Genomic DNA, 56,151 nt, shown 5'->3' on the forward strand with positions numbered 1-56,151 from the left:
GGCCGTTTGTCAAACATCGGATTTTACCTTCAAGAGGGGTTGTCAGGGCAGTCGCCCGGAAGTGACCGGACGTCTCGCGGCTGAAAAGGCGCCGCTGATCGTGGCTCGGCCCCGCGCGTTCGCGGGCAGGGGCCGGCCGTGGCGCTTGGTTATTTCGTCGTGCAGGCTTCCTTGCAGACGAACAGGAACTGCTTTTGCAGGATGCCGCCGTTTGACGGCACGATGCCGCCGGTATTGTTGCGGATCAGCAGGTGGCGGGTTTCAGAGCCGAAGATGTAGAGGGGCAGATCCTCCGCCACGATCTTCTGAACCTCGCCATAGGCTGCCTTCACCGCTGCCGGGTCCATCGTCGCGTTGGCGCTGGCCAAAGCCTTGTCCATGGCGGGGCTGTTGTATTTGCCCCAGTTATCGTTGCCCTTGGAACTCAGGAGGTTGCTGATGATCGGCTCGGCACCGTTGGAGACGAGCACGCCGCCATCCACGCAGAGGTCGAAATTGCCCTGCGCCTTGCAGGTCGGCGTCAACATTGCCTGATCGACCAGTTCCAGCTTCACCGAGACATTCTCATACGCGCCGAGCGCCTGCTGGAGATAGGAGCCGAGGCGCTTCAGGTCGGAGTTGGAATAGGTGACGATCTTGATGTCGAACGGCTTGCCATCCTTGGCAAGCGCGTTGAACAGCTCCTGGGCATGCTGAGGATTGTAGTCCGGCAGCTTGTAGGTCGCGTCGTAGAACGGCGAATCCTTGGTGAAATAGTTCGTCGGCGCAACATAACCTTCGACCTGCGTATAGGCCTTCATAAGGCGCGGACGCTGCAGCGCTTCGTAGAACGCTTCGCGGGCGCGGCGATCCGTGAACGTGCCCTTCGTCTGGTTGAAATAGGCGCGGTAAAGGCCGGGGAGCGGGATTTCATGGGTGGTGACACCAGCCGCCTCGGCATTGGAGCCGAACTGGTAGGGGTAACCCGCCATCATCGTCGCGCCGCCCTGGACGACGGTGGAGATGCGGCTGTTGGTTTCGGGGATGACGACGAACTTCAGCGTATCGAGATAGGGACGCGGCTGGTCCCAGTAACCGGGATTGCGCTTCATCGTCATCGAGACGCCCTGGTTCCAGCTGTCGAGCAGGAAGGCGCCGGCGCCGACCGGCTTGATGTCGGTCTTCTTTTCCGCAGCCTTCAGGGCTGCCGGCGACGCGATAAAGGGAGCAAGCTGCGCCAGCGTCGATCCGAAATTGCGGTCGGGATTGGCAAGCGTGATCTCGATGGTCGTCGGATCGACAATCTTGATGCTCTTGTTCCAGGAGGCGACGAAGGCCTGTGCGGGCGCAAGTGTTGCCGGATCTGCGGCGCGGTCCCAGTTGAATTTTACAGCTTCGGCGTCATAGGCCGTGCCGTCGGTGAATTTCACGCCCGGACGCAGTTTCAGCGTCCAGACCTTGGCGTCTGGGCTCGTCAGGCTCTCGGCCATGCCGCCCTGCACCTTGCCGTTGACGTCGGTGTAGACGATGAAGCCGTAGATGGCATCGAGCATGTCCATCGGGCCGCCCGGAAAGGTGCCGCTGGTCACGGCCGGATCCCAGCTCTTGATGTCAGAACCGTTGACGATGGTGATCTCGCCACCCTTGACGGGTTCGGCCTGGGTTGCGGCATAGGCCGCTGCGGCAGTCGATGCGCAAAGCATGGCGAGGGCGACCGCCGCAGCGCGGGCGGTTCGTCCTGCCCGCATGGCGGAGGTTGCAGTAGTATTGACGTCGAATGCATCAGTCATGGATTTTTCTCCAGTTTGCCGTCACTGTTTGCAGCGATCGGCGTTCCCCTTTTTGGTCCGTCAGCGGTTTTTGTTCCGCTGCCGGCAGGCATGCATGTGGTTGTTAGGACGCGTCCTCCTTTTTCCACCGGCGCACGCGCGGGTGGTCGATGTCGAACAGGTCGAGGGCGCGTCCGACGGTCTGGCTGACCAGATCGTCAATGGTTTTCGGCTGGGTATAAAATCCCGGAACCGGCGGCATGATGATGGCACCGCTGCGGGTTGCCTGATCCATCAACGCGATATGACCGGCATGAAGCGGCGTCTCGCGCACCATCAGCACCAGCCGGCGGCGCTCCTTCAGGCAGACATCGGCGGCCCGTGTAATCAGGTCGTTGCTGTAACAGTGGGCGATGCCGCTCAGCGTCTTCACCGAACACGGCGCAACCAGCATGCCGTCGCACCGGAACGAGCCGGAGGCGATCGAGGCGCCGATATCCTTGTGGCTGTGACAGACGTCGGCCAGGGCGCGGATCTCGTCCACCTCATAGCCGACCCCTTCCTCGACAGCCGTTCGAAGGCCGGCCGGCGAGATGACCAGATGGGTCTCGAAGCCGCCGAGTTCGCGCAGCATTTCCAGTGCCCGTACGCCGTAGCAGGTGCCCGACGCCCCGGTGATGGCAACGATCAGCCGACGCATGACGATGTCCCCGGCGTCATCCGGTCGAGAAGGCTGCGCATCCGCGCATAGGCCTCGGCCGGCGGTTGCGCCTTGCCATAACCTTCCTTGCGGTCGCCCGGCTTGCAGGTCGCGTCGTAGCCAAGCTTGGTGACGAGAAAACCGTCTTCCTGCGGTTCCGATCGGTCGGCAGTCATGTCCTTCACGATGAGAATGTCGCGCTCGGCGCGCATGCGGGTGGATTTTGCCAGTTCGACGGCGGCGAGATCCCACGGATCGACATCCGTATCGACGATGGTGACGGTCTTGACGATGCTGACGGCGCCCCAGCAGACGGCCATGGCGCGGCGGGCCTGTCCAGGGCGGGGCTTGTCGATCTGGATGACGACGTTGGTGCGGCCGCACCCCGATTCCGTGACCGCCACTTCGCCGACGTTCAAAATGACGCGCGACAGTTGCGCCTTGAGGCTGGCGGCAATGGGCACGGCGGCGAGATAGATATGTTCGGCATGGTAACCGGGCTCGATGACCTGGAACATCGCATCGGAACGGGTGGTCATGCAGTCGAAGGTCGCCAGCACGCCGCTGCCGTAATTTTCGTACATGCCGTGGTATTCCGACACCAGCCCCTCGACAATCGGCTTGTCGGCATGGATATGCCCTTCGATGACGATCTCGGCTTCTGCGGGAACGAGAATGTCGCTGGTGCGGCAGCGTGTCATGCGCACCGGCTCGCCGAACAGCGAGCCCGCACAATGCATCTCGTCGTCGCCGAGGCCGAGATAGAGGCAGGCGGCAAGCTGGATGATCGGATGGGCGCCGAGCACGACGGCAAACGGCAGCGTCTCGCCCTTGTCGGCGGCCTTGCGGGCCATGATCGCCAGATGATGGTTCGGCGCGATGCCGATCAGCGCCTCGCTCGGTCCAAGGATCTTAAGCCGCGCATAGGAGGCATTGCCGAGCCCGGTTTCCGGATCAACGGCCACCATCAGGCCCGCACTGATATAAGGACCGGTCTCCTGCGAAAAGAAGGTCGGGACGGGCAGATGCGCCAGAACGCCACCTTCAAAGATCTTTTCCTGCACAGGCGCATTGTCGACCAGAACAGGTGCAATGGGTGCCTTGATCGACTCGAGCAGCGATGTCTGGATTTTCGCCCTGGGCACGCCAAGCGCAAGCGCGATGCGATCGAGGCTCGACAGGAGATTGCCGAAGACCGGCATGTCAAAACCCCGGATGCGGTTTGCCCGCACCGCAAACGTATCATGGGTGAGCGAGAGAAGGGCCGAGAGATCGAACAGCGGATTGACCTCGTCATCCACGACCAGAAGCTCTCCCTTGGCGGCAAGCGCTGCAAGCATGCTGCGACAGGACTGGTCCTGCCGCTGTGTCACGGGGGCATTTTGGGCTGCTGCATGGCCGGCGATGGGCAGGACGTCAGAGGTCACTCACGGTTCCTTTGAGCATTTTCAAGTGCCCGATCATGCGAGTGACGCCGGTGCTTGTATACCCGCGTTCGATCCAACTGGCCTATCGGAAAAATTGAACACCTCTTGGAGGGCCCCGGTGCGGAACTCGCCATTTATCCCATGGCACCTCGATGAGGTCGTCATCGGCATTGGCGGCGAGACCCACTGGCTGTGGCGGGCTGTCGATCAGGATAGCTTCGTTTCCGACGTGCTGGTTCAGAGCCGCCGCAATACCAAAGCCGCCAAACGTCTGATGCGAAAACGTCTGAAACGACAGGGCGTAACGGGTTTTAGAATTTGACAGTCTCCACCGCCTCAGGTTGAACGGGTGACCGTGATAACAGAGTCGCCCGAATGCGTTTTCAGCCTCAGTACCGCGTCTATGTCGCCTTTTTCCTGTTTGCTATGTCGACAGGTTCGCTGTTTTCCCGCCTGCCTGACCTGCAGGCGCATCTTGCGATCAATAAGGCCGAACTTGGCACGACGCTGATTGGCATGGCGATAGGCTCGCTGATTTCACTGACGGTCTCTTCGCCCTTGATTGCCCGGCTTGGTTCACGGGCCACGCTTGCCGTGACCCTGCTCGGGATCATGGCGCTGCTGAGCGTTATCCCGCTTCTGCCGTCGGCGCCGCTCGTTTTCGTAACGCTATTTGCCACCGGACTCCTCGCGGGCGCTCTGGAGATCTGCCTCAATGTGGAGATTGGAAGGATCGAGGCGCAAGCAGGCTTCGGCATCATGAACCGAGCGCATGGCTGCTGGAGCCTTGGTTTCTTCGTGACGGCGGTTACCGCATCGTTGGTAAGGCAGGCGGGCATCAGCATGCAAGTGCATATGCATCTGCTGCTCGGCGTGATGTTCGTGCTTGGCGCGCTGAACCTGGCAGGCATGAAGAACGCGGCCCCTCTCGACGATGCCGGCCCGACTGAGAAGCAGCCACACTTTGCGCTGCCGACTTTGGCATTGCTGCCACTTTGCATCATCGGGACCTCGGCCTTCCTGATCGAAGGAGCGGGAATCGATTGGTCAACCATCTACATGGAAGAGGTATTTGACGTTTCGCCTTTCATTTCCGGTTCGGGCCTGACGCTGTTTGCCTTCTTCATGGCCCTTGCCCGCCTCACCGTCGATCCGGTCGTCGATCGATATGGGGCACGGCTCGTCGGGCGGGTGCTTCTTTTGATTGCCGCAGCAGGCATTGCCTTGGCCTGGCTTGCGCCACATCCTTATCTCGCGCTCTTCGGCTTTGCGCTGATGGGGGCAGGCTGCAGCGCCGTTTATCCGATGGCCGTCTCGGCAGCCGCCCAGCGGACGGACCGTCCGGCCATAATCAACGTTGCCGCAATCGCTCAAATGGCTTTCGTCATCTTTTTCCTTGGTCCGCCGCTGCTCGGCTTCGTGGCCGAAGCCTTTGGCATCCGCAACGCCTATCTCGTGTGCCTCCCATTGGTGGTCGGCTCAATTCTTGCCAGTCGTGCGCTGCCGGCTGGGCCGGCACAACGGGAGAAACTGCGGGCTTAAACAGGTTTGGTGCTGTTATTGCCACTCTGTCCTTGCCGAGCGATGGTCAATCCAGGCGCGAACGCCAGCCTGCGTCCTAGCTCAGTCGCAGATGACCGCCGGCGCTGCGGGGCGCTCTCCGGCGCTAAACGGATGTAACGGTATCCTTCAGTTCATCCAGTGGTCCCTCCAGAGCCGTGCGCGGCAGCACAAGCTGAGGTTCTATCAGGACAATGCGGGGCGCATCTTCTTCCAGGTCTAACAGTTCAAAACCTTTTTTCAGCATTCCCTCAATGTCTGGTCTGATCATGTAGACGGGGAAGGGAAGGAACGAGCCGAAGGGATCATAATCGAAGCAACCGACGACGATGTCGCCAAAGGCTTCCCCGTCGTGTTTTCCCATGAAGCGAAGCAGACCTTCGAAGTTGATCGATGAATTGATGAAGAAGCACCGGGGCAGCCTGCCGTGGCGCTCATAGAAGCGTTCGAAGGCAAGGGCCGTCATGCTGGGCGAATAGCCAGTGCTTTCCATGTCGTCGCCCCTGCAGGTTCCGAAGATCTCCGCCTTGGCAGCGTGAAAGCCGATGGTGCGTTCGCGACTGGCGTGATCGTCGCGACCGCCGAACATATAAACATCGTCTGGCGTCAGCGGACCGCCTTGCTGGGCATGCCGAATAATCGCAAGGGTAAGCGCCCTGGCACCTTGCCTGTTGTCGGAAATGACCGAAGACGCCAGTGTTCCCGGCAGGTCGATATTGACATGCGGCAGCCGCGCCCGAGCACACACCTTGTGGACGCCATCGGGGTCGGTCGCGCCCGCGATGAACAGCAGATCAATGGAATAGGCGACGAGCGACTCCACCGTCCGGCGCTCTTCTTCCGGATCACGGCGTCCCGCGACCACCACTGGCAGGAAGCCGCGTTTGCGCGCCTGCGCTTCAAATGTCTGGGCCATGGAGGAGAAAAAGCGCGTATCGTAGATGGGCAGCAGCAATCCCGCCAATCCCGACCGTGAACTCCGAAGCGCCCTGGCTTGCTGGTTGGCCGTATATTTATGCTCCTGCGCCAGCAAAATTATTTTGTTCGCGGTCTCCTCCGAGATCCGCCGTTTGCGCCAGGTGCCGTTCAGGACAGCGCTCACCGTCGATGCCGATGCGCCCGATTTGACCGAGAGATCGTAAATCGTTGCTTTCCTCTGTTCCTTTTCCGTCATCCTGGAATCACCCCTTCACGTCTTTCACGTTGTAGATGGCAGCCCCTCTTGACGAAAGGCCGCTTGGTGATAATGTGCTTGCACCATCGATTGTGCAACTTAGAAATATCGATTGTGCAGATGGTTCGCTTGAGGAGCGACGCGGGAGGAGCCTGTAACGGGTATCGGAAATACGACAGCAGGGCGCGAGCCCTTGCAGGCGCGCCTTTCTGCGTCAGAGGGATATTCAGAGGAGGAGGACCCCATGAACAGACTTATTTCAGTTGCGCTTGGCATTTCGCTGGCGCTCCTTACATCCACCGTCTCATTTGCTGCCGAAACCAAAATCGGCGTTGTGGTAAAAATTGGCGGTATTCCATGGTTCAACGCCATGGAGGCAGGCATCAAGGAACGGAGCGCAAAGCTCGGCGTCAATGGTTTTATGGTGGGCCCCACCAGTGCCGACCCGGCGCTCCAGGTTCGCGCCATCGAAGACCTGATCGCTCAGAAGGTCGACTTTATCGGCGTGGTTCCGAACGACGCCAAGGTGCTTGAGCCGGTTCTGAAGAAGGCCCAGGCGGCTGGCATCAAGGTCATCACGCACGAATCGCCAAAGCAGGCGGGTGCGGACTGGGACTTCGAACTTGCCTCCGCCAAGGGATTTGGTGAAGCGCACGGCAAGCTTCTTGCAGAAAAGATGGGCGGCAAGGGCTCCTATGCCGTTTTCGTCGGCTCGCTGACGGTGCCTTTGCACAATGCCTGGGCCGATGCGGCGATCGCCTATATCAAGGCCAATTATCCGAACATGAAGCTCGTCGGTGACCGCTACGGCGTTGCCGAAGATCTCGACAAGAGCCGCTCCACCGCACTCGACCTGATGTCGGCCAATCCCGATCTTGCCGGTTTCATGGCGTTCGGGTCTCAGGGTCCGATCGGCGCTGGCCGCGCCGTGGAAGAACGCCGCAAGGATGGCAAGATCTTCGTTGTCGGGCCGTTCTCACCTGGACAGGGCGCCAAGCTGATCAAGAGCGGCGCATTGACGGGTGGCTTCATGTGGAACCCCAAGCAGGCCGGCGAAGTCTTCGTGACCCTTGCCGACCGAATTGCCAAGGGGCAGACACCGAAAGCCGGTGAAACCATCGAAGGTCTCGGCACCATCACGCCAGAGGGTAACACCATCGTCGTCGATCAGCTTTTGAAGATCGACAAGGAAAGCATCGATAAGCTGGTTTCCATGGGGCTCTGATCCTCCCGGAGCCTGAGGGCTGCGCGGGCGGCAACGTTCGCGTGGCCCCCTTCTTTCAAAAAATGCAAGTCAGTCGAATGGTCACGGCAAGCGTGGCCAGACGGAGTACACGTTCATGACGGCCTCACACCCGCTTCTTTCCCTCAAAAACATCAAGGTTACGTTCGGCGGCGTCCGTGCCCTGAAAGGCGTATCCTTCGAGGTCAATCCAGGGGAAGTCCATTGCCTGGCGGGGGAAAATGGTTGCGGCAAAAGCACGCTTATCAAGGTCATTACCGGGGTTTATACGCCCGAAGATGGCGCAGAATTCCTATTCGATGGCAAGCCGATTGCCGCGATGACGCCGACACTTGCCCAGTCTCTCGGTATTCAGGTGATCTGGCAGGATCTGGCGCTTTTCGGTGAAATGTCGGTCGCTGAAAACATTGGTTTCCAGCTGGCGGTCAAGGGCAAATACGGCTTGATCGACAAGAGCGCCATCGATGCTGCAGCCAAAAAGGCACTGGCGCGCCTTGGCATCGCACTCGATATTCATATGCCGCTCAAGGAGCTGGCTATAGCCCAGCGCCAGATCGTGGCAATCGCGCGCGCCCTTGTCGGCGAAGCGCGCCTTGTCTTCATGGACGAGCCGACCGCATCGCTGACGCAATCGGAAACCGATTATCTGATCGAGATTGTGCGCAATCTCCAAGCGTCGGGCGTCGCCGTGGTTTTCGTTTCCCATCGTTTGGCGGAAGTGCTGGAAATCTCCGACCGCATCACGGTGCTGCGCGATGGTGCGCTCGTTGGCGTTTATCCTGTTGAGGGGATGACCCAGTCCCGTGTGACCGAATTGATGACGGGCCGCAATTTCGACAGCGCCGTGATCGCCGCCGATCATGATGATGCGCCGGTGGTTCTGTCGGTCAAAAACCTCACCCGCCATGGCGAATTCAGCAACGTCTCCTTTGATCTGCGACGCGGTGAGACGCTGGGTATTACCGGCCTTCTGGGGGCCGGGCGCACCGAATTGGCGCTGACCCTGTTTGGCATGCGGCAACCGCATTCCGGCGAGATCCTCCTTGCGGGAGAGAAGGTCCGTTTCGGTTCAAACCGGGACGCGATCCGCGCAGGTGTCGCCTATCTCTCCGAGGACCGGTTGTCACTCGGGCTGAACCAGCCGCAATCCATCGCCGACAATCTCGTCATGGCCTCTCTCGATAGGATATTGTCGGGCGGTCTTATTTCCTCCTCCAGAAAAGCGAATGTCGTTGCGCACTGGATCTCGGAACTCGGCGTCAAGATCGGTACGCCCGATGATCCGATCCGCACACTGTCCGGCGGCAACCAGCAGCGCGTGGCGATTGCCAAATGGCTGGCGATCGGACCCAGGATCCTGATCCTCGATGCTCCCACTGTGGGGGTCGATGTCGGGGCGAGGGCCGGCATCTTCGACATTGTCCGAAAGCTTGCTGCTGAAGGATTGTCGATCATCCTCATCTCCGACGAACCGCCGGAAGTCTATTTTAACGCCGACCGCGTCATCCACATGGTGGAGGGGCGTTTTCAGGCAGTCTACGACCCGCGGCAAACGTCACTTACAGAATTGGAGTCCGCCGTCTATGCGTAGGCTCGTCTTGGATCATACGACCGAAACTACTCTTATTGCGGTCACGGTTCTTCTCTGCATCGGCCTGTCTTTCGGGACTGACCGTTTCCTCACCGTCGCAAACGCCTTCGACGTGCTGAACATCTCCGCCGTCAACATCATCTTCGCGGTCGGGCTTCTCGTCGTGTTGATCTCGGGTGGTATCGACATTTCCTTCGCGGTCGCCGCTTCTGTCGTGCAGTATGTGACGGTGCTGGCGCTTGGGGCTCTGGGCGGCGGCAATTGGGCCGAGGGTTTTCTGATTGCCGGCGTCGTTGGCACCGGCCTTGGGGCGATCAATGCCTTTCTGGTCTACCGGCTGCAGATCATTTCGATCGTCGCGACCATATCGACCTTCAACATCTTCTTCGGCCTGTTGATGTTCTTCACCAAGGGCGTGTCGATCTACAATCTGCCGGATTGGCTTTCCAATCGTGTCGTCTTTTACGAACACGAGATGGCGGACGGGTCCTGGGTGGAACTTACCCTGCCGGTCGTGGTGATGATCCTCTGCTGCATCGCCACGTCCTTCATGATCTCGCGCACGACAACCGGTCGCAAGCTTTACGCCTTTGGCGACAACCCGGAAGGTGCGCGCCGTTTCGGCATCAATATCGGTGCCATGCATTACATCTCCTTCGGCTGGCTTGGCCTCATGGCGGGTATCGCCGGGCTCATGCAGGCGCATTACGCGCAGGAGGTGGTGCCGAACGCGCTTTATGGCCGAGAGCTTGATGTGCTGGCCGCGACGGTGCTGGGCGGTGCGCGCCTCGGTGGCGGCAAGGGATCGGTGCTTGGCTGCGTGCTGGGCGTCCTCCTGGTTTCCATCACCCAGAACGGGCTCAATCTGATGGGCGTTTCCCCCTTTGCCTTCAAGATGATTGTCGGTGCGATCATCCTCACCGCCATCACGCTTTCGTCCGCAAGGCTCGACAAGCTTTTGCCTGAGGCCCTGAAGAGTTCCTCCCGAAAAGGCAGCCAGCGCTCATGAAGACCTTTGTGCAGAAGTTCAACGCGACCTTCGGTGCGGACATGGGCGGTCCCGTTATCGCCTTCGTATCCGTCATGCTGATTTTTGGACTTGCAGCGGATAATTTCCTGTCGCTTGCCACGTTCGGCTCGGTTGCCTTTCAGCTTCCGGAACTCGGCCTGCTGACGCTGGCCATGCTGCTGCCGCTCCTGACCGGCGGCATCAACCTGTCGATCACCTTTACCGCCAATCTTGCCGGCCTTGCGGCCGCCTGGGTGCTGCAGGCGCATGGCGGGGCGGATGCTCCGGTCAGCGCCTTTTTGCTGGCCTGCCTTGCCGCCCTTGCGACCGGTGCCGCAGCCGGCGCCCTGACGGGCGTTGCCATCGCCTATACCCGCGCGCACCCCATCCTGGTCACGCTTTCGATGATGATCTTTCTGCGCGGGCTCGGGGAGTTTCTGACGCGCGGCGGTGATGTCTCGGGCTTTCCGGCCTATGTGGCGCCGCTTGGCCATGGGTCGCTTTTCGGCCTTCCCATCCCGCTCCTGATCTTCGTCCTCTGCGTGGCCGCCTGGCATGTGTTGTTGACGCGCAGCAAGCTCGGCTTCGGTTTGCTGATGATCGGTTCCAACATGGAGGCGGCCGATTATTCGGGCCTCAACACGCGCAAGATCGTTGTCCTCGTCTACACGCTCTCAGGGGTCATGTGTGCGGTCGCCGGCATCATCATGCTCGCCCGGTTCAATTCGGTGCGCGTTGGTCATGGCGAATCCTATCTTCTGATCACTGTGCTCGCGGCATTCCTCGGGGGCGTTAATCCGTTCGGCGGGTTTGGTCGGGTGCTGCCGGTCTTTGTTGCCTTGGTCGTCCTGCAACTCCTGTCGTCGGGCCTCAACCTCATGGGCGCGAACCAGCATCTGGCGACCGCACTCTGGGGTGTGTTGATGATCGTGGTCATGACGGCACGCACCCTTGCATCCAACTATCGTATTTTCATGAGAAAGAAGGCCTGACGTGCAGGGACTTGGCATTCACGCAATGATGTGGACCACCGTGTGGGATCACGTAGGAGCAGAACGGGCAATCGCGGGTGCGGCCCGCTACAAACAGGATTTTATCGAGATACCGCTCATCGATATTCCGTCTGTCGATGCTAAGCATAGCCGCTCTCTGCTGGAAAAACATGCGCTTCGCGCCGCCTGTTCCCTTGTTCTTCCGGAGCATGCATGGGCCTCGGTGCGCCCCGATGCAGCGATCGAGCACCTCAAATCTGCACTGAACACGGCCGCCGAAATGGGCGCCGAGGCGCTGACCGGCGTCACCTATGGCGGCACCAACGAGCGAACCGGCTTTCCCCCCACCGAAGCGGAATACGACAATCTGACGCGCGCACTTTCAGCTGCAGCAAAACACGCCAAAAGCCTCGGGCTTCAGTTCGGGATTGAAGCCGTCAATCGTTATGAGAACCATCTCGTCAATTCCGCCGCCCAGGCCGTTGCACTGGTCGAACGCATCGGTCTCGACAATGTCTTCGTTCATCTCGACACCTTCCATATGAATATGGAGGAAAAGGGCGTGGCGAACGGCATCATCGATGCCCGCGACCATCTGAAATACATGCATATGTCCGAGAGCGACCGCGGTACGCCGGGCTATGGAAACGTGCCGTGGGATGCGATCTTCGCAGCACTCGCCGCCATCGGTTTCAAGGGCGCGCTGACGCTGGAGAGCTTCGCGGCGATGCCAGCTGAGATGGCCGGCGCCATCTCCACATGGCGCCCCGTTGCCCGCGATGCCGAAGAGGTCTTCGAAAACGGCCTGTCCTTCCTGCGCAACAAAGCGGTTCAGTATGGGCTGGCGTGAGCCGGTTCGGGCAGACAGGGAGACGGCATCAAATGGCTGATACGAGATCATCGGGGGTCGAGGCGACGGCAAAGATCATCGCCTCGGCGTCTGTCGAACGCTTCAATGCGCGAGGTCGCCGGCGCGTTCTCATCGCCATTGCCGGCGCGCCGGGTTCCGGCAAGTCGACGCTGGCGGAACAGGTCGTCGATCTGCTGGAGTCACACTATGAGCTTCAAGCCGCGCTTTTTCCGATGGATGGTTATCATTATGATGATGCCGTGCTGAACGAGATGGGAAGGCGGGCCTTCAAGGGCGCCATCGATACCTTTGATGCGCACGGTCTGCGGCACATGCTGCAACGCCTGAAGGCGAATGAAGACGATGTCATCGCCGTTCCCGTGTTCGACCGGTCGATCGAGATTGCCCGCGCCGGCGGCCGGCTGATTGCGCAATCGACTGAGATCATCGTCTGCGAAGGCAATTATCTGCTGGCCCAACAGGCGCACTGGGATCGGCTTAAATCCATCTTCGACCTCACGATTTTCGTCGACGTTCACGTGGACGAATTGCGCCGTCGCCTTCAGGACCGGTGGCAGGGTTTCGGCTTGTCGCCCGAGGAGATCACCCGGAAGGTCGAGGAAAACGACCTGCCGAACGGCCTCTTCATCATGTCGAACAGCGCCGAGCCCGATCTGCGCGTGAAGAACAACACGTGAGCCAGCCGAAAATATCCGGCAGCCTCTAATGCGTCACTATCAAAGGGAGACATCCATGAAACACGGAATTTATTACTCGTATTGGGAGCATGAATGGAGCGCGAAATTCGGTCCCTATATCGAGAAGGTCGCCAAGCTCGGCTTCGACGTGATCGAGGTGGCTGCGCACCATATCAACGAGTATAGCGACGCCGAACTTGCTGCCATCAAACAGAGCGCCATCGACAACAACATTATCCTGACCGCCGGCATTGGCCCGTCGAAGGCCAAGAACCTGGCGTCGGCGGATGCATCTGTGCGTGCGGCGGGCAAGACCTTTTTCGAAAAGACGCTGACCAATGTCGCCAAGCTCGACATCAAGACCATCGGCGGCGCGTTGCATTCCTACTGGCCGGTCGATTATTCGCAGCCGGTCGACAAGGAGGGCGATCGGGCGCGCGGCGTTGAAGGCATTCACGGTGTTGCAGACTTCGCCAACAATCTCGGCATCAACCTGTGCATCGAGGTGCTGAACCGCTTCGAGAACCACGTTCTCAACACAGCTGCCGAAGGTGTCGCCTTCGTGAAGGAGGTCGGCAAGCCGAACGTCAAGGTGATGCTCGATACCTTCCATATGAATATCGAGGAAGACAGTTTTGGCGATGCCATCCGCACCGCAGGTCCGCTTCTCGGCCACTTCCATACCGGCGAAAGCAATCGCCGCGTTCCAGGCAAAGGCCGGATGCCCTGGCATGAGATTGGTGCTGCGTTGCGCGAGATCAACTACACCGGTGCCGTGGTCATGGAACCCTTCGTCAAGACCGGCGGAACCATCGGCTCGGACATTCGCGTCTGGCGCGACCTGACGGATGGTGCCGATGAAGCCAAGCTGGATGACGATGCGCGCAATTCGCTGGCGTTTTCGAGGTTTGTCCTCGGCGGCTGACGTTCCGTCCTCAGATATCTCCATGCGAGGTTGGTTCTTCGGTTGAAGAGCGAACCTCGCGTATTGAGATAAGCCGGTCTTGCGGGCGCTCCATCACAGGCCCTCATCACGCAGCGCACTGATGCGCTTGAGATCCTGGAAGACATTGCTGTTTCCTGCCCATATCTCTCCTGGCTCTGACAGGCTGCCGGCAAATTCCGCCAGGCCGCCTGCTTCGCGGATCAGCACCATGCCGGCCATGCAGTCCCAGCAGAACAAGGTGGGATCGTAGTAGCCGGCAAGCCGGTTGGCCGCCACATAGGCGAGCATCAGCGCGCCGGAGCCAACGCGAAAGATCACGCCACCTTCCTGATAAAGCCGCGTGACGAAGCCCCCGACATGGCGCGGGTTGGCTCTTTCGGTGCCGCCAAAACCGACGGTCGTCGAGCGGATCGTCCAACCGGGATTGATGGCAAGAGGCCGGCCGTTGAGTGTTGCACCTCCTCCAGACCGGCCAACATAGATCTCGTCGAACATGGGGGCGGCAACGACACCGATCACCGGTTCGCCGTTGTGCAGCACTGCGACCGAAACCGTCCAGTTCGGCTGTCCCACCAGAAATGCCATGGTGCCATCAATGGGATCGATGACCCAATCGAAGCCTGAACTGCCTGTCGTCGATCCTTCTTCTTCCCCCACGATGCCATCTGCCGGGAAGTGCTGCTGGATCATCTCGCGCAGAAAGGCCTCCGTCGCCTCATCAGCGGCACTGACGATATCCTGCGAAGAAGCCTTCTCCGTCCAGCCCAACTTGTCCGGATGCGCCAGGAACGAACGGGCTTTCGCGCCCGCCTCTCGCGCCATCCGTTCAGCAAGCGCAGAGCGTGCAACCATGTCAATAGAGTCGCGGTGCTGATCGTTCAAAGTGACCTCCCTCACTAATGGTGAACGCACCTTAAATCGACGGATAATGCTATTGCAAATCTAAAAATACAGATGTATCGATACTGCGTCCCGCTGAGAGGAACGGCGAACCTAAATTACTGACATTGCTATCGAAACGCATATTTCATGCGGCTGGCGAAGCTTTGCGCTTTCCTGGGTTTGAGGGGATGGAAAGCAGTTCTGGGTGTCCTGGATGGAGGCGATATCCCGCCTTGAACCGTCTCGGATGCCCTTGTCTGAAATTCGAACGAGGCTGCCGGGGAGGCTGCCTTCACCGTAAGGAGGAGTGGAATGAAACGTTTGTTGAAAATCTGCGCAAGCGTGCTGGCATTGACGGCCGCGACTGCGAGCATGCCGCTGTCTGCCCATGCCGACTGGCTTGAAGATGCGGCCAAGCCCCTTAAGGGCACGCAAATCAGCGGCATCTTCCTGGATCGCCCCGGTTACCGCGCCATCATCAAGCTTTTGCCGGAGTTCGAAAAGAAGACCGGCATCAAGGTCAACTACGAGATCGTGCCCTACGAGAACACCCGTGAGAAGGAAGTGCTCAACTTCACCTCGCAGGGCGACCTGACGATGGCGCTGGTGGATCTGGTCTGGATCGGCGAGTTCGCTGAAAACGGATGGATCGATCCGATCGAGAAATTCACCAAGGACAAGTCGATCACCGACCCCAACCTGAAGCTCGATGGCTTTTTCCCGCTTCTGCTGGACGCCTTCGGTTCCTGGGGCGGCAAGACCTACGGCCTTCCCTTCGATAACTATTCCGGCCTGCTGTTCTACAATTCCTGCAAGCTGAAGGAAGCCGGTTTCGACAAGCCGCCGGCCACCTGGGACGAGTTGATGAAGGTCTACGCGCCCAAGCTGACGGACGCTTCCAAGAACCAGTACGCTTATGCCCTGCAGTCGCTGCGCGGCGAAACCCAGTCTGCCGATAGTTTTATGCGCTTCCTGTGGCCGTTCGGCGGCTCGCTGCTCGACAAGCAGTTCAAGTCCAACCTGATGAGCAAGGAAAGCCAGACCGGCCTCAACTTCCGTCAGGATCTGATGAAGTACATGCCGCCGGGTATCGTCAGCTTCGACCATGCGGAAGCCGTGAATGCGCTTGCGCAAGGGCAGGTTGCGATGATCACCGAATGGTCGGCGTTCTACGGAACGCTGGTTGATCCGGCAACCTCCAAGCTCGGCGATTGCCTGGCTGTGGGTCCAGAACCGGCCGGTCCCGCCGGTCGTCTGCCGGCACTCGGCGGTTTCTCGCTGGCCGTCGCCGCACAAGCAACCGAGGAACAGAAGAAGGCCACCTGGCTCTTTATCCAGTGGGCAACATCGGAAGACATTGCCAAATCCTATGTGGAAGCCGGCGGCGTCTCGGGCCGCATGTCGGTCTACAACGATCCGGCGATCAAGGCGAAGTACAAGTTCGTGGAGCCCATGGTTGCCTCCTGGCAGAAGGGCGTGCCGGAATTCCGTCCGCGCTTCCCCGCATGGCCGGCGATTTCGGAAGTCGTTGCCGAATGGGGCTCCAAGATGATGCTGGGGCAGGTCTCCGTCGAGGCCGGCTCCAAGGAGATCGGCACCCGCATGGAAGATATCCTGCAGAAGGAAGGTTATTACGACGGCAAGAAGAAGCTGTTGCAGTAAGCCTCTGACAACCTCCAACACCTCCCAGGGTGTTTCTAAAGGTCGGTGGTGGTGCATCGTCGCCACCACCGACCGCCTCTCTTTATCCTGCGGAACCACACCATGCTTCATCTTCATGAACGGGCGCTGGCAGAACTTGGCCACTGCCTCTCCGGTATCGATGGCGATCAATTCGAGGCAGCGGTCAGCGAAATCTGCAACGCGAAGCGCATCGCGCTTTACGGCGTCGGTCGCGAAGGACTTCAGATCAAGGGTCTGGCCATGCGCCTGTTCCACCTTGGCCTGAAATCTGCCGTTGTGGGCGATATGACCACGCCCCCGGTTGAAAAGGGTGATCTGCTGATTGTCTCGGCAGGGCCCGGCGACTTCTCCACCGTGTCGGCGCTGATCGGGGTGGCAAAGGCTGCAGAGGCCCGTGTTCTTGTGGTGACGGCACAGCCTTCGGGTATGGCCGCGGCCAAAGCGGATGTGGTGCTGCATGTTCCAGCGCAAACCATGGCAAACGACCAGGGTGAAACAACCTCCGTGCTTCCCATGGGATCGCTGTACGAGGGCGCGCTCTATGTCGCTTTTGAACTGCTGGTGCTTGCCGTGCGCGACAAGCTCGGCGTGAGGCCCGCTGCCATGCGCGCCAACCATACCAATCTGGAATGATGCCAAGCCGGCATTGCCGCCGCATCAAGAGGAAGACCTGATGCCTGGACCTGTTTCTAAACCCCACATCAGACCCAATCGCGGTTATGGTCGCTGGACGCCGTTCTGGTTCCTGGCGCCGGCCGTGCTGACCCTGTTTATCATCGGCATTTATCCCACCATCTTTGCGGTGGTCACATCGTTCCGGCGCTACAATATTGCGCGCCCCCGCGATGGATTTCCCTTTATCGGTCTGGAAAACTACACGTCCGTGCTGACCGATAGCACGTTCTGGGCCTCGCTGTTCCTGACAGCGAAATTCTATGTCACCGTGCTGCCGATCGAGGTCGCACTTGGGCTGATGATCGCGCTTCTTCTGCACAAGACCGGAATGGGTTTTCTGAAGTCGCTTGCCCGCGTCACTCTGGTCGTGCCGCTCGCCACCACATATGCCGTGGTCGGTTTGATCGGCCGCCTGATTTTCAACCGTGATTTTGGCGTCGCCAACTGGTTCCTGGATCGTCTCGGGATTGGCGCGCTCGATTGGCTGGGCTCCCAGACCGGCGCATTTGCCGCAATCGTCATCATGGATATCTGGCAGTGGACGCCATTTTGCGCGCTGATCTTTCTCGCAGGTCTTTCCATGGTGCCGGGCGAAATCGAGGAGGCCGCGCGGTTGGAAACCTCATCCAAGTGGGCGATGCTGAAACATGTCCAGCTTCCCTATCTGATGCCCGGCCTGACGGCGCTCCTCATCCTGCGCTCGGCCGACGTGCTGAAGCTGTTCGACATGGTGTTCGTGATGACGCGGGGAGGGCCGGGTTCGGCCACCGATCTCGTATCGATCTACATCCAGCGTGTCGGCTTCCGTATTTTCGATCTCGGCACGGCCTCGGCGCAGGCCATCCTGCTTCTCATCATCACCATCCTGATCAGCCGCCTTTACATCCGCGTACTCTACAAGGAGGTCAACTGATGCGTCTCTCGTCGGGCAAGATCCTGCATGCCATCGGGCTGACAGCTGTTATCCTGTTCACGCTGTTTCCGTTCTATTGGATGGTATCCGCCAGCTTCAAGACGCAGTCCGATATTCTCGCCTCGCCGCCAGTCTGGCTGTTTGCGCCGACGCTTGATCACTACCGGGAAATCTTTGCGGATTCGAAGGTTTTGGGCGCCGTCGGCAATTCGCTGATCATCGCAACCGCCACCACCGCACTTGCTGTAATGCTCGGCGCCCCGGCCGCCTTTGCGCTTGCCCGTTATGAGTTTCGTGGCAAATCCGACCTGTGGTTCTGGTTCATCTCTAACCGCATGACGAGCCCGATCGTGCTGGCCCTGCCGGTCTATATTCTGGCGCTGCAGCTGAAGATGCTGGATACGCATCTTGTCCTCATCCTCATCTACCTCACCTTCAACCTGCCGATCGTGGTGTGGATCTGCACCGACCAGTTCAAGTCCATTCCGCCGGATCTGGAACAGGCAGCACGTCTGGATGGTGCCGACCAGTTCACGATCTTCCGCAAGATCTATCTGCCGCTCGGCGCGCCGGGCATTGCGGTCTCGGCCATCTTCTCGTTCATCTTTTCCTGGAACGAACTGCTCTATGCGCTGGTGCTGACCCGGCGCGATGTGCAGACCGCCCCTGTCGTCGCGACCAGCTTCATGTCCGGCTACGAACTGCCCTGGGGCAAGATCATGGCCACCGGCACGGTCATCGTTCTCCCCGTCACCATCTTTGCGCTCATTGTGTCGCGCCACATGGTGCGCGGCCTGACCATGGGAGCGACCAAATGAGCAGCGCAAACCCGCTCGGCATCAATCTGTCCTTCTGTGTCAAACGCTGGGTGACACCCAACCTTTGGGCGCCCGTCGTGCGCGACCAACTGGGTCTCGATCTCATCCAGTTCTCGTTCGATCTGGTTGATCCCATGTGGCCGTCAGCACTCGTCTCCCGCCATGCGCGGGATGTGCGAAAGGCGGCGGACGATCACGGGATCACCATTCATAGCGCCTTCATTGGCCTTGCTCACTACACTTTCAACCAGTTGCTGCATCCGGATCCGGATGTTCGAGCCTATGCGGAGCAATGGCTGGAGCGAGCTTATGGCTTTGCGGCAGAAGCCGGGATTACACGGGTTGGCGGACCGCTGGGAGCGATCGCCTCTCGCGTGGATGGCAGCGAGGCGGACAGCCTCGAGGCTGCGGACTATGCAAGTCTTGTCGAATGTATGCTCCGGCTGGGTGAAAAGGCGAAGGCTGCGGGGCTGAGTGAGCTTTACGTCGAGCCGACGCCGATGCGCCGCGAGTGGCCCTCAACGATCGGTCAGGCGCGCCAGATGATGAGCGATGTGGCGGCAAGTGCCACCCCGTGGAACCTCTGCGTCGATTGGGGCCACGGCACCTTCCTGCCGCTGTACGGGCCAGAGGCCGACACGATGGAACCGTGGTTCGCCGCGCTGAACGATGTGATCACCGCCGTGCATATTCAGCAGACGGACTATCTGTTTGATCGCCATTGGGATTTTACCGAGGCGGGCAGGGTGGATCCGGTTGACGCCCGCAACCTGCTTGCCAGCACGGGGCTTGCACAATCTCCGGTATTCCTTGAAGTGTTCTATCCTTTCGAACGGGATAGCAAATCCATACTGGACGCACTGAAGGCTTCGGTCCTGTCTCTCAAGCAGGCCTTTGCCTGATCTAAGGAGACGCATGAACATGGCAACCAAGGGACCAGACAACGGAAATCCCGTCATTGAGGATATGGACGCGCAACAGATCCGCGCCCGCGTTGCCTGGCTGTATTTCATCGGCGGTCTGACCCAACAGGAGATAGCCGACCAGCTGGGATTGACGCGGCTGCGGGTCAACAAGACGCTCGGCCAGCTGAGAAACGATGGCTCCGTGGTTGTCGATATTCGTCTGCCCTTGGCCGGGTGCATTGAGCTTGAGCACAAGGTGCGGGAGCACTATCAGCTGGAAGACGTTTGCGTCATCCCCACCCTGCCGGATGATCTGGAAAATCAGCGGGCTGTCGGTGATGCGGCGGGCGGCATGCTCGACAGGCTTCTGGAAGATGGCATGGGTCTGGGTGTTGGCTGGGGAAAAACGCTGACGGCCGGCCTGAAAAGGCTCACATCGCGCCCGCTGCCGGACAGCTGGGTGACCTCCCTTATGGGAGGGCTTACGCGCGGATCGGGCTCCAGCACGTTCGAGGTCGCGACAGGTTATGCGCGGGCGATTTCGGCGGAATGCTATTATCTGACAGCGCCGCTTTATTTCCCCTCTGTCGAGAGCCGCGAAGCGCTGCTGTCCCATCACGGCATTCGCGAAACCATGCGCCGCGCCCGCTCCGTGGATGTCGCCTTGGTGTCCTGCGGCGATATGACAGCCCGTTCACTTCTGGTGCAGACACCAACGGTGTCTGAGAACCTGAAGGATATTCTGGCGGCTGGAGCCGTCGGAGATTTGCTGGGCGTTTTCCTCGACAGCGACGGAAAGCCGGTGAACCATCCTCTCAATGAACGCGTGCTGTCCGTTTCACCGGAACAGCTGAAATCCGTTCGCCATTCCATTCTGGCCTCCGGCGGCTGGTACAAGGTGAACATCATCCGCGCCATCCTGCGCGGCGGTTACGTCAAGCGTCTGGTGACGGACGAAAAATGCGCCGCTGCCCTGCTGGATGGGGCGCACAGCCCTCCAAACAATAGCCAATAGAACAGAACACGTGCCGCATCTTAATGCGGTGCGAGGTGATCGGGAGTAGAAGAGCATGACCTTCCTGCAGTTGGACACCATCAAGAAGACGTTTGGAGAGATGAGCGTCATCAAGGGTGTGAACATATCCGCCTCCAAGGGGGAATTCGTCGTGTTCGTGGGGCCTTCCGGCTGCGGCAAGTCAACCTTGCTGCGTATGATTGCAGGCCTTGAAGACGTATCCTCCGGCACGCTCTCCATCGATGGCAAGGATGTGACCTATGAGGAGCCCGCCAAGCGCGAGGTTTCGATGGTCTTCCAGTCTTATGCGCTTTACCCCCATATGAGCGTCTTCGAGAACATGGCTTTCGGTCTTCGCATGGCCAAACTTCCGGAAGACGAGATCAAGCGCCGGGTGGGGGAGGCCGCACGGATTCTCCAGATCGAGGCGCTTCTGGAACGCAAGCCGCGCGCACTTTCCGGTGGCCAGCGCCAGCGTGTGGCGATTGGCCGTTCCATCGTGCGCAATCCGAAGATCTTCCTGTTCGATGAGCCGCTTTCCAATCTTGATGCGGAACTGCGTAGCCAGATGCGCGTGGAAATTGCCAAGCTGCACCGCAAACTGGGGGCGACCATGGTGTATGTGACGCATGACCAGGTGGAAGCGATGACACTTGCGGATCGTATCGTCGTCCTGCGCGCCGGACTTGTCGAACAGATCGGCTCACCGACGCAACTCTACGATCACCCCGCCAATACCTTTGTGGCCGGCTTCATCGGTTCGCCCAGGATGAATTTCCTGACGGCAAAGGTTACAAGTGCCGATGCATCGGGGTTGCGGCTGGAACATCCCGGTTTCGAAGGCGGCACCCTTTCCCTCGCCCATGGCTCGGCCTCAAAGGTTCGCCCCGGTGACACGCTCACGGTTGGCCTTCGTCCCGAGCATCTGGATGTGGCTGCCACGAACCCGCTTCTGCGTTTGACTGCAGATTTTACCGAGAACCTCGGCGGCTCGACGCAGATTTACGCCCGAACCGGCGATGAGACCGTCATCATCCTTGCAAATGGCAGACCGGATCTGCCGCCCGGCGGCGCGATCACGGCTGGAATAGATCCCCGCCACATCTATCTCTTTACGCCGGATGGACTGGCACTCTGACTTGAGGAACGAAAAACATGCAAGCTCTGGTTCTGGAACGTAAAGGCGAACTGGCAATCCGCGACATCGATCTGCCGCGCGATGTTGGTCCCAATGATGTGAGAATTGCCATTCATACCGTCGGCGTCTGCGGCAGCGACGTGCATTATTATACCCATGGTGCGATCGGTTCCTTCGTGGTGCGTGACCCCATGGTGCTGGGGCATGAAGCGGCGGGCACGGTGACCGAGATCGGTGCCGAGGTGAAGACGCTGAAGGTGGGCGACCGTGTCTGCATGGAGCCCGGTGTCCCGAACATGGCCTCGCGCGCTTCCAAGCTTGGCATCTACAACGTTGACCCGGATGTGCGCTTTTGGGCAACGCCGCCGATCCATGGCGTGCTGACAGCGGAAGTGGTGCATCCGGCAGCCTTTACCTACAAGCTTCCCGATAACGTCTCCTTTGCCGAAGGCGCGATGATCGAGCCTTTCGCCGTCGGCATGCAGGCGGCAACCCGCGCCGGCATTACGCCCGGAGACGTGGCTGTGGTGATCGGCTGCGGCCCAATCGGCATCATGACGGCCATTGCGGCATTGGCCGGCGGCTGTTCACGGGTCATCATTTCCGATCTCAGTGCCCCCAAGCTTGCCATTGCAGGCCAATATGCCGGCATTACGCCTGTCAACATCACCGAGGCTTCGCTGGCGGAAACCGTCGCCAAGGCGACGGATGGATGGGGTGCCGATATCGTGTTAGAGGCGAGCGGCAGCTCGAGAGCCTATCAAGGGATTTTCGATCTCCTGCGTCCCGGCGGAACTCTGGTGCTCGTTGGTCTGCCGGTTGAGCCGGTGGCCTTTGATATTCCGGCCGCGATCTTCAAGGAAGCGCATATCGAAACCGTGTTTCGTTACGCCAATAATTTTGATCGCGCAGTCAACCTCATAGCCTCCGGCAAGGTGGATCTGAAGCCCCTGATCACAGACACTTATGCATTTGCCGACAGTATCGCAGCCTTCGAGCGAGCGGCGAAAGGCTTGGCCGAAGATGTGAAGCTGCAAATTCGGCTTGGCGATTGAATGCGGACAATTCCGACGGGAGTTTCATCATGACGAAGAGTTTGAACGGCAAGGTCGCGGCCATAACGGGCGCAGCTTCCGGGATCGGGCTTGCCTGCGCGCGCAAGCTCATTGATGAGGGCGCGACAGTCGTGCTGATCGACAGGGCGCAAGATAAGCTTCACTCGTTGTGTGCCGAACTTGGCGAGCGCAGCCGCATGCTGGTGGTCGATCTTCTGGATGGCCCGCAGGTCTCCGGCCTTTTGCCGCGGATTCTGGAGGTTGCCGGCGGGCTTGATATTTTCCACGCGAATGCGGGTGCCTATGTGGGCGGCGCGGTGGCAGACGGCGATCCCGACAGCTGGGACCGCATGTTGAACCTCAACATAAATGCCGCCTTTCGCAGCGTGCATGCGGTGTTGCCACACATGATCGCCCAGAAGAGCGGCGATATCCTATTTACGAGTTCGGTTGCAGGTGTCGTGCCGGTCGTCTGGGAGCCGATTTACACCGCCTCCAAGTTTGCCGTGCAGGCCTTTGTGCATGCCACGCGCCGCCAGGTTTCGCAGCATGGAGTTCGCGTCGGTGCCGTTCTTCCGGGCCCTGTAGTCACGGCTCTTCTCGATGACTGGCCGAAAGAAAAGATGGACGAGGCTCTTGCAAACGGCAGTCTGATGCAGCCGCAGGAAGTCGCCGAAGCGGTTTATTTCATGTTGTCTCGTCCCCGCAATGTGGTCATCCGGGATCTTGTGATCTTGCCCAATAGCGTCGATCTATAGGCTTGACCGAATCTGCATCAAGTTGCCGGAGGAGTAAGGCATGAATGGTTCCAGGTATTTTATCGGGGTCGATGTTGGCACGGGCAGCGCGCGCGCCGGTGTCTTCGATGAAGAAGGCCAATGCCTTGGAACCGGAAAGAGTGACATCGAGATCTTTCGCGATCAGGCACATATGGTCGAGCAATCGAGCGCCAATATCTGGCAGTCCGTTTGCCTTTCCGTCCGGACTGCCGTGCAAGCGGCCGGGGTCTCCCCGCAAAAGGTCGTCGGCATCGGCTTTGATGCCACTTGCTCTCTCGTCGTGGCCGGTGAAGGCGGCAAATCTCTTGCTGTCGGGCCCTCGGAGCGGCCGGAACGCGATATCATCGTGTGGATGGACCACAGGGCCATTGGGCAGGCGGAGCGGATCAATGCGCAGGGTCACGATGTGCTGCGTTATGTCGGAGGCCGCATTTCTCCCGAAATGCAAACGCCGAAGCTCCTGTGGTTGAAGGAACACCGGCCGGACACCTTTGGCCGCGCCTGGCAGTTCTTTGATCTGGCGGATTTCCTCACCTGGCGTGCGACGGGAAGCCTTGCCCGCTCCACCTGCACGGTGACCTGCAAATGGACCTACCTCGCGCATGAACACCGCTGGGATCCGGATTATTTCCGGCAGATCGGTCTTGGCGAACTGGCGGACGAGGGGTTTTCCCGGATCGGACAGGAGATCGTTGAGCCCGGCACGCCGGTGGGGCAGGGCCTCACCGATGAGGCGGCGCGCGATCTTGGTCTAGAGGCTGGAACGGCGGTGTCTGCCGGCATGATCGACGCGCATGCCGGCGGCATCGGCACGGTCGGCATTGGCGGTACGCCCGAACTCAACATGGGTTACGTCTTTGGCACTTCCTCCTGTACCTTGACCTCGACCACCGATCCGAAATTTGTGCCGGGTGTGTGGGGGCCGTATTTCTCGGCCATGGTTCCCGGCCTGTGGTTGAACGAAGGCGGACAAAGCGCTGCGGGTGCGGCCATCGATCAGCTGGTGAGTTTCCATCAGGCATTCCCGGACGCCAGCAATCGGGCGCGCACACTTGGTGTGCCGCTTCCGGTGATGCTGGCGGATCTGGCGGTTGCAAAGCAGGCCTCTGCCTCCGATGCCGTGTCACTCGCCAAGGGGCTTCATGTCGTGCCGGAATTTCTCGGCAATCGCGCGCCTTTTGCCGATCCCGCCGCGCGTGCCGCGATTGCCGGCCTCGGCATGGAACGGGATCTGGACAGCCTGATCGCGCTCTATGTCGCCGGATTGTGCGGCATCGGCTATGGCCTGCGCCAGATTATCGAAGCGCAGGCGCAAGCTGGCGCCGACGTACAGCAGATCATTATCAGTGGCGGCGCCGGGCAGCATGATCTCACGCGGCAGATCCTGGCGGATGCCAGTGGCAAGCCGGTGATCGCGCCTCAGACCTCCGAGCCCGTTCTGCTGGGGGCCGCCTTGCTGGGTGCGACGGCGGCGAGGAGTTTTGCCGATCTGAAGCAGGCGATGCAGGCGTTGAGCAGGCCTGGCCGTGTCTACCAGCCCGCTCCTGGAGATATCCTGCAGACGCACGAAAACCGGTATTCCGTGTTCTGCAATCTACAGCTCGAACTGCGAAAAATGAGGGATTTTTAGCTTGGCGTCATGGACGTCGCGAGGCCAGAACAAGCGCGATGAAGCACGAACGTTGCTGCAGGTGTGCCAGTCCCCGTGCGTTCAGGCTCCCCCCTCAACCACTTCATGCACAAATCGCTCATTGCGAAAATATAACAACCATTTAACCGCCAAGTTATTCTAACCGCACTCGTTCTCGGCCTCCCTCGGCACCTTCTTCAGTCGCAATGTGCGGCGATAGGGGCCTTGACTCATGAAAATGTTATCGATACCAAATCATGTTAACGATAACCTTGTGTTGAGGTTTACGCAACGAGACTTCGGGAGGGGGATCTTATGCGACGCATTGCCCAGCGGTTCTGGTCGGTCATCGACTTGATAATGGCAATCCTTTTGGCTGCGATGATCGCGCTTGTGTTCGTCAATGTCGTGATGCGCTACGGCTTTTCGTCCGGCATTCGCCAGTCGGTCGAACTGGCAAGACTGTGGTTCGTGTGGATCGTCATGCTCGGAGCAGCGGTCGTTCTGCGCCGGGGCGAGCACCTGGCCGTTGCCGAATTCTCCGAAGCGCTGTTTCCACGCGCCGTTCCGACGCTTCGCCGCATCTGCTGGATCATTGTGATCGTGGCCGTTGGCATGCTGTTCGTCGGCGCATTGAACCAGACCATGGCCAACTGGAAGAATATCTCACAGCTCACCGGCTTGCCCTCGGGCCTGTTCTACCTTGCAGGCGTCGTATCGGCGATCTTGATGGCCGGCATTGCCGTCGTCCGGTTGATCGATCCGATGAATGTCCCAAACAATAGTGACGAAGGGACTGTCTGATGACCCTGATCCTTTTTCTCGGCGTTCTGTTCATCGCGATCGTGCTGGGCTTGCCGGTCGCTTTTGCTCTGCTGCTCGCCGCAATGGTGCTGATGGTTCATCTGGGCACGTTCAGCCCGGATATCCTGGCGCAAGGCCTCATCAACGGCGTCGATAACTTTCCGCTTCTTGCCATTCCCTTCTTTCTGGTCGCCGGCGAGGTGATGTCGAGGGGTGGGTTGTCGGAGCGGATCGTGCGGCTTGCCATGACACTTGTCGGGCACAAGCGCGGCGGCCTCGGTTACGTTGCCGTCATGACTGCCATCGTCCTTGCTGGCCTCTCGGGTTCTGCCGTCGCCGATGCCGCAGCCCTGGTTGCCATCCTCTACCCGATGATGCGCAAGGCCGGGTATCCGGAAGGGCGCAGCCTCGGCCTCTTGGCCTCGGGCGGCATTATCGCACCGATCATTCCGCCATCGCTGCCGTTGATCCTCATTGGTGTGGCCGGAAATATCTCGATTGCCAAACTGTTCATGGCGGGCATCGCGCCCGGCTTGATGATGGGGCTGACGCTCATGGTCGTCTGGTCCTTCATCATGCGCAACGAACAGATCGAAACCCTGCCGAAAGCAACGGGGGCCGAGCGGATGAAGGCCCTCAGAGAGGGCATATGGGCGCTGTTTCTGCCCATCATCATCATTGGCGGCATCAGGTCCGGCGCCTTTACGCCGACGGAAGCAGCCGTTGTCGCAGCCGTCTATGCAATCGTGGTGTCATCGCTTGTCTATCGGGCGCTCACATGGAAGATCCTGCTCGAAGTGCTGATCACCGCGGGACGCTCCACGGCCATGGTGATGCTTCTTGTGGGCGCTGCGATGGTTGCCGCCTGGCTGATCACTGTCGCCCAGCTGCCGCAGCAACTGGCTGAAACGCTTTCGCCGCTGATCGACAGCCCACGCCTGCTGATGCTCGTCATCATGCTGATCGTGCTTGCCGTGGGCATGGTGATGGATCTGTCGCCCACCGTGCTGATCCTGGTGCCGCTGTTGATGCCGGTGGTGAAGCTTGCGGGCATCGATCCGGTCTATTTCGGCCTGATGTTCATCCTGAACTGCTCGATTGGCCTGCTCACGCCGCCGGTCGGCACTGTCCTCAATGTCATCTGCGGTGTTGGCCGGGTGCAGATGAGCGTTGCGGTGAGGGGCGTTGTTCCCTTCCTGCTCGCCTACGCGGCTCTGCTCGGTCTCTTTATCCTATTTCCGCAGCTCATCATCGTTCCCGCCAAGTTTCTTGGTGGCTAAAGACGACAACCAGGGAGGAACCTGAAATGAAGCTCTTGAAAGTCCTCGGTCTTGCATCGATCCTTGCCATGACCGGCTATTCTGCCCAGGCAGAAACACAACTGAAGCTTGCCCATGCGGCGCCTGATACCGATCTGCAGCAGACGATGTCGCTGTTCTTCAAGCAGCAGGTTGAGGCCCGCAGCAAAGGAACGGTAAAGGTCACGATCTTCCCGCAAGGGCAGCTCGGCAACGACCAGGCGATGATCGACGGCGCACGCTCCGGCATCATCGACATCGTCATGACCGGCCTCAACAATCTGACCGGTCTGGTGCCGGCGGCCGGCGCCTTCGAACTGCCCTTCATGTTTCCGAACCGTGACCTCGCCTACAAGGTTCTGGACGGCGAAGTCGGGCAGGGCGTCTCGGCCCAATTCACCCAGCATGGCCTGAAAATGCTGGGTTATCCGGAAAACGGCTACCGCAACATGACCAATAATCGCGGTCCTATTCGAGTGCCGGCCGATGTTTCGGGCCTCAACATGCGCGTCAACAATTCCAAGGCGCTGAACGACATGTTTGCAAAGCTTGGGGCCAATCCGACGCAGTTGCCGGTGGCCGAGCTTTATACCGCGCTGGAAACCGGTGTCGTGGATGCACAGGACCACCCGATCGGCATCGTCTTGTCCTTCAAGTTCAACGAGGTCCAAAAGTATCTCAGCCTGACGCAGCATGCCTATTCCGCGCTGGCGCTGGCCATCAACGATGCCAAGTTCAAAGGCATGACGGCTGAAGAGCAGAAGATCATCACGGATGTTGCCGCCGAAGCCATCACCATGCAGCGCAAGCTTGCTCAGGAGAAGGAAGCGTCGATGATTGCGGAGCTGACGGCTGCCGGCATGAAGGTGAACAGCGATGTGGACGCGGCGGCCTTCCAGGCAGCTGTCAAGCCGGTCTGGGACGCTTACGTCGCGCAGAACGGCGATGCCGTCGTCAACGCCATCGTCGCCACACAGAAATAAACTGTCGGCAACGGCTTGCTCGGGGGCGCAGTCATCTGCGCCCCCGATGCTTTACCGGCTGGAGTGCCGGCGCATCAATTCAGGTGCGACAATGATGGTCGCCGGTTCCGTCTGATGGCCATCCAGAACGTCTAAAATAAGCTTGGCGGCACGGGTGCCGATCTCTCGCGGGAACGGATTGAGGGTCGTGAGGGACGGTACGCAGATATTGGCAATCTCGTAGTCGCCAAAACCGGCCACGGAAATCTGGCCGGGCACATCCACGCCCCGCCGTTGACATTCGGTCAAGGCGCCAAAGGCCGAAAGGTCGGAGACGCAGATCACGGCCTGCGTGTCCGGCAGATCATTCAGAAGCCGCCCCATGGCGGCGGCACCCTCGCGCATCGAAATCGGCGGCGCGCCTGCTGCAATCAGGCGATCCGCCTGAAGGCCATGCTCCGTCATGGCGGCGATGAAGCCCGCGCGGCGGTCGGTGCCACGGGTGTCGCGATCGGCATCACCGCCGATAAAGGCGATGCGCGTAATCCCTTTGGAGACGAAATGGTCCACCATCGTGCGAACCGCAGCGGCATTTGAAAAGCCGACGACGTGGCCGACCGGCGTTTCGGGAAGATCCCAGGTCTCGATCACCGGGATGCTGGCGTTTTCGAGCAGTCGTCGCGCACGCGACGTGTGGCGCCCGCCGGTTAACACAATGGCTTCCGGCCGCCGCCGCAACAGCTGTTCGATCAGCCGCTCTTCTTCGTTGATGTCGTAATCGGTATAACCGAGAAGGATCTGCAGGCCGCGTCCCTTCAGACCTTCCGACAAGCCGCGCACGGTATCGGCGAAGTTCGCATTGTTGATGGATGGGATAGTGACGGCGACAAAATCGGTTCGCTGCGAGCGCAGGTTGGATGCTGTGCTGTCGAAAACATAACCGAGGCGATCGGCTGCCTCGAGAATGGCACTGCGCGTGTTTTCACTCACCGACGCGTCTTGCTTAAACGCCCGGCTCACCGTCATGGGTGAGACGCCCGCAAGGCGGGCGACATCAGCCATGGTCGGGGTTTTGCGCGGTGGAATCATCCTTTTGTGGTATCGTTATAGTGGTGCAAAATCCAGTCCCACCCCATGCGTCTTAGACGGGTTCAAACTCGTGTGCGGTCGTGACGTGGTGATGGATGCGACCGGTGAAAAATCGCGCGAGAACCGATTCCGTCGCAGCCCGCGCTTCGCTGCGCACCGGGCTTGCAAGTGCTGTCTCCACGGCCTTCAGGTCGCCATAGCTGATGGCGAGGATCATCGGATATTCCGGCGCGCCCTCATCCCGCTCTTCGGCAAAGGTAACACGCACAGACAATGCGCCGGGAAAGGCGCGCCATTTCGGCAGGATCTCTGTCAGCACAGCCTCACGGAATGCCGCATTCTGGCCTTCGTGAACCTTCCCCTCGAAAAGGGCATAACGGGTAATCATTCTGAAATCTCCTTGTTCGGCCCCTTGAAGAACTCCATCAGGGCTGCCTGATCCTCGCCACCCAGCCCGGCTGCGGTGAGCATGCGATGTATTTCCGCGCAGATTGCCGTCAGCGGCATGGCGGTGTGTGTCAGCCGTGCCAGATCCTGGGCGGCGCTGAGGTCCTTGACCATGTTGTCGATCCGGCCCGTGCGACGGTAATCGCGCGCGGCATAACGCGGCATGTATTCCTGCAGCAGCGCGCTGTCAGCGCGGCCACCTTTCAGGGCCTGCGGGATTTTGAGCACATCGACACCGGCCGCTTCTGCCAGTGCCGTTGCCTCGGCGACCGCCAGGAAACCAAGGCCGCAGAGAACCTGGTTGATCATCTTTGTGGTTTGCCCGGCGCCGGAAGCGCCCATATGGGTCTGGTTTCCAGCAAGATTTGCAAGGATCTGCTGGGCCTCAATCACGTCAGGCTCGGCGCCGCCCTGCATCAGGGTGAGCTGCCCGATCGCAACCTTGGGAATACCGCCGGAGAGGGGACTATCCACCCAGCGCAATCCCCTGGCAGCGCCATCCGCCGCCATGGCCTTGGTCATTTCCGGATCGATCGAGGACATGTCGATGATCAGGGTGCCCTCTGATGCGCCTTCCGCTACGCCTTGCGGGCCAAAGACAGCCGCCCGCACGATCGCTGCCGAATTCAGCGACAGGATGACCGCCTTTGCCTTGGATGCAGCCTCGGCTGCGGAGGCTGCACCGATGGCGCCTAAGGCCACAAGAGCGGCCACCTTGTCCGGATCCCGATCATAAACATAAAGACGCGTTCCCGTTTCCACGAGGCGGGCGCCTATGGCGCCTCCCATGGCGCCTGCACCGATCAGGGCAATGGTGTCGGTCATGATCGCGTTCCTTCCAGATAGGGCAAGGTTTTGGCCAGAAAGGGCAAGATATTGGCGACGATGTCATTCGTCGGCTGGTCGATGTCCACGTTGATTGCCTCGTCCGGGCCGGGTGCTTCCAAAGTGGCGAACTGGCTGTCGAGAAGCGATAGCGGCATGTAATGCCCATCGCGGGTGGCCATGCGGCTGGCGATCAGGGCGCGGCTTCCCACCAGATGGACGAAGGTGACCGGGCCACCCGCAACGGAGCGGATGGTATCGCGATAGATCCGCCGAAGGGCAGAGCAACCGACAATGAGGGGTGCGCTGTGGTTCAGCGTGTCCGCAATACGTTCCAGCCAGGGCCAGCGATCCTCGTCCGTCAGCGGGATGCCGCAACGCATCTTCTCCACCGCCTCTGATGTGTGGAGGTCGTCGCCATCGCGATAGCTGATGCTGATACGGCGCGACAGGGCCTCGCCGACGGTCGACTTGCCGCAACCGGCAACGCCCATGATGACCAGACGCAATGTCATAGCGATGCCGTGATCCCGCCATCGACGTAGAGGATGTGACCGTTGACGAAGCTTGCGGCATCCGAGGCGAGGAAGATGCAGGCACCCTGCAATTCCTCGACCTTGCCCCAGCGCCCGGCCGGTGTGCGCTTTTCAAGCCAGCCGGAAAAATCCGCATCAGCGACCAGGGCGGCATTGAGCGGCGTATCGAAATAACCGGGGGCGATGGCGTTGCAGTTCAGCCCATGTTTGGCCCAGTCCGTCGCCATGCCCTTGGTGAGGTTGCCGACAGCGCCTTTTGTCGCCGTATAGGGCGCAATGGAGGGACGGGCGAGCGCCGTCTGGACGCTGGCGATATTGATGATCTTGCCCCGACCGCGAGCGATCATGTGGCGGGCAACGGCCTGACCAACATGAAAGACGCTGGCGATGTTCGTCTGCAGCAGCCGCTCGAAGGCGTCGGCCGGAAAGTCTTCCAGGGGCGCGCGATGCTGCATGCCGGCATTGTTGACGAGGATGTCGATCGGCTTTCCGGATGCCTCGAACGCATCGACGGCGGTGCGCACCGCGTCATGGTCGGTGGCATCGAAAGCCAGCATCTCGGCGCCTTTTATGCGTGCCGCAGCCGCCGCAAGCTTGGTCTCGTCACGCCCATTGAGCACGACGTCAGCCCCTGCCGCAGACAGCCCCTCTGCCAAGGCAAATCCGATGCCCTGGGACGAGCCGGTGATCAGGGCACGACGCCCCTTCAGGTCAAACAGGTTGAGTGTCATGGCGTCCTCCTCTCGATTTCTCTCTCGACAAGCGTCGATAGGCCTGTATATGTTATCGATAACAAACGAATGTCAAGCATCGAGATCGGAGACATCATGACAAAACCCGACATCCTGCAGGTGGGCCCTTATCCGGAATGGGATCAGGTTCCGCTGGACGCGCAGTTCCAGATGCATCGCTATTTCGAGGCCTCGGACAAGGCGGCGTTTCTGGCCGAAGTGGGTTCCAAGATCCGTGGCATTGCCACACGCGGCGAGCTTGGCGCCAACGCGGCGATGATCGCGGCCTGCCCCAATCTGGAAGTCATCAGTGTTTATGGCGTCGGTTATGATGCGGTAGACCTCGAGGCATGCCGCGCCCGCGGCATTCGTGTCACCAATACGCCTGACGTGCTGACGAACGATGTGGCGGATCTCGGGGTCGCGATGATGCTGGTGCAGTCGCGCGGCATGATCGGCGCCGAAACCTGGGTGCGCGACGGGTCCTGGGCGCAGAAGGGTCTTTACCCGTTGAAGCGCCGTGTCTGGGGGCGCAGGGCAGGGGTGCTGGGGCTTGGCCGCATTGGCTTCGAAGTCGCCAAGCGGCTGGCCGGCTTCGATCTCGATATTGCCTATAGCGACGTTTCCGCCAAGGACTTTACCAAGGATTGGGAATTCATCGCAGATCCGGTCGCCCTTGCCGCTCGCTCCGACTTCCTGTTCGTGACGCTTGCCGCGTCTGCAGCCACGCGCCACATCGTCGGCAGGCAGGTCATCGAAGCGCTGGGGCCGGAAGGCATGCTGATCAATATCAGCCGCGCCTCCAATATTGATGAGGAGGCTTTGCTGACCGCGCTTGAGACCGGCGCCCTCGGATCCGCTGCCCTTGACGTTTTTGAAGGTGAGCCCAATCTCAACCCGCGCTTCCTCACCTTGCCCAACGTTCTCTTGCAGCCACACCATGCCAGCGGGACGCGAGAGACCCGCATGGCCATGGGCAAACTCGTTCGCGATAACCTGATCGCCCATTTTTCCGGCGCAACCCTTCTCACTCCGGTGCTCTGATGAAAGCTATTGTCATTCATGCCGCCCGCGACCTCCGGATCGAGGAGCGCCCCGACGAGGTGCCGGCAGCCGGCCAGTTGCGGTTGCGGCTGGCGACCGGGGGGATCTGCGGATCGGACCTTCATTATTATAATCATGGCGGGTTCGGCACTGTTCGCCTGCGTGAACCGATGATCCTTGGCCATGAGGTTTCGGCTTTCGTTGATGCCATCGGCCCCGGCGTCAGCGGCTTTGAGATCGGTCAGTTGGTGGCGGTCTCTCCCTCGCGGCCCTGCGGCCATTGCCGATATTGCCTGGAGGGCTTGCCCAACCAGTGCCTCAACATGCGCTTTTACGGCAGCGCCATGCCCTTTCCGCACGTTCAGGGCGCCTTTCGCGAAAGCCTCGTCGCCGACGCCATCCAATGCGTCGATGCGACCGGTCTTTCCGCCGGAGAGGCGGCGATGGCCGAACCGTTGGCCGTTACCCTGCACGCCACGACACGGGCCGGCAGCATGTTCGGCAAACGCGTTCTGGTGACCGGCTGCGGCCCGATTGGCGTTCTGTCGATCCTTTCCGCGCGCCGGGCAGGGGCTGCCGAGATCGTCGCGACAGATCTTTCGGATTTCACCCTGTCGCTGGCGGCAAAGGTCGGGGCGGATCGTGTGATCGATACGGCAAACGAGCCGGATGCCCTCTCAAAGTATGCCGCTGATAAAGGCACGTTCGACGTTCTCTATGAATGCACGGGCGTTGCAGCGGCCCTGGCTGGCGCCATTCCTGCGATGCGGCCACGCGGCGTCATTCTCCAGCTGGGCCTCGGCGGTGACATGAGCCTGCCGATGATGGCGATCACCGCCAAGGAACTCGACCTGCGTGGTTCTTTCCGCTTTCACTCCGAATTCGCGATCGGCGTGGAACTGATGCGCAAGGGGCTGATCGACGTCAAGCCGCTGATCACCCATACCGTGGCGCTTTCAGATTCGGAAACGGCATTCCAGCTGGCGTCCGACCGCAGCCAGGCCATGAAGGCACAGATCGTTTTCTCCGCCTGATCATTTGTTTAAAAATCTGGCCGGCATGGACGAAAGTTGATGCCGGCCACAATTGCGATTTCCCCCGCCACGGGTCAGCGTCAGACATGTCGCTTTTCGAGATCATAGATCCGGACTGTGCCCGCAATGTGCATGTGAGGAGCCAACCGCAAGGCCGAGACAAGGCGACATGATTCAGATCTTTGTGGATTTCGGCTTTCGCCGTTTCTGCACGGGGATAGAGGCGCGCGCCAGCAGGTGGTGGACTTTTTCTGGTGCATAGAGGTCGTCCAGCAGAAGATAGGCGGCGCCGTAGAGGGCTGTGTCGTCGTGGACCGAGGACAAGGTGATGGTCAAATCGCGCGTGGCAAGCGGCAGGCAACGTTGATAGACCAGTTCACGGATACCGGAAAGCAGCGTTTCTCCGGCGCGCGCCAGTGTTCCCCCGATAACGATAACGCCGGGATTGAGGATGCTGACAGCATCGGCAATCACCTCACCAATCGTGCGCCCGGCTTCGCGCAGCAGCATCAGCGCCTCCGGCTTGCGCTGCTCGACGAGATCGAGCACATCGCGTGCCGTCTCGGTGGCAATGCCGCGCTGGGTGAGATCACGGGCAATGGCCCAGCCGGCCGCCCGGGCTTCGACGCAGCCAAATTTTCCGCAGCGGCACAGCGGCGCGTCATTCGAGACGAACTGGATATGCCCGATGTCGCCCGCCGCACCCTGCGCGCCGCGAAAAAGACGTCCGCCAGCAATCATGCCGCTGCCAATGCCGGTGCCGACCTTGACGAACAGCATGTCGTCTTCTGCCGGAAGCCGGTGCTTCTGCTCGAAAATCGTCATCAGGTTTACGTCGTTTTCGACAACGACCGGCACTGAAAAGCGCGCGTTCAGCCATCCGATAATATCGAATTCGTCCCACCCTTGCAGAACCGACGGGCCGACGACGCGGCCGCGCTTGAAGTCGACCGGTGTCGGTAGGCTGAGGCTGATACCGAAGAGGAGGCCACGTTCTGTGCCAGCCTCTGCCAGTAGCGCTGAAAAGCCCTCGCTGATCGCGTCGAGCGTTGCCTCAGGCCTGCTTGGCAGGGCAAACGGCAGGGTCGCCTGGGCAAAGATTGCCGGAGAAAGGTCCAGGGCTGCCAGATGGATATGGGTTTCGCCGATATTGGCGGCCAGCACGAACCCGCTTGATGGGTTGATCTCGAGGATCCGGGTGGGCCTGCCGCCACTGCGCAGCGTTTCCTCGGTCTCCCGCACAAGGCCATGGGCCAGCAAGGCCGCCAGCCGCTGGGTGACCGTTACCCGTGAAAGGCCTGATGCCTGCAGCAGTTCGGCCCGCGAAGACGCGCGTCTTGAGGCGATCAGCGACAGGATGGCGCCTGCGCCTTCCAGCGACGGCAGGTCACGCCGACCTTCATGCACTTTCATTGCAACCTCCCATGACAGAAAGGCTGTAGCGCGAAGCCTCTCAAAGATAAAGCTTGGCATGTGAAAATCAGGCGTTATGTAAAGAAAAATACATAAGGTACTGGCAGTCGCTGTTGTTTCCTGTACCCTTTGTTCATTATCGGGAGGCACCATGGCGACCTATCTTATCGGACTGGATTTCGGCTCTGAGTCGGCACGGGGAGTGCTGATCGATTGCGCAACAGGCTTGCAGGTGGCAGACCATGTCCATCCGTACAGCCACGGAATCCTGACAGAGGCATTGCCCGATGGCCGGATCCTGCCGCCGGGATTTGCCCTGCAGGTGGCGGATGATTACCTGGAGGCGGCGCATGCCATCCTCTCGACCATCGGTCGCGGCCGCGTGATCGAAGGGATCGGTATCGGCTTTACCGCCAGTTCACCGCTTCCCGCGCGCGCTGACGCAACGCCGCTGTCGCGCCTTTATCCGCAGTCTCCCCATAGTTACGTCAAACTCTGGAAACACAACGCTCAGGCCTATGCCGATCGGATCACCGCCGCCCATGCGCTGTCCTTCAAAAACTTCGGCGGAAAGGTTTCCGGCGAGTGGTTGATGGCAAAGGCGGCGCAGATTGCCACAGAAGCCCCCGAGATCTGGGCGCAAACCGACCGCTTCATCGAAAGCGGAGACTGGCTGGTTTGGCAATTGACGCAGGAGGAGTGTCGTGGCCTCGGCTTTGCCGCCTACAAAGCGCAATACGCCGCCGAGACCGGTTACATCAAGGACGTCGTGCAGGGTCTCGAAACGCGTCTTTCCGTCCCGCTGCCGGTCGGTTCTGTTGCCGGTACTCTGTCACCGTCCTGGCGACAGCGTACCGGCATCAACGGGCAGGCAGTCATTGCCGTTGCTGTCATCGACAGCCATGTCGTGCTGCCCGCGATCGGTGCCGTTTCGCCCGGCTGTTTCGTGGGTGCTCTGGGGACATCGGCCGCCTATCTCTACCTCTCCGATGTAGAGCGCCCCTTGCCGCCGGGCATAGAAGGCGTGGCCTTTGACGGCTCGATGCGCGGACTTTGGTGTTACGAGGCTGGCCAGCCGAGCTTTGGCGACATACTGGCCTGGTTCGTCAGGACATTTCCGCGTGGCGAGACCCCGGACGACAGTTTCCGCGCCTATAATGCTGGGGCAGAAAGGCTTGCGCCCATGGCAGGACGGCTTATTGCGCTGGACTGGTGGGGCGGCAACCGTGTGCCTTATGCCGATGGAAACCTCTCGGGCTTGATCGCCGGTTTGACGCGACAGACGACGGCTGCTGAAATCTACCTCTGCCTGATGGAGGCGATCTGTTTTGGTGCGCGGGCTATTTTTGATCTTTTTCAGCAAAACGGTCTGCCGCCCGAGCGCGTGCTGATGGCAAGCGGGCTCGCCCGCGCCAACCCGCTGCTCATCCAGATCCTCGCGGATGTCTTGAACAGGCCGATCGAATTGCCCGACATTGCCAACGCAACCGCTGTCGGTGCGGCCATCCACGGGGCGGTGGCTGCGGGAACGGTTGCGACCTATGCCGAAGGTGCCGCTCGCTTCGGTGCGCGGGATATCGACCAGGTGCTGCCGCGCGCTGACGCCGCATCCCTTTATGACAAGGGTTATGCCGTCTATCGCAGCCTCGCGGGAGAGGGAGGGGTTCATCGTGCCCTGCATGCATTGCGCGACATGCCGAAGCCAACAAATTCTTTTTTGAAAGAAAATATACAAAAGATGTGAAATGATGTTTGACATTAGACCTATCTGGTGTCCTAATTCCTTCAGCCTTTGAGGAGAGGCGGCCGTATCGATGCTGGGAGGCTCGGCGGCGTTCTGGAGCTTTGGGAGGAATTCATGTCGCAGAATTGCAGTCGCACCTTCGTGCGCGCCAATGGGCTGAAGGCAGGCGCCGCAGCGCTCGGTCTTGTCGTCGCCGCCTCGTTTGGTGCCGGACAGGCCGCAGCCGAGGATGTCATCGTCGGCCTCGTCACCAAGACAGAGGTGAATCCGTTTTTTGCCAAGATGCGCCAGGCCGCAGAGGCCCGCGCCAAGGAAAAGAAGGTCAAGCTCATCGCCCGCGCCGGCAAGTTCGATGGCGACAATGAGGGCCAGGTCGCCGCGATCGAGGATCTGATCAGCGCCGGCGCCAAGGGCATTCTGGTGACGCCCAACAATTCATCCGGCATGCTCGACATCATCAAGAAGGCCCGTGCGGCTGGCGTTCTGGTCATTGCCCTCGATACGGCAACCGATCCCGCCGATGCGGTGGATTCCACCTTTGCGACGGATAATTTCGAGGCAGGCGTTCAGCAGGGCGCCTATGCCCGCAAGGCCATGGGCGACAAGAAGGCCGTGGTCGCCATGCTGGATGGCACACCGGGCGGCACGGTCGATACATTCCGCCACGACGGATACCTCAAGGGCTTCGGCATTGCGGCAGGTGATCCCTCCATCGCGGGCGCTGCGATTACCAATGGAGCGCAAGACAAGGGACAGATCGGCATGGAGAACCTGCTCTCCAAGAACGGTGACATCAACGCCGTCTATACGATCAACGAACCAGCCGCTGCCGGCGCCTATGCGGCGCTCAAATCCTTCGGCAAGGAAAAGGATGTCATGCTGACCTCGATCGACGGCGGCTGCGCCGGCGTGCGCGACGTCAAGGATGGCAAGATCGCCGCCACCGTCATGCAGTTCCCGTACAAGATGGCTGCAATGGGTGTTGATGCGGTGGTGGAATATGCGGCAACCGGCAAGAAGCCCAGCGGTTTCGTCAACACGGGCTCGTTCCTGATCACCGACAAGCCGGTCAAGGGGCTCGACTCCAAGGATACGGCCTGGGGCCTCAAGAACTGCTGGGGCGACTGAACGCTTCCTCCCGGCGGGATCACGCCCCGCGACTGCCGGCGACCGTCGATTGATGGTGATGCTTGGGCGGTCGCGGTCGTGATCCCTGCTGGCGGCGTTTGCCGCCGGCGCCCTCGGCCGTAAGCCTTGTGCACCTTTTGAGAGGCGCTGGGCGCGGCGTTCTGAAGCACGAGGTATTCATGAGCACCGTCATTCCCTCTTCGCCCGAGACGAAAGCGAGCCTTATGGCGCGCATCTTCGCAAAGCCCTCCGCAGGACCGTTTCTGGTTCTTATTGCTTTCGGCGTGATCTTCGCGCTGACAAATCCGCGTTTTCTGGCAACCCACAACCTGTCGATCATCCTGCAGCAGACCGTCATCATCGGTGTTCTCGCCATCGGTCAGACGCTGGTCATCCTGACGGCGGGGATCGATCTTGCCGTCGGTGCCATCTGCGTGCTCGGCACGATCATTGCCGGTAAGATGGTCAATCTCGGCTATGATCCCGTGCTGTCGATGGGATTTGCCATTCTGGTCTGCACGGCAGCGGGACTTGCCGCCGGCGGTCTGATCAGCGCGCTCAGACTGCCGCCCTTCATCGTCACGCTTGGCATTCTGGGCATCCTGACAGCGGCGCTGCGGCTGATTTCCGCCGGCGGCGCCTTTGCCGTGCGCGATCCGTTCCTCGCCTGGACAGGCAATACGATGAAGCTTGGCGGTTTCGTGCTGACCTATGGCGTGCTGATCATGTTTTTGCTCTACGGCGTGGTCTGGTATCTGCTGAACGAAACCAAGTGGGGTCGCCACGTCTATGCGATCGGCAACAATCCGGAGGCTGCGCGCCTTGTCGGCATTCCGGTGCGCCGACACCTCCTGTCGGTTTATCTCGCTGCCGGCCTCATCTACGGAATTGGCGCCTGGCTGGCGCTTGGCCGCATCCCGAATGCCGATCCCAACGCCATGCAGACTGCCAATCTGGATTCCATCACGGCCGTCGTCATCGGCGGAACGAGCCTGTTTGGCGGACGCGGCGGCCTGATCGGCACATTGATCGGTGCGCTCATCGTCGGTGTATTGCGAAACGGGCTGACGCTCGCCGGCATCGATCCGCTCTGGCAGGATCTCGTGACCGGCATCCTCGTCATCATCGCTGTCGCCGTTGACCAGATGTCGCGGAGGAGGAACTGATGCCGGATGTAAACAACCCTATTATGGTCCAAGGTGCCCCGACCGCGTCCGTTGTGCTGGAAGCCCGCAACGTTATCAAGACCTATGGCCATGTCACAGCACTTGCCGGCGTGGATTTCGAACTGCGCGCCGGCGAGATCCTTGCCGTCGTCGGTGACAATGGCGCGGGAAAAAGCACGCTGATCAAGGCCTTGACCGGTGCTCTGCATCCAACCAGTGGCGAAATCCTCCTCGACGGGAAGGCGGTGCATTTCAAGGGTCCCCTTGATGCGCGCCATGCCGGCATCGAAACCGTCTATCAGGATCTTGCCATGGCGCCGGCACTGGATATCGCCTCCAACCTGTTTCTAGGGCGTGAACTGCGCGCGCCAGGCATTCTCGGAAGCGTGTTTCGTCGCCTCGACAAGAAACGCATGCGCCAGGAAGCCCAGCGCGCCATGAGCGAGCTGAAATTTCGCCTCCCCTCCATCGACAATGCCGTCGAAGCGCTCTCTGGCGGCCAGAGGCAGGGTGTGGCCGTTGCCCGCGCCGCGCTTTTTGCCCGCAAGCTTGTGATCATGGACGAGCCGACGGCAGCGCTTGGCGTGCGCGAAACCGGACAGGTTCTGGAACTGATCCGGTCCATTCGGGAGCGCGGGCTGGCCGTCGTTCTGATCAGCCACAACATGCCCAATGTCTTCGATATCGCTGACCGCATTCACATCATGCGGCTTGGCCGGCGCGCCGCTGTCGTCACCCCGAAGACCCATTCCATGAACGATGTCGTCGCCATCATGACCGGCGCCGCCTCTGCCTGAAACGCCTTTACGGGTCTGCGAATGGCGGACCACAACGAACGGAGCCTTAATCGATGTATCGTCTCGATCAGAAACTTGCCCGCATCCGTGCCGGACAGTACACCCGCGCAGACTTCATCATCGCCGATGCCAAGGATGGCGACATGGGGCCGAGCATGACCTCTTGCGGCCCCAAGCGCGAGAAGGATGGAAGTTTTACCCGCCATTACACGCGTCCGGAGTTTCTCGACAATATACGGGCGGTGATCAGGCAGGACATCGTCGACATCATGCTGACCTCTGCCTCCAACATGGAAGCACTGATTGACAGCGGCGCCTATCGCGACAGCGCGGTCAAACCCGCCATTCGCGCCAATGATACGACCGATGTCTGGGTGTGCCGCGGTGCGACTTATGCAAAACAGGCGTCGCGTCCATTTCGCACGGCATCCCTCTCACGCGTCAAAACGGGGACAATCGACCCGGCACCGGGTGCGCCGGTCACCGGCACCGACCTTGGCCTCTACTCGATCACCTTTAACAATGATCTGAGCCAGGATTACGCCGCACTTGAAGCCTTCCACGCCTTCCGCGACGATGCCGCCCGCAACGGCTTCAAGTATTTTCTCGAAGTGTTCAACCCGAATGTCGACAGCGGCGTGCCGGCTGATATCCTTCCGCATTACGTCAACGACGTGATGATGCGCTGCCTTGCGGGCGTGATGAAGGCCGACCGGCCGCAGTTCCTGAAAATCCCCTTTAACGGCGCCAAGGCCATGGAGGAACTGGCGTCTTATGATCCGTCGGTGATCGTCGGCGTGCTTGGCGGTGGTGCCGGCACCACGCGCGACTGCTTCGAACTGCTGTCACAGGCCGAACGCTTTGGCGCCCGCGTGGCGTTGTTTGGCCGCAAGATCAATCTCGCGGAAGATCCGCTCGCCATGGTGCGTTTCATGCGCGAGGTGGCATCCGGCACGATCTTACCGGCCGAGGCCGTCAAGGCCTATCACGATGCACTTGCCAAGGCAGGCATCACGCCCACCCGCAAGCTCGATGACGATAACGAGGTGACCGAGGCCGTGTTGAAGCCGGAGCAGACCAGATGACGGGTGAACGGCGCGGATTTATGACCGGTGGCACCTGGTGCGTGGATTATAACCGCAGCCTCAGCCATTGGCCCGAGGAGGACGGCATTGCCGAGATGTTCGAGGAGGAACGCCACGGCGGCGGCCCCAGCTGCAATCTGGCGCTCGACCTGAAACATCTCGACCCGACAATTCCCGTGGAAACCGTCGGTCTCCTCGGGAACGACGATAACGGGCGCTATCTGAAAAGCGTTGCGGAAGAAGCCGGGATCGACACACGGCAAATGGTCGTCTCCGCAACGGGCGCCACGCAGTATTGCGATGCTTTCGTTTCCCGCAGATCCCACCGGCGTACCCATATCTTTCACGGCGGCACAGGCGCCTTGCTGACGCCGGACCATTTCGATTTTTCCACGACACGCATGCGTTTCCTGCATCTGGGCCTTCCGGGTGTGCACAAGATACTCGACAGTCCCTGGCGGGATGAACCGAACGGCTGGGTGGCCATCCTGAAGAAGGCCCGTGCTTCAGGACTTCAGACCAATCTTGAACTTGCCAGCATCGACAGCGCGCTGATGGCGGCACTTGTCACGCCCTGCCTCGCCCATCTCGACTTCCTGATCGTCAACGACACCGAGATCGGAGCCCTTGCGGGTATTGCGACCGTATCTGCGAGAGGAACGGATAGGGCCGCTTGCGAGAAAGCCGCCCGCGCGGTGCTTGAGCGCGGCTCCATGACTATGGTTGCCGTTCATTGCCCGGCCTTTGCGCTTGCGGTTGTTCGCGGCGAGGAAACGTGCGTCATGCCGCCGGTTGCTATTCCCGCAGCGGACATAAAGGGCGCCAATGGTGCCGGTGACGCCTTTGCCGCCGGCCTTCTCTACGGCATTCATGAAGGATGGGCTGTTTCCGAGTGCCTTCGTCTGGCTCACGCGACCGCTGCGGCATCGCTGCGCAGCATGTCGACAACGGGATCCGTGGTGCGCTGGACCGAGTGCCTGTCGCTGGCGAAAGGGTGGGGGGATGCAAATCTGGTGAGCGTATAGAGCTGGCACAAATCAAATGTCAGCCTCGTGTGAATAATGTCAGCACAGCGTGTTGACAATTGTCATTGCTGATGTGACATTTGTTTCCAGACGGCGGAGGAACGGCTGTCTGGGAGGACAGCCATGGATACGCTTCTCAAGGTCGAGGGGCTGCGAAAGTCGTTTGGCGGCGTTGCAGCCCTGCGCGATGGCCAGTTTGCGCTGGAAGCCGGTTCGGTTCATGCCCTGTGCGGCGGCAACGGCGCCGGGAAATCGACGTTTCTTTCGATCATCATGGGTATCCACAAGCGCGACGACGGATTGATTTGGCGGCGTGGGCGCGCCGTCGAGTTTGCCAGGCCGGCCCAAGCCCTCGCGTCCGGTATTGCCATCATCGAGCAGGAGCTGTCGCCCGTTCCCCACATGACGGTTGCCGAAAATATCTATCTTGGCCGCGAGTCGGCAGGACGTTTCGGCGGCATTGATTTCAGGACCATGAACCGCAATGCGCAGGCGCTGCTCGATCGTCTGGAATTTTCGATCTCTGCGACGCGAACGATGGCCACGTTGTCTGTTGCAGAAATGCAGTTGGTCGAAATTGCCAAGGCGCTGTCGCACGATGCCGAAGTCATTTTCATGGACGAACCGACGTCTGCGATCGGAGAAAAAGAAGCCCAGCAGTTGTTTGCTGCGATCTTGCGACTGAAGGCCGAAGGCAAGGGCATCGTTTATGTTTCGCACCGGCTGTCGGAGATTTTCCAGATCGCAGACAGCTACACGGTCTTTCGCGATGGCGGATATGTCGGGTCCGGCCGGCTTGCCGATATCGACCGGCGCGGCCTGATCCGCATGATTGTCGGGCGCGAACTGGAAGATGAATACATCAAGACCAATGCGCCCACGGATGTGACCGGCCTTGAGGTTGCCTCGCTGACGTCCCCGGGACAAGTTGAGGACGTGTCTTTTTCCGTGCGCAAGGGTGAGATCTTCGGCATATACGGGCTGATGGGCTCGGGGCGGACCGAGATTTTCGATTGCCTTTTCGGGCTCGATCCGAAGGCCAGGGGTAAGGTTTTGCTCGACGGCCAAGACCTGTCCGTCAAGGGGCCAGCGGAGGCCATGGCGGCGGGCATTGCCTATGTAACGGAAGATCGGAAAGTGTCCGGCCTCAATCTCAGCGACAGCGTGCGCAACAATATCTGCCTTGCAAGCCTGCCGGAGATGAGCCCCGCCTTCGTCATGAAGCAGCGTCAGGAGCAGGCAGCAGCGCGCGACATGATGGGCCGCTTCTCCATCAAGGCTGCCCGCGACACGATGCCGGTTACGGGTCTGTCAGGCGGGAACCAGCAGAAGGTTGTGCTCGCCAAGTGGTTCCTGCGCCAGCCGAAACTCTTGCTGCTCGATGAGCCGACGCGGGGCGTCGATGTGGGTGCCAAGCGCGAAATCTACCGGATCATCTGCGAATTTGCGGCAAACGGAGGGACGGTGGCGATGATCTCCTCGGAAATCGATGAGGTTCTGGGCATGTCGGACCGGATCATGGTGATGCGGCGTGGGCGATCTGTCGGCATCCTGGAACGACGCGATGCCAGCGCCCAGACCCTCGTCCATCTCTCGAGCTGACGCGACGTCCGAGACAACAAGGATAGACATTGTGCCCGCCACTGAAAAAAGCCCCATGACCGGCATTCTGAATAGAGAGCGCAGACGGGTGATCCTGCAGGAATACGGCATCTTCTTTGCCTTCCTGCTGCTCGCAATCATCCTCTCATTGTCTAACGAATACTTCCTCACTGCCGGAAATATATCCAACATTCTGCTGCAAACCTCCATCAACGGGGTTTTGGCGATCGGCATGACTTTCGTCATCCTCACGCGCGGGATCGATCTCTCCGTCGGATCGGTGGCAGCACTTGCCGGCATCGTCAGCGCGAGCTTTGTCACAAGTTCGGCAACGGCCGGCCTTCCGGGCGGTCCCTATCCCGTCGGCCTTGCGCTTGGAGCAGGCATTCTGGTTGGTGTCGCCTGCGGCGCACTCGTCGGTATCATCGTCTCGCGCTTCAACGTGCAGGCGTTTGTCGCCACGCTTGGCATGCTGTCTGCGGCGCGTGGCCTCACGCTCATTTATGGCGGCGGAAAGCCGGTGCCCGGTCTGTCGCCATCGTTTCGCTGGATCGGGACCGGCAATCTCTTTGGCATCCCCATGCCGGTCATTCTGCTGATCATCGTCTTTGCGGTTTCCTGGTGGATCCTCGCACGCACCCGGTTCGGCCGCTATGTCTATGCCGTTGGGGGCAATCCTCATGCGTCCAAGACATCAGGGATCAACGTCACCCGCATCCGTTTCCTCGTTTATGTCATATCCGGCGGCTTGTCGGGGCTTGCCGGCATGATGCTGTCGGCCCGAACCGGCTCTGCTTTGCCGCAGGCCGGCATCGCCTACGAACTCGATGCGATTGCGGCCGTGGTGATCGGCGGAACAAGCCTTTCCGGCGGCGTCGGCCGGGTCACGGGAACACTGATCGGGGCGCTCATCATTGGTGTGATGAACAATGGCCTCGATCTGATGGGGATCCAGTCCTACTACCAGCAGGTCCTCAAAGGCGCGCTCATCGTCGGCGCCGTCATGCTCGACCAGAAACGCAATCACGGCGCCTGACTTTAAACGCGCCCACCAATCCGGAAGCCGACATGGCGGCCGCGAGACTGCCCGATCGACCAGGAGGCGACGGGACCATTCCCTTGGAGGAGGAGACTGACATGAAACGACTTCTGATCGCAATTGCCGCGACGACGGCATTGCTTGCTGCACCCGCTCTTGCGCAAGACAAAAAGCTCAAGATCGGTGCGGCACCCTATGGCCTTAACGCCGAGTTCATGCAGATCTGGTCGGCAGCGCTTGAGGAGCACCCGGCCGTCAAGAGCGGCGAGGTCGAGTTGACCGTGTTCGACGGCCGTTATGACGCGCTTGTCCAGCAGGAACAGTTCAACACCATGGTAACCCAGAAATTCGACGCGATCATCTTCGTGCCGATCGACGTGGAAGCCGGCGCAACTGCGGTCCAGACCGCCCATGCGGCCGGCATCCCGGTCATCGGTTCCAACACCCGCGTCAACTCGGATTTGCTGACGTCCTATGTCGGCTCCGACGATACGATTTCCGGCTATATGGAAGCCAAGACTGTGTTGGACAAGATTGGCTGCAAGGGCAATGTCGTCATCCTTGAGGGGCCTATCGGCCAATCGGCGCAGATTTCACGCCTGGAGGGCAACAAGAAAGCGCTGGCGGAGTGCCCCAATGTCAAGGTTCTCGAAGACCAGACGGCCAACTGGTCGCGTGCTGAAGCGCAGACGCTGATGGAAAACTGGCTGACCTCCCATGCCGGCCAGATCAATGGCGTGATCGGGCAGAACGATGAAATGGCACTCGGCGCCATCGAAGCCATCAAGTCGGCGGGCCTCAAGACCAGCGATTTCGCCATCGCCGGCATCGACGGCATCACGGACGCCCTGCATGCGGTCAAGGCCGGCACGATGACCACCATTCTGCAGGATGCCCGCGCCCAGGCGCAAGGCGCGCTTGATCTTGCCATCGCCAGTGCGCGCAAGGGCGACGCCAAGCCGCAATCCGATATCTGGACCCAGTATCCCGACATGCCGTTCAATGGCGGCAAGGAAAAGGAATACAACGTTCCGTGGACACCGGTGACGTCGGCGAATGTCGACAAGCTGCTGGCGACCCGCAAATAACATTAGGATCCGATCTCAGGGGCGGCGGCTCGCGCCGTCCCGTCTTTCCCTGGAGCTTGCAGGACGTCATGACCGATACGTTTTTGAAGATTGACCTGAATTTCCCGCTCGATGGCAAGGTGGCGCTGGTGACCGGCGGCGCATCCGGTATTGGTGCCGCCGTCGTTGCAGCCTTTGCCGAAAAAGGCGCAACCGTTGCCGTGCTCGATATCAACATGGAACTGGCCAGCGAAAAGGCCGCGATGACCGGCCAAGGTGCCAAGCCTTTTCAATGCGATGTCTCCAAGGCCGCTTCTGTCGAAAAGGCCGTGAGCGACGTCCTGGCTGCCTTCGGGCGTATCGACATTGCCGTCAATTCCGCAGGCGTTGCCTATCTGGCCCCCGCCGAGGACCTGACGCTTGAGCATTGGGACCGCACCATAGACATCAATCTCAAGGGCAGTTTTCTGGTAACGCAGGCTGTTGGCAAGGTGATGATTGCGCAGGGCACCGGGGGGCGGATCATCAACCTTGCCTCCCAGGCGGGATCGGTCGCCATCGAGGAGCACGTCGCCTACTGCGCCTCGAAATTCGGCGTCATCGGCATGTCGAAAACCTTTGCGGCCGAATGGGGCAGGCACGGCATTCGCGTCAATACGCTATCGCCGACGATCGTGCTGACCGAACTGGGGAAGAAGGCCTGGAGCGGGGAGAAGGGGGATGCCGCCAAAAAGCGTATTCCGGCCGGACGCTTTGCTTTCCCGGAAGAAATCGCCGCGGCCGCCGTGTTTCTCGCCTCGGCCGGCGCCGACATGATCAACGGCGCCGACCTGCTGATCGATGGTGGTTACACCATCCTCTAGAGCTTTGATCGACAGATCCTATCGTGACAGTCGCACAGTCTCCCCTCTGTAAATCATCGAGAGGGCCGTGCCGGACAAGGAGCCGCCATGCAACGATTTATCAACAATCCGGACGAAGTGGTCGAGGATACCCTGAAGGGTTTCGTCAAGGCGCACGCGGATCTGGTCCGACTGGCAGAAAATCCCCGCGTCGTCGTTTCGCGGCATGCGCCGAAAGCCCGCAAGGTCGGCGTGATCACGGGCGGCGGATCGGGACATGAGCCTGCCTTTATCGGTTATGCCGGCCAGAACATGCTGGATGCCGTTGCCGTTGGTGAACTCTTCTCCTCGCCGACGGCCAAAAGTTTTTATGACGCAATCAAGGAAGCCGATGGAGGTGAAGGCGTCGTCTGCCTCTACGGCAACTATGCCGGCGATAACATGAACGTGAAGATGGCGATCCGGCTTGCGGCCAAGGATGGCATTGAGGTGCAGACCGTGGTTGCCAACGACGATGTCTGCTCGGCCCCGATGGCGGAGCGGTCCAAGCGGCGCGGCGTTGCCGGCGAAATCTTCATGTGGAAGGTCGGCGGCGCCCGCGCGGCGGAAGGCGCAAGCCTGTCGCAGGTGCGCGACGCTGCCCAGAAAGCCATCGACAACTGCCGATCCATCGGCGTGGGGCTTGGACCCTGCACCCTGCCTGCCGTCGGTCATCCGAATTTCGAGATCAAAGCCGGTACGATGGAAATCGGTATCGGTCACCATGGCGAGCCAGGCGTTCGTGTGGAACCCCTGAAGACCGCAGCCGAAGTTGCAAGGGACATGGTGGAGGTCGTGCTCGACGATCATGGTCTGGCATCAGGTACAGAAGTCGCCGTCCTCGTTTCCGGTCTTGGAGCGACGCCGCTGAACGAGCTTTACATTTTGAATGACACGATTGAAGCCGAGATCACGGCGCGGGGCCTGAAGATCTTCCGCACCTATGTCGGTAATTATTTCACGTCGCTGGAAATGGTCGGCGCGACACTGACCGTCATGGCGCTGGACGACGAGTTGAAGCGGCTGCTGGCGTTGGAAACCCGCACCACCATGTTGCTCTGACAGGAGATCGAACGATGACCACTTTCCCTAATGCCGGCTCCGGCGACATCGTGCTTCAACTTGCCGATCGCATCATCGAGAACCGCGCCTACCTCAGCGAAATCGATGGCAAGATCGGCGATGGCGACCATGGCGTCAACATGGCCAAAGGTTTTTCGATGGCAGCCGCGCGCCTGCGTGAAACCTCAGCGACACTCTCAGAAGCGCTGGAGACGCTCGGCAACGTTCTGATGACCGAAATCGGTGGGTCCATGGGCCCCCTCTACGGTGTGATGTTCGAAGAGTTTTCCGAGACGATCCACAACCGCGATGAAATCGATCCTGCAACATTCAGCGCCATGCTCCATGCAGGACTTGCCGGCATCCAGTCCATCGGTGACGCAAAGGTTGGCGACAAGACGCTGCTTGATACGCTGGTTCCCGCCATCGAGGCTTTCGACGCGGCTATGGGGACCGGCGCTTCCTTTGCGCAGGCGCTTGACGCCCTTGTGGAGGCCGCGGATGCGGGGCGGGATTCGACTATCGATCTTGTCGCCAGGATCGGCCGGGCAAGCCGGCTTGGCGAGCGCTCGCGCGGCGTCCTCGATGCCGGCGCCACCTCTTGTGCTATCATCCTGCGTGCGCTTGCCCATGGCGCGAAAACACGGCTGCACTGACGCATTGGCTGAAACCGATCATTGAAAAGTGTATCACTTGCTTGCATGGTCTGGAAAACGCCGAGCCATTGGCAGCCCTGCGGGTCGCAGCGGCCGGAACAGCAAGTAGGCATGACATGACGGAAAGGCAGAGCATCGCGCGCAAGGCGGCACAGGGCCGGATTGACGGACCTGATGCGATTCCCTTGCGATATGGCGAGGATGCCCATGTCTGGGCCTGCTGGCTTTATTACGAAGACGGTATGACACAAGGAGAAATCGCCGATTCCATGGGCGTGTCCCGGGCGACGGTGAATGGCTATCTCGCGGAAGCGCGGGAGAGAGGTATTGTCAACATAGCCCTGGAGCCCTCGCGGCTTGCCTCGCTGACGATTGCCCAGGAATTGAAGCGTCATTTCGGCCTGGCGGATTGTCTGGTCGTGCCGAGCGAGGATAATGACCGGTCGCTGATCGACCGGCTCGGCTCGGCTGGCGCTCAGGCACTGTCGCGGCTTGCAAAGTCGGGCGATACGCTGGCGGTCGCCTGGGGCAGGACGGTCCTTGCCGTGGGGGAGCATGCCAGAGTTCGAAACCTCCAGGACGTCACGGTGGTACAGGCGACCGGCGGCACGGCTGCCTCGTTCTCCTACACGCCTGAACTTTCTGCCGCCGCCGTCGCGCGGGCGCTGGAGGCACGGTGCGTGACCATCACCGCGCCAGCCATCGTCGCCTCGGCAGACATGCATCGGCTGCTTCTCGAGGAGCCCGTCATCCGGGACCAGTTTGCGACGCTGGAACGGGCCAACCGGATCCTCTTTGGCATTTCTTCCCTGAGGCCAAATTCCACGATCCAGACCAGCGGCTTCTTCGAGTCCGTTTCTCTGCAGCAATATCTCGCAAACGGTGCGGTTGGCGCCGTGGCGGGACGCTTTATCGATGAGGCGGGAAAACCGGTGCGTGGCCCGCTGGATGACCGAACCGTCGGCATCTCGCTCGAGACGCTACGCGGGATCGGGACACGCATTGCCGTGGCTGGCGGCTTTGACAAGGTGCCGGCGCTGCTTGCAGCCCTTCGCGGGGGGTATATCAGTGTCCTCATCACCGACGCCGCCACGGGGCGCGGGATCTTGCGCGCCGACGGCGTCAAGACGATTGAAGCGCGCCAGACCTCGCTTCGTCCGAAGTCCTCGCTCTCGCCCGCTCCCTACCGCACCCACGTCAAGAAATTCCTGAACGCGCCGAACGAGGCCGTCGAGGAGATGATGGAAGGCGCCCTGCGGGCGCATGCATCCCTGCTTGCACCGATTTCGGGGTCAAACCGCGCGCTCGTGGCAAAAAACGGCCCCCGTGCCGGGAAGGTCGGGCTTGTCGTTGGAGGCGGCGCCGGCCATGAACCCTGCTTCATGGGGTATGTCGGCAAGGGGCTGGCGGACGCGGTGGCCATCGGCAACATCTTCTCGTCTCCGCCACCCGATCCGATTGTCGCGTGTGCGCAGGCTGCATCGGGCGGAGAAGGCGTGCTCTTCGTTTATGGCAACTATGCCGGCGACGTCATGAATTTCGAGATGGCGGCGGAAATGGCCGAAGCACGGGGTATCCCCGTGCGCACGGTGCTGACAACCGACGACGTTGCATCCTCGCCGGTGGAGGACCGGGAAGGTCGTCGCGGTGTTGCCGGCAACGTGTTCATCTTCAAGATTGCCGGTGCGGCCTGTGATCGCGGCCTTTCGCTTGCCGCCTGCGAAGCCATTACTCGAAAGACGAACCTGCGCACTTATACCGTTGGGCTTGCGCTGGAGCCCGGCTCCATGCCGCAGACCCGCCGGCACAATTTCGAAATCGGGCCTGACGACATGGAAGTGGGTATCGGCATCCACGGCGAGCCCGGCGTCAGCCGCGAGCCGCTTCGCACAGCCGACGAGATTACCGACCGGGTCATGGACACGATTTTCAAGGAAATGAAAGCTCTCCCTGGAGAACGCGTTGCCGTCCTTGTCAATTCCTTCGGGGCAACACCGCTGATGGAGCTTTACATTCTCTACCGCCGGGTGGAGCAACGGTTGGCGGCCAAGAAACTGATCGTCGATTTCAAGCTGGTCGGCCATTACTGCACCTCTCTGGATATGGTCGGTGCATCCATCACGCTCCTGCATCTCGATCCGGAATTGCAGGATCTCCTCCATCATCCGTGCGAAACCGCAGCGCTCACCGTGTCTTGAAGAAAAAGGACGCCCGCGCAAGCGGCGACAGGAAGACCATGACGGAACAGTCCAGCCGCCAATTGATCGCCATGTTCGAAGCCATCGGCCGTTTGATGGATTCTGAGCGCGACTACCTGTCCGAACTGGATGGCGCCATCGGCGATGGTGATCACGGTTTTACGATGGCGCTGGGCTTCAAGGCCGTCAATGCATGCCTGTCGCGGCTCGATCCGTCCACAGTCCATCCGTCAGACATCATGGCACTTGCGGCGAAGGCCTTCCTGAATGCCGTTGGCGCCTCCACGGGCCCGCTCTATTCTGCCGCCTTCTCGCAGGCTGCAACCGTCCTTGCCGATGCCACGACCTTGGACGCCGAGACCACGGCCCGGCTTCTGCGCGGCTTTGCGGTTGGCATTGCACAACGCGGAAAAGGGCAACGCGGCGACAAGACGATGCTCGACGTCTGGTTTCCCGCAGCAGATGCTGCGCTGGCTGCAGCAAAATCGCAAAAGACCACACGCGCCTTCTGGACGGAAGTCATGGCGGCCGCAGAAAGCGGTGCAAACGCCACACGCTCTATGATCGCCATCAAGGGGCGGGCCGCAAAGCTCGGGGAACGATCTCTTGGCCACATCGACCCCGGTGCTGCCTCCGCCCTCATGATGATATCCGCCATGTCCATGACGCTCGCGACTGGACATGAGGGTGCGCTGTAACGTTGATCGGCATCAGGTCAAGGCGCAATACCCTGCGTCCGGCGACGGATGGAGCAGGGTCGCGGCATGCCTCGCGTCGCTGTCGCCCTCAGCCAGCCCTCAACGATATGCGCTAGATGGCGCTTGCCAGCCGATCCTCGATATAGTGGTGCCGCAAGGTTTCAGACACAGGCCCCGGCGTGCCGGCGCCCACCGGTTGGCCGTCTATCCGGACAACCGGCATGACGAAATTGGTGGCAGAGGTAATAAAGACCTCGGCTGCATCCTTTGCCTCTGCCGGCGTAAAACCACGCTCTTCGACAGCCATACCGGCGCGGCGCGCCAGATCCAGCACCGAACTGCGGGTAATCCCGTGCAGCAGGGCATTGGACAGGTCGCGGGTGACAAGCGTCCCGGCTTTGGTGACGATATGCGCATTCGAGGATGAGGCCTCGGTGACGAAGCCGTCTTCGACAAAAAAGGCATCATCGGCGCCCTGCTTGCGGGCCTCCATCTTGGCCAGCGACGAATAGAGCAATTGTACCGTCTTGATCTGGCGTTGGACCCAACGGCCTTCCGGCATGGTGATGACGGAAATGCCCGTCTGCCATTTCGGATTTGCAAGCACCGGCCGGCTCTGCGTGAACATCACGAAGGTCGGCGTCAGGTCATCGGAAAACAGGAAATCGCGATCCTCGGCGCCGCGTGAAACCTGCAGATAGATCAGCCCGTCGGTCATGCCGTTTCGCTTCAGAATTTCCCGGTGCAGGCTGAGCATGTCGTCGTCGGACACTGGGGCTGCAATGCCAAGGGCTGCGAGAGAGCGTTTCAGGCGGCCGGAATGGCCGGCATAGTCGATCAGCTTTCCACCAATCACGGCTGTCACCTCGTAAATGGCATCGGCAAACACGAAGCCGCGGTCGAAGACGGAAATCCGGGCCTCGGTTTCCGGTAACCATTGGCCGTTGAGATAGACGATGCGGGACATGACGGGCAGTTCTCCTCAAGGGGTGGCATGCGGCGCCGAGGCAGCCTTTGCGCTTATCGTGCCGATGGATCCATGGCGTCAACTTATAGAATGATAAGAGCCCGTTACCGGCCGAGGTCTGCCGCATGATGGACGACTGTGCCCGCAAGGCGCTGGATGCAGCCCTTGGCGAGATCCGGACGGGCGCACCTTGCGCCGCGCCACATGAGGCCGGCCAGACGGTGATCGACCGGGCAGGCGATGCCGCCGCCTTTCGCAAGCGCATCGACTAGTCTATGGGTTTGGCGTTCGCGCCCGACTGGGGCGAAGGCGGCATCCTCAGTCCGTTCCCCGGCGACGCTGCGGGCTTTCGGGCGCTTTACCGTCGGCGCCTCCGAAACCGTGATCGTCACCGAACGCGGCTGTGACATCCTCTCCACTCTTGCCCGCGGCATCGCCGTATCCTGAAGTCAAAAAACCGCAAGGAGCTTTTATGCGTTCTCTTTTCCATCTCGCCTATCACGTCACCGATCTCGATGAAGCGCGCAAATTTTATGGCGACGTGCTCGGCTGTGCCGAAGGCCGTTCGACCGACACCTGGGTGGATTTCGATTTCTTCGGTCACCAGATTTCGCTGCATCTGGGAAAACCGTTTGAAGTGACGCGCACCGGCAAGGTTGGCGATCACATGGTGATGATGCCGCATCTGGGCGTCGTGCTGCCGCTCGAGGACTGGCTGGCGCTGTCGGACCGGCTCGTCAAGGCAGGTATTGCCTTCGACATCCCGCCGGTCATCCGCTTTGCCGGCGAGCCGGGCGAGCAGCGGACGATGTTCTTCTTCGACCCCTCGGGCAACCCGATCGAGGTCAAAGGCTTCAAGGACTTCGACAGCGTTTTTGCGCATTGACCCGCAAGGCCTGAGAATAGACCCGCCGGCCGCAGCTCAATGTCCTGCGGCCGGGCGACCGCCAGATCTGGTGGTCAACTATAATCCAGACGTATAATTCAACTCGAATTATCATAATCAATTATATTGCACTGCGGCATGAGCCGTGGAACTATCCTTCGATAAAGAGGCCGCAAGAGCCGAGATAACCACCAGCAGGAGAACATCATGAACCGCTTTTTCAAGTCCGGCTTTGCCGGGCTGGCGCTTTGTTGCGCCCTTTCGCCAGCGCTTGCTGCCGGAACAATCAAGACCGCACTCGACGGTACCTTTGCCCCGCATGCCATGCCGACGCTCGACGGCAAGGTCGAAGGTTTTAACGTCGATCTCGTCAACCTGATCGGCGAGCGCCTCGGCAAGACCGTGGACCTCACCTCGGCGCAGTTTTCCGGGCTGATCCCGGCGCTGCAGGCGAAAACCTATGATTTCCTCGCAGCCCCCGTCACCGTCAATGCCGAACGCTCGGCGAACCTGCTCTTCACCGAAGGCTTCATGGATACCAATTTCGGTTTCGTCGTGCCGGCCGGCGCACCAGACTACACCTCGCTTGACGGCCTGAAGGGCAAGACGATCGCCGTCAACAAGGGATCCGCCTATGACAGCTTCCTGCGGGAAAAGGCGGGTGAATACGGCTGGAAGGTCGAAAGCTACGGCACCAATACCGATGCGGTGGCAGCCGTTCTGGCCGGCCGCGCCGACGCAAACCTTGCCGGTGCAACCGTTGCCGCCTGGGCCGTCAAGCAGAACCCCAGACTGAAACTGTCCTACGAATATCCGACCGGCCTCGTCTGGGGTCTGGCCTTCCGCAAGGATGATGTCGAGGGCCGCAATCTCGTCGACAAGGCGATCGAATGCCTGAAGATCGACGGCTCGATGGCCAAGCTTTCGGAAAAATGGTTCGGCGTGACGCCGGCTGCCGGCACGACCATCGTCACCCCCACCAAGGGTTATGGCGTTCCGGGCTTCGACGGTTATGTCGATGATAGTCACGCACCGTCCTGCGCGCTGAAATGACCTTGTATCCGGTTCGGCGCGGCACGTGCCGCGTCGGACCGACTGACGCCTGCCCGGAGTTCGTGCTCATGACAAACCGCCCCATGCTTGAGATCGTTGCGCTGGAGAAGCGCTTCGGCACGAACACGATTCTCAAAGGTATCGATCTCAAGGTTTCCGAAGGTGAACTGGTCTTCGTGATCGGCCCTTCCGGCTCCGGCAAAAGCACCATGCTGCGCTGTTGCAACCGGCTGGAAGAGCCGTCCGGCGGCGACATCATCGTCAACGGCCGCAATATCATGAGCGGCACGACGGCCGATCTCAACCGCATGCGGCTGCAGGTCGGCATGGTCTTTCAAGGGTTTCACCTCTATCCGCACATGACGGTGCTGGACAATGTGACACTTGCCCAGCGCAAGGCGCTGAAACGCTACCGCCCGGAGGCGGACGCGCGCGCCATGGACATGCTGGAGAATGTCGGCCTTGCACACAAGGCAAAGGCCTATCCGTCCGAACTCTCCGGCGGCCAGCAGCAGCGCGTGGCGATTGCCCGCGCACTGGCGCTCGATCCGAAGGTCATGCTGTTCGACGAACCGACATCCGCGCTCGATCCGGAACTGGTGGGATCGGTGCTGAAGGTGATGAAGGACCTGCGCGACAAGGGCATGACCATGCTGGTCGTCAGCCACGAAATGGGGTTCGCGCGCGAGACCGCCGACCGCGTCGTCTTCATGGATGGCGGCGTCATTGTCGAGGAAGGCACGCCCGACGAGATTTTTGGCGCGCCGAAGGCCGAACGTACGCGGGCCTTCCTGTCCCGCGTGAAGAACTGAGGCCGTGGCGATGGAGGGTCTTCACCGCTTCCTTGCGACATTCTTCGACCCGGCGATGATAGCGGCCCATACGCCGGCGGTTCTCGCCGGTGTCTGGATCACCCTTGAGATCGGTCTCGCCGTCATCGTTGCCGGCATCGGTCTGGGGCTGCTGCTTGCATGCCTTCGCACCTATGGCCGGCGGTTTTTCAATTTTTTCATCGTCTGTTTTGCGGATATCTTCCGGGCGCTGCCGCCACTGGTGCTGATCCTCATCCTCTATTTCGGCCTGCCGTCGGCGGGCATCCTCCTATCGGGGCCGATGGTGCTGTTTCTTGTGCTCAGCCTGACGCTGGCCGCCTTTGCCGAGGAGATCTTCTGGGCCGGGTTTTCCGCCATCGACAAGGGACAGTGGGAGGCCGGCATCGCAACCGGCCTTGGCTTTACCGGCACGCTTGTTCATGTGGCACTGCCGCAGGCAATGCGCCTTGCCACGCCGCCGCTGGTCAACCGGGTTCTCGCCATTACCAAGATGACGGCGCTCGGCTCGGTGATCGGTGTCGAGGAAGTGCTTTCGGCGGCAACCACGGCGCAAAGTTTTTCCGGCAGTGCCACGCCGCTGTCGCTGGCGGCGATTGCCTATCTGATCATCTTCCTGCCGGTCGTCTTCCTGGCGCGCTTCCTGGAGACCC

General features: G+C 60.4%; 54 protein-coding genes and 2 pseudogenes (2 of these 56 running past the window's edge). 43 read left to right on the plus strand and 13 right to left on the minus strand.

Annotated elements, in window-relative coordinates; genetic code table 11:
• The 4 genes from AC4CWH_RS24565 to AC4CWH_RS24580 form a co-directional block, all read right to left on the minus strand.
• Positions 1-17, minus strand: partial view of an isocitrate lyase/PEP mutase family protein gene (locus AC4CWH_RS24565; RefSeq protein ID WP_491285703.1) — the 5' portion only. Its footprint begins 916 nt before the window's first position; only the first 17 of its 933 coding nucleotides appear in the window; the start codon lies at positions 15-17; the stop codon falls past the left edge of the window.
• Positions 18-149: 132 nt separating this feature from the next.
• Positions 150-1,727 (minus strand): ABC transporter substrate-binding protein, encoded by a 1,578-nt coding sequence (locus AC4CWH_RS24570; RefSeq protein ID WP_491287758.1) that lies wholly within the window; start codon positions 1,725-1,727, stop codon positions 150-152.
• 145 nt (positions 1,728-1,872) lie between these two features.
• Positions 1,873-2,448: a UbiX family flavin prenyltransferase gene (locus AC4CWH_RS24575; RefSeq protein ID WP_491285701.1), complete on the minus strand. Its 576-nt coding sequence runs from the start codon at positions 2,446-2,448 to the stop codon at positions 1,873-1,875.
• On the minus strand, positions 2,436-3,788 hold the full coding sequence (locus AC4CWH_RS24580; protein ID WP_491287757.1) for a UbiD family decarboxylase: 1,353 nt from the start codon (positions 3,786-3,788) through the stop codon (positions 2,436-2,438). The genes AC4CWH_RS24575 and AC4CWH_RS24580 overlap by 13 nt, the downstream gene beginning before the upstream one ends.
• A 229-nt stretch (positions 3,789-4,017) precedes the next feature.
• Here AC4CWH_RS24580 and AC4CWH_RS24585 point away from each other — a divergent pair.
• A pseudogene (locus AC4CWH_RS24585) lies at positions 4,018-4,176 on the plus strand (DDE-type integrase/transposase/recombinase); the annotation flags it as partial.
• A 74-nt stretch (positions 4,177-4,250) separates the two neighbouring features.
• The gene (locus tag AC4CWH_RS24590; protein WP_491285699.1) at positions 4,251-5,417 is read left to right on the plus strand and encodes an MFS transporter; all 1,167 of its coding nucleotides are present in this window, start codon (positions 4,251-4,253) and stop codon (positions 5,415-5,417) included.
• 124 nt (positions 5,418-5,541) lie between these two features.
• Here the strand turns inward: AC4CWH_RS24590 and AC4CWH_RS24595 are convergent, their stop codons facing one another.
• A complete protein-coding gene (locus AC4CWH_RS24595) occupies positions 5,542-6,609 on the minus strand; it encodes a LacI family DNA-binding transcriptional regulator (protein WP_491285697.1) in 1,068 nt (355 codons plus the stop codon).
• Positions 6,610-6,853: 244 nt separating this feature from the next.
• Here AC4CWH_RS24595 and AC4CWH_RS24600 point away from each other — a divergent pair, with 244 nt between their 5' ends.
• The 7 genes from AC4CWH_RS24600 (at position 6,854) to AC4CWH_RS24630 (ending at position 13,917) form a co-directional block, all read left to right on the plus strand.
• The gene (locus AC4CWH_RS24600; RefSeq protein WP_491285695.1) at positions 6,854-7,834 is read left to right on the plus strand and encodes an autoinducer 2 ABC transporter substrate-binding protein; all 981 of its coding nucleotides are present in this window, start codon (positions 6,854-6,856) and stop codon (positions 7,832-7,834) included.
• 115 nt (positions 7,835-7,949) lie between these two features.
• On the plus strand, positions 7,950-9,443 hold the full coding sequence (locus AC4CWH_RS24605) for a sugar ABC transporter ATP-binding protein (protein WP_491285693.1): 1,494 nt from the start codon (positions 7,950-7,952) through the stop codon (positions 9,441-9,443).
• Positions 9,436-10,452, plus strand: a complete 1,017-nt coding sequence (locus AC4CWH_RS24610; RefSeq protein WP_491285690.1) for an ABC transporter permease — start codon at positions 9,436-9,438, stop codon at positions 10,450-10,452. The genes AC4CWH_RS24605 and AC4CWH_RS24610 overlap by 8 nt, the downstream gene beginning before the upstream one ends.
• A complete protein-coding gene (locus AC4CWH_RS24615; RefSeq protein WP_491285688.1) occupies positions 10,449-11,444 on the plus strand; it encodes an ABC transporter permease in 996 nt (331 codons plus the stop codon). The genes AC4CWH_RS24610 and AC4CWH_RS24615 overlap by 4 nt, the downstream gene beginning before the upstream one ends.
• 1 nt (position 11,445) lies before the next feature.
• A complete protein-coding gene (locus tag AC4CWH_RS24620) occupies positions 11,446-12,294 on the plus strand; it encodes a sugar phosphate isomerase/epimerase family protein (RefSeq protein ID WP_491285686.1) in 849 nt (282 codons plus the stop codon).
• A 32-nt stretch (positions 12,295-12,326) separates the two neighbouring features.
• Complete coding sequence (locus tag AC4CWH_RS24625; RefSeq protein ID WP_491285683.1) at positions 12,327-12,992, plus strand: nucleoside triphosphate hydrolase; 666 nt, start codon at positions 12,327-12,329, stop codon at positions 12,990-12,992.
• A 55-nt stretch (positions 12,993-13,047) separates the two neighbouring features.
• The gene (locus AC4CWH_RS24630; protein ID WP_491285680.1) at positions 13,048-13,917 is read left to right on the plus strand and encodes a D-psicose 3-epimerase; all 870 of its coding nucleotides are present in this window, start codon (positions 13,048-13,050) and stop codon (positions 13,915-13,917) included.
• 93 nt (positions 13,918-14,010) lie between these two features.
• Here the strand turns inward: AC4CWH_RS24630 and AC4CWH_RS24635 are convergent, their stop codons facing one another.
• The gene (locus AC4CWH_RS24635; protein ID WP_491321792.1) at positions 14,011-14,820 is read right to left on the minus strand and encodes an inositol monophosphatase family protein; all 810 of its coding nucleotides are present in this window, start codon (positions 14,818-14,820) and stop codon (positions 14,011-14,013) included.
• Between the two features lie 312 nt (positions 14,821-15,132).
• Between AC4CWH_RS24635 and AC4CWH_RS24640 the strand changes: the two genes are divergently transcribed.
• The 13 genes from AC4CWH_RS24640 (at position 15,133) to AC4CWH_RS24700 (ending at position 28,516) form a co-directional block, all read left to right on the plus strand.
• Positions 15,133-16,482 carry an ABC transporter substrate-binding protein gene (locus tag AC4CWH_RS24640; RefSeq protein WP_491285676.1) on the plus strand — a complete coding sequence of 450 codons (1,350 nt, stop codon included), beginning with the start codon at positions 15,133-15,135 and terminating at the stop codon, positions 16,480-16,482.
• Positions 16,483-16,584: 102 nt separating this feature from the next.
• Entirely contained in the window at positions 16,585-17,136 is a 552-nt protein-coding gene (locus AC4CWH_RS24645) for an SIS domain-containing protein (RefSeq protein WP_491321793.1), read from the plus strand.
• Between the two features lie 40 nt (positions 17,137-17,176).
• Positions 17,177-18,091, plus strand: a complete 915-nt coding sequence (locus tag AC4CWH_RS24650) for a carbohydrate ABC transporter permease (RefSeq protein ID WP_491285672.1) — start codon at positions 17,177-17,179, stop codon at positions 18,089-18,091.
• Complete coding sequence (locus AC4CWH_RS24655) at positions 18,091-18,909, plus strand: carbohydrate ABC transporter permease (protein ID WP_491285670.1); 819 nt, start codon at positions 18,091-18,093, stop codon at positions 18,907-18,909. The genes AC4CWH_RS24650 and AC4CWH_RS24655 overlap by 1 nt, the downstream gene beginning before the upstream one ends.
• Entirely contained in the window at positions 18,906-19,811 is a 906-nt protein-coding gene (locus AC4CWH_RS24660; RefSeq protein WP_491321794.1) for a sugar phosphate isomerase/epimerase family protein, read from the plus strand. Before AC4CWH_RS24655 ends, AC4CWH_RS24660 begins: the two co-directional genes overlap by 4 nt.
• 13 nt (positions 19,812-19,824) lie before the next feature.
• On the plus strand, positions 19,825-20,829 hold the full coding sequence (locus AC4CWH_RS24665) for a sugar-binding transcriptional regulator (protein ID WP_491321795.1): 1,005 nt from the start codon (positions 19,825-19,827) through the stop codon (positions 20,827-20,829).
• A 55-nt stretch (positions 20,830-20,884) separates the two neighbouring features.
• Positions 20,885-21,967 carry an ABC transporter ATP-binding protein gene (locus AC4CWH_RS24670; protein ID WP_491285664.1) on the plus strand — a complete coding sequence of 361 codons (1,083 nt, stop codon included), beginning with the start codon at positions 20,885-20,887 and terminating at the stop codon, positions 21,965-21,967.
• A 17-nt stretch (positions 21,968-21,984) separates the two neighbouring features.
• Positions 21,985-23,022, plus strand: coding sequence for an NAD(P)-dependent alcohol dehydrogenase (locus AC4CWH_RS24675; protein WP_491285662.1), 1,038 nt, complete (start codon positions 21,985-21,987; stop codon positions 23,020-23,022).
• Positions 23,023-23,051: 29 nt separating this feature from the next.
• The gene (locus AC4CWH_RS24680; RefSeq protein WP_491285660.1) at positions 23,052-23,780 is read left to right on the plus strand and encodes an SDR family oxidoreductase; all 729 of its coding nucleotides are present in this window, start codon (positions 23,052-23,054) and stop codon (positions 23,778-23,780) included.
• Between the two features lie 40 nt (positions 23,781-23,820).
• On the plus strand, positions 23,821-25,431 hold the full coding sequence (locus AC4CWH_RS24685; RefSeq protein WP_491285658.1) for an FGGY-family carbohydrate kinase: 1,611 nt from the start codon (positions 23,821-23,823) through the stop codon (positions 25,429-25,431).
• A gap of 315 nt (positions 25,432-25,746) precedes the next feature.
• Entirely contained in the window at positions 25,747-26,235 is a 489-nt protein-coding gene (locus tag AC4CWH_RS24690; RefSeq protein WP_491285657.1) for a TRAP transporter small permease, read from the plus strand.
• Positions 26,235-27,515, plus strand: a complete 1,281-nt coding sequence (locus tag AC4CWH_RS24695; protein WP_491285656.1) for a TRAP transporter large permease subunit — start codon at positions 26,235-26,237, stop codon at positions 27,513-27,515. Before AC4CWH_RS24690 ends, AC4CWH_RS24695 begins: the two co-directional genes overlap by 1 nt.
• 26 nt (positions 27,516-27,541) lie before the next feature.
• Positions 27,542-28,516 carry a DctP family TRAP transporter solute-binding subunit gene (locus AC4CWH_RS24700; RefSeq protein WP_491285655.1) on the plus strand — a complete coding sequence of 325 codons (975 nt, stop codon included), beginning with the start codon at positions 27,542-27,544 and terminating at the stop codon, positions 28,514-28,516.
• Positions 28,517-28,567: 51 nt separating this feature from the next.
• Here the strand turns inward: AC4CWH_RS24700 and AC4CWH_RS24705 are convergent, their stop codons facing one another.
• The 5 genes from AC4CWH_RS24705 to AC4CWH_RS24725 all read right to left on the minus strand — a co-directional run bounded on the left by AC4CWH_RS24705 (position 28,568) and on the right by AC4CWH_RS24725 (position 32,123).
• The gene (locus AC4CWH_RS24705; protein WP_491285654.1) at positions 28,568-29,557 is read right to left on the minus strand and encodes a LacI family DNA-binding transcriptional regulator; all 990 of its coding nucleotides are present in this window, start codon (positions 29,555-29,557) and stop codon (positions 28,568-28,570) included.
• Positions 29,558-29,636: 79 nt separating this feature from the next.
• Entirely contained in the window at positions 29,637-29,972 is a 336-nt protein-coding gene (locus AC4CWH_RS24710; protein WP_491285653.1) for a hypothetical protein, read from the minus strand.
• A complete protein-coding gene (locus AC4CWH_RS24715; protein WP_491321796.1) occupies positions 29,969-30,856 on the minus strand; it encodes an NAD(P)-dependent oxidoreductase in 888 nt (295 codons plus the stop codon). The genes AC4CWH_RS24710 and AC4CWH_RS24715 overlap by 4 nt, the downstream gene beginning before the upstream one ends.
• On the minus strand, positions 30,853-31,371 hold the full coding sequence (locus tag AC4CWH_RS24720) for a gluconokinase (protein ID WP_491321797.1): 519 nt from the start codon (positions 31,369-31,371) through the stop codon (positions 30,853-30,855). The genes AC4CWH_RS24715 and AC4CWH_RS24720 overlap by 4 nt, the downstream gene beginning before the upstream one ends.
• A complete protein-coding gene (locus AC4CWH_RS24725; protein ID WP_491321798.1) occupies positions 31,368-32,123 on the minus strand; it encodes an SDR family oxidoreductase in 756 nt (251 codons plus the stop codon). The genes AC4CWH_RS24720 and AC4CWH_RS24725 overlap by 4 nt, the downstream gene beginning before the upstream one ends.
• Positions 32,124-32,219: 96 nt before the next feature.
• On the opposite strand from AC4CWH_RS24725, the gene AC4CWH_RS24730 reads away from it, so the two are divergent.
• Positions 32,220-33,167, plus strand: a complete 948-nt coding sequence (locus AC4CWH_RS24730; RefSeq protein WP_491321799.1) for a 2-hydroxyacid dehydrogenase — start codon at positions 32,220-32,222, stop codon at positions 33,165-33,167.
• The gene (locus tag AC4CWH_RS24735; RefSeq protein WP_491321800.1) at positions 33,167-34,201 is read left to right on the plus strand and encodes an L-idonate 5-dehydrogenase; all 1,035 of its coding nucleotides are present in this window, start codon (positions 33,167-33,169) and stop codon (positions 34,199-34,201) included. The genes AC4CWH_RS24730 and AC4CWH_RS24735 overlap by 1 nt, the downstream gene beginning before the upstream one ends.
• Positions 34,202-34,375: 174 nt before the next feature.
• Here the strand turns inward: AC4CWH_RS24735 and AC4CWH_RS24740 are convergent, their stop codons facing one another.
• Positions 34,376-35,614 carry an ROK family protein gene (locus AC4CWH_RS24740; protein ID WP_491321801.1) on the minus strand — a complete coding sequence of 413 codons (1,239 nt, stop codon included), beginning with the start codon at positions 35,612-35,614 and terminating at the stop codon, positions 34,376-34,378.
• 151 nt (positions 35,615-35,765) lie between these two features.
• Here AC4CWH_RS24740 and AC4CWH_RS24745 point away from each other — a divergent pair, with 151 nt between their 5' ends.
• The 14 genes from AC4CWH_RS24745 to dhaL (AC4CWH_RS24810) all read left to right on the plus strand — a co-directional run bounded on the left by AC4CWH_RS24745 (position 35,766) and on the right by dhaL (AC4CWH_RS24810) (position 51,762).
• On the plus strand, positions 35,766-37,358 hold the full coding sequence (locus tag AC4CWH_RS24745) for an FGGY-family carbohydrate kinase (RefSeq protein WP_491321802.1): 1,593 nt from the start codon (positions 35,766-35,768) through the stop codon (positions 37,356-37,358).
• Positions 37,359-37,472: 114 nt separating this feature from the next.
• Positions 37,473-38,486 (plus strand): substrate-binding domain-containing protein, encoded by a 1,014-nt coding sequence (locus AC4CWH_RS24750; RefSeq protein ID WP_491321803.1) that lies wholly within the window; start codon positions 37,473-37,475, stop codon positions 38,484-38,486.
• 179 nt (positions 38,487-38,665) lie between these two features.
• The gene (locus AC4CWH_RS24755; protein WP_491321804.1) at positions 38,666-39,652 is read left to right on the plus strand and encodes an ABC transporter permease; all 987 of its coding nucleotides are present in this window, start codon (positions 38,666-38,668) and stop codon (positions 39,650-39,652) included.
• Positions 39,652-40,449 carry an ATP-binding cassette domain-containing protein gene (locus AC4CWH_RS24760; protein ID WP_491321805.1) on the plus strand — a complete coding sequence of 266 codons (798 nt, stop codon included), beginning with the start codon at positions 39,652-39,654 and terminating at the stop codon, positions 40,447-40,449. The genes AC4CWH_RS24755 and AC4CWH_RS24760 overlap by 1 nt, the downstream gene beginning before the upstream one ends.
• A gap of 53 nt (positions 40,450-40,502) precedes the next feature.
• A complete protein-coding gene (locus AC4CWH_RS24765; RefSeq protein WP_491321806.1) occupies positions 40,503-41,534 on the plus strand; it encodes a hypothetical protein in 1,032 nt (343 codons plus the stop codon).
• Entirely contained in the window at positions 41,531-42,559 is a 1,029-nt protein-coding gene (locus AC4CWH_RS24770) for a carbohydrate kinase family protein (RefSeq protein ID WP_491321807.1), read from the plus strand. The genes AC4CWH_RS24765 and AC4CWH_RS24770 overlap by 4 nt, the downstream gene beginning before the upstream one ends.
• A 123-nt stretch (positions 42,560-42,682) precedes the next feature.
• Positions 42,683-44,161: a sugar ABC transporter ATP-binding protein gene (locus AC4CWH_RS24775; RefSeq protein WP_491321808.1), complete on the plus strand. Its 1,479-nt coding sequence runs from the start codon at positions 42,683-42,685 to the stop codon at positions 44,159-44,161.
• A 55-nt stretch (positions 44,162-44,216) separates the two neighbouring features.
• Complete coding sequence (locus AC4CWH_RS24780) at positions 44,217-45,197, plus strand: ABC transporter permease (protein ID WP_491321809.1); 981 nt, start codon at positions 44,217-44,219, stop codon at positions 45,195-45,197.
• A 101-nt stretch (positions 45,198-45,298) separates the two neighbouring features.
• The gene (locus AC4CWH_RS24785; protein WP_491321810.1) at positions 45,299-46,288 is read left to right on the plus strand and encodes a substrate-binding domain-containing protein; all 990 of its coding nucleotides are present in this window, start codon (positions 45,299-45,301) and stop codon (positions 46,286-46,288) included.
• A gap of 68 nt (positions 46,289-46,356) precedes the next feature.
• Positions 46,357-47,130 (plus strand): SDR family oxidoreductase, encoded by a 774-nt coding sequence (locus AC4CWH_RS24790; RefSeq protein WP_491321811.1) that lies wholly within the window; start codon positions 46,357-46,359, stop codon positions 47,128-47,130.
• Between the two features lie 87 nt (positions 47,131-47,217).
• Complete coding sequence (locus AC4CWH_RS24795; protein ID WP_491321812.1) at positions 47,218-48,210, plus strand: dihydroxyacetone kinase subunit DhaK; 993 nt, start codon at positions 47,218-47,220, stop codon at positions 48,208-48,210.
• 14 nt (positions 48,211-48,224) lie between these two features.
• Positions 48,225-48,866: a dihydroxyacetone kinase subunit DhaL gene (dhaL, locus tag AC4CWH_RS24800; RefSeq protein WP_491321813.1), complete on the plus strand. Its 642-nt coding sequence runs from the start codon at positions 48,225-48,227 to the stop codon at positions 48,864-48,866.
• Positions 48,867-48,982: 116 nt separating this feature from the next.
• Entirely contained in the window at positions 48,983-51,064 is a 2,082-nt protein-coding gene (locus tag AC4CWH_RS24805) for a bifunctional sugar-binding transcriptional regulator/dihydroxyacetone kinase subunit DhaK (RefSeq protein WP_491321814.1), read from the plus strand.
• 38 nt (positions 51,065-51,102) lie between these two features.
• Complete coding sequence (gene dhaL / locus AC4CWH_RS24810; protein ID WP_491321815.1) at positions 51,103-51,762, plus strand: dihydroxyacetone kinase subunit DhaL; 660 nt, start codon at positions 51,103-51,105, stop codon at positions 51,760-51,762.
• 112 nt (positions 51,763-51,874) lie between these two features.
• Here dhaL (AC4CWH_RS24810) and AC4CWH_RS24815 read toward each other — a convergent pair whose 3' ends face one another.
• Positions 51,875-52,729, minus strand: coding sequence for a D-amino-acid transaminase (locus AC4CWH_RS24815; protein WP_491321816.1), 855 nt, complete (start codon positions 52,727-52,729; stop codon positions 51,875-51,877).
• A 101-nt stretch (positions 52,730-52,830) separates the two neighbouring features.
• Here AC4CWH_RS24815 and AC4CWH_RS24820 point away from each other — a divergent pair.
• From AC4CWH_RS24820 to AC4CWH_RS24840, 5 genes and pseudogenes are all read left to right on the plus strand, one after another.
• Positions 52,831-53,176 (plus strand): annotated as a pseudogene (locus AC4CWH_RS24820) (M24 family metallopeptidase); the annotation flags it as partial.
• Positions 53,177-53,201: 25 nt separating this feature from the next.
• Positions 53,202-53,615: a VOC family protein gene (locus AC4CWH_RS24825; RefSeq protein WP_491321817.1), complete on the plus strand. Its 414-nt coding sequence runs from the start codon at positions 53,202-53,204 to the stop codon at positions 53,613-53,615.
• 207 nt (positions 53,616-53,822) lie between these two features.
• Positions 53,823-54,668: a transporter substrate-binding domain-containing protein gene (locus AC4CWH_RS24830; protein WP_491321818.1), complete on the plus strand. Its 846-nt coding sequence runs from the start codon at positions 53,823-53,825 to the stop codon at positions 54,666-54,668.
• An 83-nt stretch (positions 54,669-54,751) separates the two neighbouring features.
• Complete coding sequence (locus AC4CWH_RS24835; protein ID WP_491322330.1) at positions 54,752-55,480, plus strand: amino acid ABC transporter ATP-binding protein; 729 nt, start codon at positions 54,752-54,754, stop codon at positions 55,478-55,480.
• A 10-nt stretch (positions 55,481-55,490) separates the two neighbouring features.
• Positions 55,491-56,151, plus strand: the 5' portion of a protein-coding gene (locus AC4CWH_RS24840; protein ID WP_491322331.1) for an amino acid ABC transporter permease. The gene runs 23 nt beyond the window's last position; 661 of the gene's 684 nt are visible here — the first part of the coding sequence; its start codon is at positions 55,491-55,493; its stop codon lies beyond the right edge, outside the window.

Source organism: Neorhizobium sp. PAMB6716 (assembly GCF_058242805.1).

What these genes read in the sequence shown, in the direction of transcription:
- AC4CWH_RS24570 (WP_491287758.1), bottom strand. Translation starts at nt 1,727, where the DNA reads ATGCGGGCAGGACGAACCGCCCGCGCTGCGGCGGTCGCCCTCGCCATG.
- AC4CWH_RS24575 (WP_491285701.1), bottom strand. Translation starts at nt 2,448, where the DNA reads ATGCGTCGGCTGATCGTTGCCATCACCGGGGCGTCGGGCACCTGCTAC.
- AC4CWH_RS24580 (WP_491287757.1), bottom strand. Translation starts at nt 3,788, where the DNA reads ATGCTTGCAGCGCTTGCCGCCAAGGGAGAGCTTCTGGTCGTGGATGAC.
- AC4CWH_RS24590 (WP_491285699.1), top strand. Translation starts at nt 4,251, where the DNA reads ATGCGTTTTCAGCCTCAGTACCGCGTCTATGTCGCCTTTTTCCTGTTT.
- AC4CWH_RS24595 (WP_491285697.1), bottom strand. Translation starts at nt 6,609, where the DNA reads ATGACGGAAAAGGAACAGAGGAAAGCAACGATTTACGATCTCTCGGTC.
- AC4CWH_RS24600 (WP_491285695.1), top strand. Translation starts at nt 6,854, where the DNA reads ATGAACAGACTTATTTCAGTTGCGCTTGGCATTTCGCTGGCGCTCCTT.
- AC4CWH_RS24605 (WP_491285693.1), top strand. Translation starts at nt 7,950, where the DNA reads ATGACGGCCTCACACCCGCTTCTTTCCCTCAAAAACATCAAGGTTACG.
- AC4CWH_RS24610 (WP_491285690.1), top strand. Translation starts at nt 9,436, where the DNA reads ATGCGTAGGCTCGTCTTGGATCATACGACCGAAACTACTCTTATTGCG.
- AC4CWH_RS24615 (WP_491285688.1), top strand. Translation starts at nt 10,449, where the DNA reads ATGAAGACCTTTGTGCAGAAGTTCAACGCGACCTTCGGTGCGGACATG.
- AC4CWH_RS24625 (WP_491285683.1), top strand. Translation starts at nt 12,327, where the DNA reads ATGGCTGATACGAGATCATCGGGGGTCGAGGCGACGGCAAAGATCATC.
- AC4CWH_RS24630 (WP_491285680.1), top strand. Translation starts at nt 13,048, where the DNA reads ATGAAACACGGAATTTATTACTCGTATTGGGAGCATGAATGGAGCGCG.
- AC4CWH_RS24640 (WP_491285676.1), top strand. Translation starts at nt 15,133, where the DNA reads ATGAAACGTTTGTTGAAAATCTGCGCAAGCGTGCTGGCATTGACGGCC.
- AC4CWH_RS24645 (WP_491321793.1), top strand. Translation starts at nt 16,585, where the DNA reads ATGCTTCATCTTCATGAACGGGCGCTGGCAGAACTTGGCCACTGCCTC.
- AC4CWH_RS24650 (WP_491285672.1), top strand. Translation starts at nt 17,177, where the DNA reads ATGCCTGGACCTGTTTCTAAACCCCACATCAGACCCAATCGCGGTTAT.
- AC4CWH_RS24655 (WP_491285670.1), top strand. Translation starts at nt 18,091, where the DNA reads ATGCGTCTCTCGTCGGGCAAGATCCTGCATGCCATCGGGCTGACAGCT.
- AC4CWH_RS24660 (WP_491321794.1), top strand. Translation starts at nt 18,906, where the DNA reads ATGAGCAGCGCAAACCCGCTCGGCATCAATCTGTCCTTCTGTGTCAAA.
- AC4CWH_RS24665 (WP_491321795.1), top strand. Translation starts at nt 19,825, where the DNA reads ATGAACATGGCAACCAAGGGACCAGACAACGGAAATCCCGTCATTGAG.
- AC4CWH_RS24670 (WP_491285664.1), top strand. Translation starts at nt 20,885, where the DNA reads ATGACCTTCCTGCAGTTGGACACCATCAAGAAGACGTTTGGAGAGATG.
- AC4CWH_RS24675 (WP_491285662.1), top strand. Translation starts at nt 21,985, where the DNA reads ATGCAAGCTCTGGTTCTGGAACGTAAAGGCGAACTGGCAATCCGCGAC.
- AC4CWH_RS24680 (WP_491285660.1), top strand. Translation starts at nt 23,052, where the DNA reads ATGACGAAGAGTTTGAACGGCAAGGTCGCGGCCATAACGGGCGCAGCT.
- AC4CWH_RS24685 (WP_491285658.1), top strand. Translation starts at nt 23,821, where the DNA reads ATGAATGGTTCCAGGTATTTTATCGGGGTCGATGTTGGCACGGGCAGC.
- AC4CWH_RS24690 (WP_491285657.1), top strand. Translation starts at nt 25,747, where the DNA reads ATGCGACGCATTGCCCAGCGGTTCTGGTCGGTCATCGACTTGATAATG.
- AC4CWH_RS24695 (WP_491285656.1), top strand. Translation starts at nt 26,235, where the DNA reads ATGACCCTGATCCTTTTTCTCGGCGTTCTGTTCATCGCGATCGTGCTG.
- AC4CWH_RS24700 (WP_491285655.1), top strand. Translation starts at nt 27,542, where the DNA reads ATGAAGCTCTTGAAAGTCCTCGGTCTTGCATCGATCCTTGCCATGACC.
- AC4CWH_RS24705 (WP_491285654.1), bottom strand. Translation starts at nt 29,557, where the DNA reads ATGGCTGATGTCGCCCGCCTTGCGGGCGTCTCACCCATGACGGTGAGC.
- AC4CWH_RS24710 (WP_491285653.1), bottom strand. Translation starts at nt 29,972, where the DNA reads ATGATTACCCGTTATGCCCTTTTCGAGGGGAAGGTTCACGAAGGCCAG.
- AC4CWH_RS24715 (WP_491321796.1), bottom strand. Translation starts at nt 30,856, where the DNA reads ATGACCGACACCATTGCCCTGATCGGTGCAGGCGCCATGGGAGGCGCC.
- AC4CWH_RS24720 (WP_491321797.1), bottom strand. Translation starts at nt 31,371, where the DNA reads ATGACATTGCGTCTGGTCATCATGGGCGTTGCCGGTTGCGGCAAGTCG.
- AC4CWH_RS24725 (WP_491321798.1), bottom strand. Translation starts at nt 32,123, where the DNA reads ATGACACTCAACCTGTTTGACCTGAAGGGGCGTCGTGCCCTGATCACC.
- AC4CWH_RS24730 (WP_491321799.1), top strand. Translation starts at nt 32,220, where the DNA reads ATGACAAAACCCGACATCCTGCAGGTGGGCCCTTATCCGGAATGGGAT.
- AC4CWH_RS24735 (WP_491321800.1), top strand. Translation starts at nt 33,167, where the DNA reads ATGAAAGCTATTGTCATTCATGCCGCCCGCGACCTCCGGATCGAGGAG.
- AC4CWH_RS24740 (WP_491321801.1), bottom strand. Translation starts at nt 35,614, where the DNA reads ATGAAAGTGCATGAAGGTCGGCGTGACCTGCCGTCGCTGGAAGGCGCA.
- AC4CWH_RS24745 (WP_491321802.1), top strand. Translation starts at nt 35,766, where the DNA reads ATGGCGACCTATCTTATCGGACTGGATTTCGGCTCTGAGTCGGCACGG.
- AC4CWH_RS24750 (WP_491321803.1), top strand. Translation starts at nt 37,473, where the DNA reads ATGTCGCAGAATTGCAGTCGCACCTTCGTGCGCGCCAATGGGCTGAAG.
- AC4CWH_RS24755 (WP_491321804.1), top strand. Translation starts at nt 38,666, where the DNA reads ATGAGCACCGTCATTCCCTCTTCGCCCGAGACGAAAGCGAGCCTTATG.
- AC4CWH_RS24760 (WP_491321805.1), top strand. Translation starts at nt 39,652, where the DNA reads ATGCCGGATGTAAACAACCCTATTATGGTCCAAGGTGCCCCGACCGCG.
- AC4CWH_RS24765 (WP_491321806.1), top strand. Translation starts at nt 40,503, where the DNA reads ATGTATCGTCTCGATCAGAAACTTGCCCGCATCCGTGCCGGACAGTAC.
- AC4CWH_RS24770 (WP_491321807.1), top strand. Translation starts at nt 41,531, where the DNA reads ATGACGGGTGAACGGCGCGGATTTATGACCGGTGGCACCTGGTGCGTG.
- AC4CWH_RS24775 (WP_491321808.1), top strand. Translation starts at nt 42,683, where the DNA reads ATGGATACGCTTCTCAAGGTCGAGGGGCTGCGAAAGTCGTTTGGCGGC.
- AC4CWH_RS24780 (WP_491321809.1), top strand. Translation starts at nt 44,217, where the DNA reads ATGACCGGCATTCTGAATAGAGAGCGCAGACGGGTGATCCTGCAGGAA.
- AC4CWH_RS24785 (WP_491321810.1), top strand. Translation starts at nt 45,299, where the DNA reads ATGAAACGACTTCTGATCGCAATTGCCGCGACGACGGCATTGCTTGCT.
- AC4CWH_RS24790 (WP_491321811.1), top strand. Translation starts at nt 46,357, where the DNA reads ATGACCGATACGTTTTTGAAGATTGACCTGAATTTCCCGCTCGATGGC.
- AC4CWH_RS24795 (WP_491321812.1), top strand. Translation starts at nt 47,218, where the DNA reads ATGCAACGATTTATCAACAATCCGGACGAAGTGGTCGAGGATACCCTG.
- dhaL (WP_491321813.1), top strand. Translation starts at nt 48,225, where the DNA reads ATGACCACTTTCCCTAATGCCGGCTCCGGCGACATCGTGCTTCAACTT.
- AC4CWH_RS24805 (WP_491321814.1), top strand. Translation starts at nt 48,983, where the DNA reads ATGACGGAAAGGCAGAGCATCGCGCGCAAGGCGGCACAGGGCCGGATT.
- dhaL (WP_491321815.1), top strand. Translation starts at nt 51,103, where the DNA reads ATGACGGAACAGTCCAGCCGCCAATTGATCGCCATGTTCGAAGCCATC.
- AC4CWH_RS24815 (WP_491321816.1), bottom strand. Translation starts at nt 52,729, where the DNA reads ATGTCCCGCATCGTCTATCTCAACGGCCAATGGTTACCGGAAACCGAG.
- AC4CWH_RS24825 (WP_491321817.1), top strand. Translation starts at nt 53,202, where the DNA reads ATGCGTTCTCTTTTCCATCTCGCCTATCACGTCACCGATCTCGATGAA.
- AC4CWH_RS24830 (WP_491321818.1), top strand. Translation starts at nt 53,823, where the DNA reads ATGAACCGCTTTTTCAAGTCCGGCTTTGCCGGGCTGGCGCTTTGTTGC.
- AC4CWH_RS24835 (WP_491322330.1), top strand. Translation starts at nt 54,752, where the DNA reads ATGCTTGAGATCGTTGCGCTGGAGAAGCGCTTCGGCACGAACACGATT.